Origin of the sequence: Aeromonas salmonicida, assembly GCF_028355655.1 — a bacterium.
Lineage (GTDB): Bacteria > Pseudomonadota > Gammaproteobacteria > Enterobacterales > Aeromonadaceae > Aeromonas > Aeromonas salmonicida.
Window position 1 is genome coordinate 2,429,898 of sequence record NZ_CP110645.1, and the last position, 57,671, is coordinate 2,487,568.

Genomic DNA, 57,671 nt, shown 5'->3' on the forward strand with positions numbered 1-57,671 from the left:
TCCTTGATCAAAAACGGGATCGATGGCGTTATTGCCACCAATACCACCCTGGATCGGGAGATGATCTATGACATGCCCCATGCCGGTGAAGCCGGTGGCCTCAGTGGGCGTCCGTTGCAGCACAAGAGCACGGAGGTTATTCGCCAGCTGGCCAAGGCTCTGGACGGTGCACTGCCCATCATAGGGGTAGGGGGTATCGACAGCGCCATGGCTGCGCGGGAGAAGCTCGCTGCGGGTGCCAGTCTGGTCCAGATTTATAGCGGCTTTATTTATAAGGGCCCGAGTCTGGTCAAAGAAATTGTGACTCATATTTAAGAAATAAACGGGTGCCCTTTATTTAAAGTTGCTGAAATTCTCGACATGGAATAAAGTCGAGTAACGACTTTCAGTAAGGGCACCCCCATGTGTATCCAACCCAATGACAATTGGCAGTGGCATTATGATGCTCATGATGATCGTCTGATGCTGGATTTATCCGATCGCATGATATTCGCTACTGAATATAAAGGGCGACAATTGGTGCCCAGCTCCTTCACCACTCAGCCTTTTTGTGTGGATGATGCCGCCCTCTATTATCAATTGATGGACAAGGCTGTCGAACTCGACTGGAGTACGCCACATCAGGTCCAGCTGGTACTCAATGCCATCGCTGTCAGTCGCTTTTATAAACCACTGATGCCACAAAGCTGGTTCTTTGGTGAGGTCCACCCCTTTATTATTCCTGAAACCGGATCCTTGGTGTGCATGAATACACCTCATGGCAAGGGGGAGTTCATGGTGATCGAAGCAGGTGAACAGGCCAGCGTGTGCCTCAATCTGACCGAGGATCTGATACTGACAACCAGCAAGATCCTGCCGCGCTTTGGTGTGATCAAGGTGATGAACAACCGCATGACCGCCAGAGTTGCAACCCAGACACAATATCGTCAGGTGAGCTGATACCCATCCAAGTAAACGTGCTTAATATTTAGTCTGATTTTGCTCGTCCGATATTTTTTTGCCCCCTTTGTTGTTGCTCCTCAATGCCCCTCCTATTTGGTGAATAGCCCTTTTCTGTCGCGCCATAGTACTTTTTTCCTCTTATGTTATGCCCACAAAAAAGCCCTCCTACCAAACATGATAAGAGGGCGTAAAACACACACGACAGAAGGAATGGATGGTTTGTTTCAACAGCCGGGTCATGTTAGAGGGAATTGTTTCTTCTGAAACCTGATAGATATGACAGTCCGGCATAAATAGGCTATCGCCAGGCTGCGCCCAAAAAAATAGCCCTCCCGGTTTACGGACGATAACGGGAGGGCAAAACACGGGGTTACAGAAAGGACTTGCTCTGTCGGAAAGATAATAACGCAATGAGTTTTGTTTGACGCCTGTCAGATATGGCAATCCCTGTGAAGAACGGTAGGCCATTCATACCCGGATATAGAAGCCATTACCTAGCGTCTTGCTCTGACGAGGCAATGAATATCCGGGACCATCTGATGACCGCTCGTCTATAGCTGACCCACAAGCTGACCCACATGAGCATCACATCTCCATCAGGTTCCTATATGTCAATTGGCCAAGCCTTCTTGCGTATGCCAGATAAATGGGGGGGTGGGGAGCAAGCTGGCCTGTACCTGTCTGTCGCGCCAGCGCGAAGCTTTTGCTGCTCCGGATCGGCTCTTAAGGTATAATGCGGCACTATTTTTATGGCATCCCCGTGAGCGTGATGAAAGAATTTTTTGCAACCTGCCCCAAGGGGCTGGAAAACCTGTTGGCCGACGAGCTGACCACCCTGGGCGCAGAGCAGGTCCGTGAGACTGTCGCCGGCGTTCACTTCAAAGGCGAACTGGCCATTGGTTACAAGGCCTGTCTGTGGAGCCGTTTTGCTTCCCGCATCGTGTTGGTGCTGTCCGAATTCCAGATGAACGACGATCTGGATCTCTATCTGGGCGCCCACACGATCCCCTGGGAAGAGCACTTCTCCGGCACCTCCACCATAGCGGTGGACTTTACCGGTACCAACCCCGCCATTCGCAATACCCAGTACGGTGCGCTGAAGATCAAGGATGCCATTGTTGATCGCTTCACCAAGCGCGGTCATGTGCGCCCGGATGTGGACAAAAAGGCGCCGGATATTCGCATCATGGCGCATCTGGGCAAAGGCAAGGCCAATATCACGCTGGACTTGTCAGGCCCGGCGCTGCACCAACGTTTTTATCGTCAGGGCACAGGCGAAGCACCGCTCAAAGAGAACCTAGCCTGTGCCATGATTGCCCGTAGCGGCTGGGCCGGTGAGCCCATGATGGACCCCATGTGTGGTTCCGGCACCTTGCTGATCGAAGCGGCCTTCATCGCCGCCGACATGGCGCCGGCGCTGCGCCGCGAGCGCTTCGGTTTCGATCGCTGGCTGCAACACGACAGCGAACTCTGGCAGAGTCTGATGATGGAAGCCCAGGTGCGCGCCAAGCGTGGCATGCAGCGTTGTGAAGTGAAGCTGTTTGGCTGCGATGCCGACCCCCGTGTGCTCATGAAAGCCCGCGACAACGCCAAGGCGGCCGGTGTGGCCCACCTCATCACCTTCAAGCAAGCCGATGTGACCCAGCTTGAAAATCCGCTGCCGATGCCAGCCGTTGTTGAAGGGGAAGCGAGTCAGGAGGAAGCCCGTCAAGTCGGCATGCTTATCTCCAACCCGCCCTATGGCGAGCGTCTCGGCGAGTTTCCGGCCCTGCTCGAAGTGCATCAGGCACTCGGCGATGCCTTGCGTCGTGGCTTCCAGGGCTGGCGCGTCTCTATTCTCTCTGCCTCGCCCGAGCTGCTGAGCTGTCTGCGTCTGCGTGCCGACAAGCAATATCGTCTGTTCAACGGGGCGCTCGAGTGTCAGTTGCGCAACTACCAGATTGCGTTGGACTCCGTGGCCTCCCAGAAAGAGGTGGCGCAGGACTTTGCCAACCGTCTGCGCAAGAATCTTAAAACCCTCGAGAAATGGGCGAGCAAAGAGGGCATCGACTGCTACCGCCTCTACGATGCGGACTTGCCGGAATACAATGCCGCCATCGACCGCTATCAGGATTACCTGGTGGTGCAGGAGTACGCCGCGCCCAAAGACATCCCCGCCCAGAAAACTCGCCAGCGTCTGCTCGACATGGTGCAGGCCGCCATCAAGGTGACCGGCATGGACGGCGAGAAGGTGATTCTGAAGGTGCGCGAGCGTCAGGAGGGCAAACAGCAGTATCAGAAGCTCGCCGCAGAGCAGCACCGGATGGAAGTGCAGGAGTACGGTGCCCGTCTTTGGGTCAACCTCTACGACTACTTGGATACTGGCCTGTTCCTTGACCACCGTCAGACTCGCCGCATGCTGGGCCAGATGGCCAAGGGCAAGCGCTTCCTGAACCTGTTTGCCTATACCGGCAGTGCCACAGTGCATGCGGGTCTGGGCGGTGCCAGCGAGACCACCACGGTCGACATGTCCCACACCTATCTGAACTGGGCGCAGGACAACATGCGTCTCAACTCGCTGGTGGGCCGTCAGCACAAGTTTGTGCAGGCTGATTGCCTGAAGTGGTTGTCGGAAGCGGATGATCAGTACGACCTCATCTTCATCGATCCGCCCACCTTCTCCAACTCCAAGCGGATGGACGAGAGCTTCGATGTGCAGCGCGATCACCTGCTGCTGATGCAGCACTTGAAGCGCCTACTGGCTGCCGATGGCACCCTGGTGTTCTCCAACAACAAGCGTCACTTCAAGATGGATCTGGCCGGACTCGAGGCCGTGGGCCTCAAGGCGCAGAACATCACGAGCAAGACGCGTCCGAAGGACTTCGAGCGCAACCAGCATATCCATAACTGCTGGATCATCACCCACGCCGACGTGCCAGCGGAGGTTTGATGCTGACCCTGTTTCACACCGACGGCTGCCACCTGTGCGAACAGGCATGGCAGCTGGTGGAAGAGGCCGGATTGGCCAGCCAGACCCGTCAGTGCGACATCATCAATGATGCCGAATGGCTCGCTGCTTATCGGATACGCATTCCGGTGCTGCGCGATGAGGCCGGTCGCGAGCTGGGCTGGCCCTTTACGTTGGCAGAGCTCGGTGTCTGGGTAACTGCGCAGGCCAGTCACGGCTGAGCACGAATAGAGAAAAAGGGGGGCAGAGAGCTGGCCCCGCTTTTTTCATCAGGTAATAAGGAAGAAACATGGCTTTATTAACATTGCACGGCGCTTGTCTGTCGTTCAGTGATTTCCCGCTGCTCGACAATGCCGAGCTCAGCATTGAGCGCGGTGAGCGTCTCTGTCTGGTCGGGCGCAACGGGGCGGGCAAGTCCACCCTGATGAAGATCATTGCCGGCGAACTGCCACTCGATGACGGGCGCATGGTACAGCAGCAGGATCTGAAAGTGACTCGCCTCGAGCAAGATCCACCTGCTTCCAGCGATCTGACCGTGTTTGACTACACGGCCGAGGGGCTGGCCGGCGTCGGCGAGCTGCTCAAGCAGTATCACCATATCTCCATGGAGCTGGCCCACGATCCGAGCGATGCCAACATTCGCATCATGAGCGAGCTGCAAGAACAGCTCGATTATCAGAATGGCTGGCAGTTCGAGACCCGTATCAGCCAGGTGCTGACCCTGCTGAACCTCGATCCCGACGCAACCCTGGACAGTCTGTCCGGTGGCTGGTTGCGTAAAGTGGCCCTGGCCCGTGCGCTGGCCTGCGATCCCGATCTGCTGCTGCTCGATGAGCCGACCAACCACCTGGATATCGAAGCCATCAATTGGCTGGAAGATTTCCTCAAGGATTTTCGCGGCGCCATCGTCTTCATCTCCCATGATCGGGAGTTCATCCACAAGCTGGCGACCCGGATCATCGATCTCGACCGTGGCGTGATCACCTCCTGGCCTGGCAACTACGACGAATATCTGCAGGGCAAGGAAGAGGCACTGCGGGTTGAAGAGCTGCAACATGCCGAGTTCGATCGCAAGCTGGCCCAGGAAGAGGTGTGGGTACGTCAGGGCATCAAGGCGCGCCGTACCCGCAACGAAGGCCGGGTACGTGCCCTTGAGGCGATGCGGATGGAGCGTTCCCAGCGTCGCGAGCTGCAGGGCAAGGCCAAGCTGCAAATGGACGATGTGAATCGTTCTGGCAAGCTGGTGTTCGAAACCGAAGGGCTGGGGCTGGACTTTGGCGATCGTACCCTGTTCCAGGGGCTGGATCTGCAAGTGCTGCGTGGCGACAAGATCGCCCTGGTGGGTCCCAACGGTTGCGGCAAATCGACCCTCATCAAGCTGTTGCTGGGCCAACTCGAGCCCAGCCGTGGTCTGGTCAAGGGGGGCACCAAGCTGGAAGTTGCATACTTTGACCAGTATCGCGATCAGCTCGATCCCGAGCAGACGGTGATGGACAACGTGGGGGAGGGCAAGCAGGAAGTGATGGTGCGCGGCCGCTCTCGCCACATTCTGGGTTACCTGCAGGACTTCCTGTTTGAACCCAAGCGGGCACGTACCCCTGTGAAAGCCTTGTCAGGGGGCGAAAAAAACCGTTTACTGTTGGCCAAATTGTTCTTGAAGCCCAGTAATTTACTGATCCTCGATGAACCAACCAACGACTTGGATGTCGAAACGCTGGAATTGCTGGAAGAGCTGCTGGCGGACTATCCTGGCACCCTGTTGCTGGTCAGTCACGATCGTCGCTTTATCGACAATACAGTGACAGGTTGTTGGTTGTTTGAAGGGGATGGACGTATCAGCGATTACGTGGGCGGTTATGCCGACATGATGGCGACGCGGGCCCAGCAGAGCACACAGCTGGCGGCAAAAGCGGCTCAGGTCAAAACGCCAGAGCCTGTCGCTGTGGCAAGCCCTGCTGCCTCTAAAGTCAAAAAACTCTCTTACAAGTTGCAGCTGGAGCTGGATAATCTACCAGCCCGACTGGAACAGCTGGAGACTGAGCTGAATGCCCTGCAGGCAGAGGTAAACCATCCCGGTTTCTTCGCGTTGCCGAGCGATCAAACCCAGCTCAAACTGGATGCCCTGAATGCAGCAGAGGCTGCATTGGAACAAGCCTTCTCCCGTTGGGAGGAGTTGGAAGCGTTGAAACATCAGGACTAAGGAAGTAGATGAAAAAGCAATTATCCATGCTGGCCATTCTGGTCAGCGCCAGCCTGCACGCCCAGGCGGCACAAAGCCCCTTTTTCACCATTGTCGACGGGTCTGACAAGGGATTCGCCAGCGCGATCAGTGCCGATGGCAACGGGCTCGTCGGGATCAACACCAAAAACAACATGGCCGATCACTTCTCGACCGTACGTTTCGCCGACTTCCTGGTCGATCGTTTCCGTTTTGAGCAGGGCTGCATGCTCTCCAACTCGGTTTGCAACGCCTTCTGGAACGACAAGAGCAACTTTGCGTATCAGTGGCGTGTCGACTTTCTGGCCAAAACCGATCAGCGCAGCAATGTGGGTGACCTAGTCAGCAACGAAACTGATGGTTTGGTTACCGCTTTGGGTGACGTAGCAGGCACTCGCGTGGGCTACAAGATGGATGGCAAACTGCGCACCGCATTTGCCATCGTAGAGGAAGGCAACGCCGTCAACCTCAAGGATGGCGCCAGCACCCACAGCCTGAGCGTGCCGACCAGCATCAAGAAGCTGGACAACGGCCAGTACCTGGTGACCGGTACTGCCGCCACCGGCAAGACCATTGCCGTCAATTCCGAGACCTACAACTGGTGCTTCGCCGGTAACGACGGCCAGTATGGTGACTACCGCTACTGCCCGGGCCTCAACACCCAGGCCAGCTTCTGGCTGCTCAACAGCACAGGCACCTTCAACAAGCTGATCCAGGCCAACGAGTATTCCCGTGGCCGTAACGAAGTGATCCAGACGGCGTCTGCACTCGGGGTTGGCAACGTCAATGGCAGCTTGTTCGGTGTGGGCTACTCCTCTACCGGTGAAATTGGCACCAACTACCTGGATGGCCGCAACCTGGCGGCATACTGGACGCTGGATCTGGCCGGTGGCAAGGTCGGTACCACCCAGACTATACCGCTGGCCGAAGGCGAGCCGGGCAAGGATGACGCCAAGCTGCAACACAGCTGGGCTGTGGCGGTCAACGACAACGGTTATGTGATTGGTAACCAGCTCTATCGCATCAACAAGGGGCAGAATCGACCGGTCGAGATGTTCGTGTTCAACTTGAACACCAAGCAGACGGCGAGTGTGCCGTTGCAAGACAGCCCAATCAGCGGTGCAGGCTCGGAAGCTGCCGCCATCAACAACCACAACATGGTCGTGGGCTGGCGTGACTCTCGTCACCAGACCCAGCCAGTGGTCAATGGCACCAATCGCATGCAGGAAGGTTTCCTGCTCAATGCTGCGACCAGCAAAAATTGGTATCTGAACGATCTGATCTGCGGGCTGGATGATGCGGGTGCCAAGCAGTGTGCCCAGAACGGCTACTACTACCACATCGCGTATGCCAGCGGCATCAGCACGGATGGTACTGTCGCTGCGACGGCTTTTCGCTATAACAGCGAGAGCGATCTCAACAATCGTACCAATTCCACCATCGTTAGCGTGAAGCTGACGCCAGCCGTTGCCGATTACAAGAACAACGAGCCTGCAAGCTATGTGGTCGCGAATGCGCCGGTCAATAACCAGACTGGTCAGGATGGTGGCAGTGGTGGTGGCAGCCTGTTCTGGTTGACTCTGCTGGCCCTGCCGTTTACTTGGCTGCGCCGTTACCAACGATAAAATGGGATGTCACTAAAAATTAATGTGGTTCAGTGTCTTGTGTCACAATGACCGGATAGCATGACATTTTTTGTTTGACCCTGCCCATCTCGTGGGGTAAAGATGAAAGCGACCGATGAAAAATTGGTCGCTTTTTTTGTTCCACGAAGAGGGTCGTAGATGATGAAGAGACAAAAACGGGACCGTCTGGAAAGAGCTCGCGCTCGTGGTTATCAGGCTGGCGTGGTCGGCAAACAGAAAGAAGCGTGTCCGTACCAATGCCTGGATGCCCGAGGGCATTGGCTTGGTGGTTGGCGAGACGCCATGGAAGGGCGGGGTTCAGGCCTCTTCATGAAGTAATTGGTACTTCATCACTCATTACAAAAGGAAAGGGGCCATTGAGGCCCCTTTACGTTACCACTAAATCAGTCGATCAGAATGCAGTGGTATCTTTGAACAGGCCCACTTTCAGATCGCTGGCGCTATAGATGGGACGGCCATCGACTTCCACGACGCCATCGGCGATCCCCATGACCAGCTTGCGGTTGATGACGCGCTTGAAGGTGATCTTGTAGGTCACTTTCTTGGCGGTCGGCAGGATCTGGCCAGTGAATTTCACTTCACCCACACCCAGTGCACGGCCTTTACCCGGACCGCCTTTCCAGCCGAGGAAGAAGCCGACCAGTTGCCACATTGCATCCAGACCCAGACAGCCTGGCATAACGGGGTCACCCGGGAAATGGCAGTCAAAGAACCAGAGGTCCGGCGTAATGTCGAGCTCTGCCAGGATCTCGCCCTTGCCATGCTCACCACCGTTGTCGTTGATCTTGACGATGCGATCCATCATCAACATGTTGGGGGCGGGCAGCTGACTGTTACCCTCACCAAATAATTCGCCACGGCTGCAGGCGAGCAGCTCTTCACGGGTAAACGAGTCTTTGCCTTGTTCACACAGGGAAAGGCGGGGATCAATGGTGGTATTGTCTACGGTCACGCTGTTTATCCTTCATATGGGTCAAAGCCGGGCCAATTTAGCGTACACTTGTGCGCTAAACAACTCCGATCTCTTCTTTATTACAGGCTGAACAACCGGCCCAGCAGGCGGCGGATCAAGCCCCCCTTGAACGCGGTGCCATTCAGTTCGTCCAGTCGCTGCTGGATCCGGCCAAACAGGGTATCCGGCATGTCTGGCTCACCCGCTACACAGCCAGTCAGCAGCTCGATAGCCTCTTCCACATGGTCCACCGGATGAATGTGGAACTGACCTGCTTCGACGGCGGCAATCACCTCGTCGGATAGGTTCAACTGCTGGATGTTGGTGCCCGGCAGAATGATACCTTGCTTACCTGTGATGCCATGGATCTTGCACACTCGGAAGAAGCCTTCAATCTTCTCGTTCACACCACCTACCGCCTGCACATTGCCGAACTGATCGACCGCGCCGGTGACGGCAAAGTGTTGATAGATGGGCTGGCGGGCGAGGGCAGAGAGGAGGGCGCACAGGCCGGTCAGAGAGGCGCTGTCACCATCGATCTCATGATAGGACTGCTCGAACACCAGATTGGCAGAGAGCGGTGAGGGGGTTTCTGCACCAAATTTGTTGGAGAGATAACCATGAATGATCATCATCGCCTTGGCGTGGATATGGCCAGCCAGCTCAGCTTTTCGTTCGACATCCGCAATGTCGCCATCGCCCAGGTGCACGGTCGCGGTGAGACGTACAGGTTCGCCAAAATCATAGGGATGACCCGAGACCTGAATGACGGACAGACCATTGATCTGGCCGATCTCCTCACCATCGGTTTGCAACAGGATCTGGCCGTCAATGACGCCTTGATCAGACTGTTCAACCAGATAATTTAGGCGGTAGTCCTGCTCTTCAAGGGCCAACCGGATATGCTCATCAGTCACGGTTTCGGCTTCCATTTCGCGGGCCAGGCTGTCCGCCATGCGCATGATGGCACTGAGCTGTATCTCGGACAGAGAGAGCCACTCCTGATGGTCACACAGGCGACTGGCATGGCGACAGAGGGCGGCGAGGGCGGCCGGGGTGAAGTCCAGCAGTGTCCAACGCTCGCGTAACCATGCCAGATACTGCAGAAATTCAGGCAGGTCTTCATCAATGTTGACCTCTGATACCAGATCCGCACGAAGGAAGATGCGCTCGGACATGTCCCTGTCCAGCATCTGGAACTCGGATACCTCGAGGCGGTCACCGACCAGGATCAGCTTGAGCTTGATGGGGGTCGCTTCCGGGGTAAAGAAGGGAGTCAGGGTCTTGCCTTCCTGATAGGCATTCCAGTCCAGTTCGCCTTTCTGAATGGCATTCTTGAGCTTGAACCAGAGGTGGGGCTGATCCAGCAGCTCGTCGAGTTGCAATATCAGATAGCCGCCATTGGCCTGACGCAACAGACCCGGCTCCAGCAGATGCTGGTTGGCGTAAACAGAGCCTTGTTCGGTCTGATAGTTGATGGAGCCGAACAGGGTATCCCAGTTCAGATCCCGGCCATAAATCACCGGAGCTTCCTGATCTTCATGGTGGATCAGCAGGTTGATGAGCACAGGGTGCTGGAATTCGAGTCCTTGAGCCACATGGGCCGCCAGATCGGAAAGAAAGTCATCGATCTTGGGATCGTTGTTCTGCTTGCGCATGATGCGAGTGACCAGACGCTCGGCATCCAGATGGTGGCTCATCAGTTTGAGCAGTTCACCCACCATTTCGCAAAACTCGATGCCGGTACCAGGTTGCAGACGCAACCAGATCGGTTTGAACGGGTTGTTCAAGTTTTCCGTATAACAGAGATCAAACAGGTCACCATCCTTGCCATTGGAGGCGGCGATCAATGTCTGGCACACACCTTCATAGTCAGCGCCGGGGAAACCATTGAGCAGCATGACCGGGCAATCACCATCAAAACTGGCGAGGCGCTTGATGCCGGAAATCACTCTGGGTTGCAAGGCGGCGAAGGGAATGGGTTCTAGCTTGCTAAGTGCAGGGAACTGTTCAATCGCGAAAGCGGGTTTTAGTTGTTCTGATGTTAATTCAGCCACTTAAGATATCCGGTCGGAGATAGGATCATTTGTTTCCATTATACACAGTTCAATTTATGGGAACAGAAAACAAGATATTGAATTTAACATAATATACATTATGCGCGGTTTTATTTATGAGATGAAACACGCTACCGAGTTGGCACTCATCTGGTTCGTGACGTTCGCTCTTGCTCCTATCAGCGCGCGTGTTCGGTTGGCCACTGTATCGCTCACATTGATTTGTTATCTCTCACTCTTCATCGACACACCAACACACGTTCATTCATGCAACCTATCAAGCGGTTTATGGTTGGCGCTTTCGTGCCGTTCACTGTTGCCGGTGTGCAGATATTTGGAGGTGGTGTCGATGCTGTCATGACCCGCGTCAGCTTGAACATGGGATAAGGGTCTGCCATTGAGATTGATGTCATGGGTAATGCCGGTGTGGCGAATGGAGTGCGGTGTCAGATTGCACATCTCGGCGGCGTCCTGGGTAAAGCCGTCCTGTTCGGCCAGATTGGCGGCAGTCTGGATCACCGTCATCACCAGTTCACGTAGTTGACGGATACCGAGATTGGCATTGAGCTCTCCCTGTTCACGGCCATGCGCGGCGGCTTTATGGCGTACAAAGAGTGGTGTTTGTTCATTGGGGGCCGGCAATGGCGCTAACCCCAAGAAAGTGCGATAGCGCTTGAGCGCTTCCAGCAATGCCTGAGACACCGCCACAGTACGTCGTTTTCCGCCCTTGCTGCGTGGAATGTAATAGCCCCAGACGCCGGTTTTACCGTCACGGCGAAACTGGCCCATGACGGGCGTAAAACCCGGTCTGGCTGCCACTTCCGAGATGCGCAGATAACAGGCGTACATCAGGCTTATCAGGAAGCGGCTGCGCTCGTGCTGATCCGGTGATTCGGTTGCCAGTCGGTCGGCGGCCTGCATCACGTAGGACCATTGCAACTCACTGAAGGCCTGGCCCTGATCATCTGGTTCCTGCTGGACCGGTCGCTTGACTCGTTGCAGCAGCAGAGCCGGATTTCTGTCCATGTACTCTTCCTGGATCAGAAACTGGAAGAAGGCCGACAGAATGGCGAGCTTGGTCTTCATTGCCTGTTCGCTCAGACGGTATGGCAGCTCGCGGCCCAGCTCCCGTTTGCCGAGGAATGGCCGCCACAACGGATTGGGCAGCCGTTCTCCCCACTCTTTGTCTAGGATGAACTGCGCCACATTGCGGTAAGCAATCAGCTGGTCTGGTGGCGCCTGGCAATAGTCGAGATAGCGCATCATGATGCGCCGGGTCAGGTCTTTCGGGCTGATGGCCAGCTCGCTGAAACACCAGTGCAGAAATGTCGTCAGCTCGCTACGGTACGTTTTGTAGTTGTTCTCGTTATGGCGTTGCTCCAGCAGCCAGTCGACCGCCAGTTCGTAGACGAGGCCTGCATCGGGCACGTCGTTCAGGCTGAGGTTGGCCAGATACTGATTGACCTGGGGATTGCCCGCCTCCAGGTGAGCCAGGCCGTCAAACAGCGGCATGGCGGGTGGAAGTAACATAGAGGTCATGGTGGTGCTTGCTTGGTCTATAGGATGGGAGACGTGTGCTCTGTTCAAAAGCTGATGCCGATAAATGGGGTTATCGGCATCATGATGTGACAAAAAATCCAGCTGTGTGCGATGCTGCATCGGCTGTTGTAACCCGTTTGGGCGACTTTCTATGTTTATTCAATGGATATGCACCTTTGTTCAAAATTTCTCGGGGTAAATATCCGTAAAATTGACTGTAAATTCTTAAATTGTGAATATCTTGGGGTGTTTGAGCTTGCTGTTTCACTGTTTCAACCTAGCGCCCTACTCCCCTTGCCTTCACGCCACGCTCTTGAGGGATTTTCCCTTGGGTTTGTCAGCGTCAGCCTTCTCTTCCATTGGCTGGGGATCCTCTTTGGTACTCACCTGCGCCTTGCCACCGCGCAGTACGTTTTGCAGTACGTCACGCTGTTCGGCCAGGTAGAAGGCCAGGGTCTCTTGCTGTTCGGGTTCCAGATTGACAGGTGCCCCCGCCAGCAAGGTCATCAACTCGTCGGCGGTATCCAGCAGCTTGTCATAGGCATCCGCCTCTTTCTTGCTGGCAAAGGTCATCTTTTCCACTCCCCCACGCACGACAACATATTTGATTTCAACAGCCATAATGGCGTCCTCCTCATGATAGTGAATACAAGTATATGTACGGATATACAGTATTGCAAATATCCAGATAAAGCGGGTGATGATGAGAGACTGTGGCCGATTACGCGGCCATCATCACATTGATGAAAGGGTCATTTGACATCCGCTTTAAGCAAGCTGGATGATGGGCTCATGACGATCACAAGACAACTGCTCATACTGCTGCTGGTTGAGGTGATGCTCCTCGGGGGCATCGCGCATCTGGTCATTGGCCTCTCTCCCCTGCTCTCCCTGCTGTTTGTGGTATTGACGCTATTGGGGCTGCGCTGCCTGGTGGTATTGCTGACCTGGGGGTTCTCCCGCTTCTATCCGGCACCGGCCATCGGTTTGCGGGCCTGGTTACGCATGGTGGTTTGGGAGATGATCGCCTATCTGTTTACCTTCACCTGGTTGCTGCCATTTGAGCGGCTGCTGATGGCGCCGGACAGGCTTACCCCCTCCCCCCTGCCCTTGCTGCTGGTTCACGGTTACGGTTGCAGTCGCGGGATCTGGCGGGTACAAAGAGCCCGTCTGGAAGCGGCCGGTCACGTGGTCGCCACCGTTACCCTGACTCCTCCTTTCGGTCATCTCGATGACATGGTCCCCCTGCTGGCCAAGCGTATCGATGAAGTGCTGGCTGCCACTGGCGCCGCTCAGCTGGTGTTGATTGGCCATAGCATGGGGGGGCTGGTGTGCCGTGACTATCTTGCCCTGGCCGGCGGTGGCAAGGTGGCGCAGCTTATTACCCTGGCGACGCCCCATCAGGGCAGCCAGCTGGCGACCATTGCACTGGGTGACAACGCGCGGGAGATGGAGCCAGGTTCCGGTTGGCTGCAACGCTTTGCCGCCGTGCCGCTGTGTGTGCCCGGAATTTCGGTGCGCACCAGTCATGACAACTTTGTGTTGCCTCAGTCCCGTCAGCTGATGGCGGGCATGGAGGACATAGAGCTCGCAGCCCTTGGCCACCTCTCCCTTATCTACTCGCGCCGTACCACGGCCCTGCTGCTGACCCTGCTTGCCCGCTCCCAGCCAGAAACGAAAAGGGCCTGATTGTTCAGGCCCTTGGTGTTTGTGCTCTCTCTTGATCGATGAAAGCAGGTTAGAAGTGAATGCCCTTGATAAGGGTAGAGACCGCCATCTGATCCGCAGATGCCTTGGACTCGCCGCCCTCTTTGGGATCCGAGAAGGTGCGAAAGCTGGTGTTCATGATCACCTGGGCCACTCGTGGCGCCAGGGCATGGATCACCTGACCGAACACCCCGAGGCGGGTAGCCAGTCGCACATGCTTGTTGATGATGGTGTCGCACACCAGATCGGCGGCCTCTTCCGGTGTCATCATGGGCACCTGCTCATACACCTTGGTCGGCGCCACCATAGGGGTTTTCACCAGCGGCATGTTGATGATGGAGAAGTTGACCCCTTTATCCGCAAACTCGGACGCCGCGGTGCGCACCCAGGCATCGAGCGCCGACTTGGAGGCCACGTAGGCGGAGAAGCGTGGCGCATTGGTCAGCACCCCTATGGAGGAGATGTTGATGATGTGACCCTTCTTCTTCTCGATCATGGTGGGCAGCACCCCCATGATCACCTTGAGGGTGCCGAAGTAGTTGAGCTGCATGGTGCGCTCCAGATCGTGGAAACGATCGAAGGAGTCCTCGATGGCGCGACGGATGGAGCGGCCGGCATTGTTGATGAGGATATCCACCCCGCCATGCTCGGCCACTATCTGTTTGGTAATAGCCTCCCCTTGGGCGAGGTCCGCCATGTCTCCCTGATAGACTTGCAGGGTCAAGCCCTGCTCGGCAAACTCGGCCTGGGTCTGTGCAATCTTGTGCTCGTCCCGGGCAATAGTCAGCACTGTTGCGCCCGCCTCGGCCAACTTTCTTGCGGTGGCCTTGCCGATGCCGGAGGTGGCGCCGGTGATCAGCACCACCTTGCCCTCGACGCGGCCGCGCAGAGTGCGGTCGATGAACAGTTCGGGGTCGAGGTGACGCTCCCAGTAATCCCACAACCGCCAAGCGTAGCTGTGCAGCGGCGGCACTTCAATGCCGGTTCCTTTCAGTACCCGCTGGGCTTCGCGGTTGTCAAAGCGGGTGGGATAGTTGATGAGCCTGAAAATATCCTTGGGCAGACCGAGATCGGCGATGGCTGCATCGCGAATGCGGCGCACCGGCGTCAGTGCCATCAGCATGGCCATCAGGTGGCGGGGAATAAAGCTGAACAGGGCCGCATTGATGCGAATAGCTGGCTCGGGCGCGTGGGCAGCACGGGAGAAGGTGCTCAGCATGTCGCCAACCCGCATCGGATGGGAGTCGGTCAGGTGAAATGCCTTGTTGTCCTCTCCGTCCAGATGGGCGATGTAATCGATGGCATCCACCACGAAGTTGACCGGCACCAGGTTGATGCGACCCCCTTCGACGCCGATGGCGGGCATCCAGGGCGGCAGCAGGCGCCGCAGCTTCTGGATGGTCTTGAAGAAGTAATAGGGGCCATCCACCTTGTCCATCTCGCCTGTGTTGGCATCCCCCACCACTATACCGGGTCGGTAGATGCGCCAGGGGATGGTGCTCTCCTTGCGCACTATGCCCTCGGCCTCGTGCTTGGTCTGGAAATAGGGCATGTCGAGGTGTTCTGCCTCATCGAACATGTCTTCACGAAACAGGCCGTCGAACAGACCGGCCACTGCGATGGAGCTGCAATGATGGAAGCAGCGAGCGCCGAGTCGTTCGGCCAGTTGCAGTGCCTGACGGGTGCCCTCAGTGTTGACCTGCTGCTGAATGCCCGCCTTGGCGTTGAGGTCATAGATGGCAGCGAGATGGAGGAAGTGATCGATATTGCCGACGAGTGGTTCCTGCTCGGTGGCGCTCACGCCGAGTTGGGGATGGGTCATGTCTCCGACGATCGGGATTGCCCTTTGCTCGTCGACTCCCCAGTAAGCCAGCAATTCGGGTACCCGCTCAAGATGGGCTGCGCGCATCAAGAAATGCACCCGGCTATTCGGGCGCTGCAGCAGTTTTTTTATCAGTCGGCGGCCGATAAAACCGCTGCCCCCCGTGATGAAATAGTCCATGGTATTTATTCCCTTACTGATTGGGCTGTTAGTTGTCGTTAGATATATCACGCTTCAATTGGAAATATGCATTCGAACATCATCTTCGTGACCGAGACCAAAATTACCACGACTGCCTGTTCCGTTATTAGGTAGAACCCTCTATTTTTTCCCCATAGACTGAGAATGAAAGCTCAGTAATGCCACAACGAATGTTCCAAGGTTGTTGTCATTACCTCATCCCACTCTCCAGTAAGGAAACAATCATGGCCAAGAAATTGAAATCGCTGGCAAGCTCGGTGACCGACAACCAGCTCACCTCGACCATCAAAGAATCCACCCAGCAGATCTGGCTGGCGGGCTTGGGTGCCTATGCCAAGGCACAAGAGGAAGGGGGCAAGATCTTCGAAGCCCTGGTGCAGGAAGGCGAAGCATTGCAGACCCGCACCCGTCAGAGTGCCGACGAAAAGATCGCGGCCATCACCGACAAGACCACAGGGACCTGGGGCCGTCTGGAACAAGTGTTCGAGGATCGCGTGGCCCGCGCCGTCGCCAGCTTGGGTATCCCGACCCGCAAGGATATCGACAAGCTTTCCAAGCGGATGGCCGAGCTGACCGAAGTAGTACAGCAACTGGTCGATGCACAGGATGACACGGTTGCACCGGCTGCCGAAGCCAAACCTGCCGCCGCCACTGTCGCCAAGAAACCTGCGGCCAGGAAGCCACCGGTGAAAAAGGCTGCAGCCCCCATCGCCAAGGTGAAAGAAGAGGTCAAGGCGTTGGCGTCCGAGGTAGAAAAAGTCGCCAAGGATGTCAAGGAGAAGGGCGAGACCACCCTCTCCTGATCTGACCGGCCAGACCTGCTTGGCCTGGCATAGTGATTGACCGGCCCATGCCCTCTTGCTGGGCCGGTTTTGCTTGAGAAGGGAGGCTGTGTCATGAGCACGATTGCGATTGCCCTCGCCGGAGGGGGTCCTCTGGGGGGGATTTACGAGATCGGAGCCTGCGCCGCCCTTGCCGACAGTATCAAGGGGCTGCGTTTCGAACAGGCCGATATTTATGTGGGGGTCAGTTCCGGTGCCGTCGTTGCCTCGGCGCTGGCCAATGGCATTTCCCCCGACAAGTTGGTGCGGATCCTGCTAAGCGATGACAGCAGCGAGTTTTTCGACCCATCTACCCTGCTGCGCCCCGCTTTCGGTGAATACCTTGACCGACTGACCTCACTGCCGCCATTGGCGTGGGAGTGTCTGGCCGATTACCTCTCCGCCCCCTGGAAAAAAAGCTTGCTCGGTTCCTTGCAAGGCATGTCCAAAGCGATCCCGACCGGTTTGTTTGACAGCCGCGGGGTGGATCGCTTCCTGACCCAATTTTTCTCTCGCCGTGGTCGCAGCAATGACTTTCGCAAACTCAAGAGCCGCCTGTTCGTCATCGCCACCGAGCTCGACACAGGCCGCGCCGTGGCATTTGGCAGCCCGGGGCTCGACGATGTGCCCATTTCGGCGGCGGTACAAGCCTCTGCTGCCCTGCCCGGCCTGTTTCCACCGTCATTGATCAATGGCCGTCACTATGTGGACGGTGCGCTGATCAAGACGCTGCATGCCTCTGTGGCGCTGCAGGAGGGAGCCGATCTGGTGTTTTGCATCAATCCGCTGGTGCCGTTCGATGCGGGGATCGCCAGCGAGCGCCCCGCCAATCTGGTGGACAGTGGTTTGCCTGTGGTGCTGGCCCAGACCTTTCGCGCCATCATACATTCGCGCATGCACGTGGGAATGGATCGCTACAAGCATCAGTACCCGGATGCCGACGCCTTGCTGTTCGAGCCATCCCAGGCTGATGGCGAAATGTTTTTTGCCAATGTGTTCAGCTATCGGGATCGCCGCCACCTGTGCGAGCACGCCTTCCAGCATACCCGTCGTGATCTGTGGCAGCGCCGGGCCGAACTTGGCCCCATCCTCGCCAAACATGGGCTTGAGCTCAATCTGGGGGCGCTGGCCGATCAGCAGCGCTCCCTGCTCACTCCGGGAACTGGCTCGGTCGCGGCACTGGATGCCTCCCTGACCCAATTGCAACATTGGTTGACCCACCGTTATGGCGGCAAGGGCCGCCGGCAACCGAAGGAGTAGCATGGACAGCAAACCAAAGCGGCGAACGCGGGAGCGGATCCTGGCCACCGCCCTCACCCAGTTCAACCTGCTGGGTGAGCCGACCGTCACCACCTCCGCCATCGCGGCCGAGCTGGAGATGAGTCCGGGCAATCTCTATTACCACTTTCACAATAAGGAGGAGATAGTCAACGCCCTGTTCGGTGAATTCGAACAGGAGATGGCTCATCTGCTCGACACCGTCACCCCTCCGCTGGATGAAACAGAAGATATCTGGTTCTTCTTGCACCTGATGTTCGAACTCATCTGGAAATATCGCTTCTTCTACTACGACATCAGCACCCTGATGAGCGGCAATCACAAGGTGGAGCTGCGCTTCTCTGCTCTGCTTCGGCGCAAGGAACAGACCGCTGCCGCCATTTGTCACAGCCTGTCCGGCAGTGGCTTGCTGCAGGGCAGCGACGCCCAGATCGCTGCCCTGGCGGCCAATATCGCGCTGGTGGGCACCTTCTGGATCTCCTATCAACGGGCACTGCACCCGCGGGCCGATGCCGACATCGCTCTCGGGGTGTTTCAGGTAATGCAGCTGGTGGCCCCTCGTCTGCGGCCCAATGCCCGTGCACATCTGGATGCCATCGCCATGCATTACTGCCCGTCCCTTGCGACGAGGGCACCCAATTCCAATTTTTAACAGGGAGCACAACATGACCATTTCACATCAAAAATTGTCCGAGTTCACCCCGTTCCCCTGGCCGGACGCGGCCTATGACTACGCGGGGGCGGGCCTCAAGCAACATTGGGCTCGCCTGCATCAGGGGGATGCAGAACCCTGGCCTCAAGACGCTCAGGTGCAGGCGGCCTGGCGTGCCTACCATGCCGGTGACTTCGGTCAGGCGGTGGCATTGGGGAATGCGGCGGGGGACGCTGGCCTCAACGTGGTGAACAAGGCGCTGGTGATCCACGCCAGCTACCTGCTGGATGACAAGTACGCCAAGCGGGCGGCATTCGAGCTGGCCGCCAGCAACGCCGAACAGCTGCAAAAGCGTCAGCCCGACAATGCCAACGGCTGGTATTTCCACGCCCTGGCGCTGGGTCGCTATAGCCAGGTGATCTCGGTCTCCAAGGCCCTGTCACAAGGGATAGGTGACAAGATAAAAACCAGCCTGGAAAAAGCACTGACACTGGCCCCCGAGCATGCCGAGGCCCACATCGCCTTCGGTGCCTGGCATGCGGAGATCATCGACAAGCTGGGCGCCATGATCGGCGGGATCACCTATGGTGCCAAAAAAGACGAAGCTGAGCGTCACTTCAAGGCTGCATTGGCCATAGTGCCCCACTCCGCCATCGCCCGCATGGAATACGCCAATGCCATGGTGATGATGCATGGCAAGAGCAAGATGGCGGCGGCCGAAGCGCTCTATGCCGAGGCTGCCGAGTGTGAGCCCATGGATGCCATGGAGCGGCTCGATGTGGAAGCGGCCCGTGAGGAGCTGGAGGACGAGTAACACCGCCTTGTGGCCATGAAAGGGGCCAACCCAAGGGTTGGCCTCTTTGTTTCTTGCCAGACAACTTGCTCGGTACGCTTAGCCTCCTTGCAGCAGTTGCTCGAGTACCGCAGGGTCATAGATCAGATCCGGTTCCATCAGCACCAGCAACAGCAGTTGTTCAAACTCCACGGCAAAGCGGTCGACGATAAGGTCGGGATCCGGCACCCGCTTCTTGTCGGTGATGAGGCCAAGTTGCACCTTGTTGTCATAGGAGAGAATGGATACACCGACACCTATATCACCCGCCTGGGGCACCCAGAACAGGGGCTGGCGCAGACGGGCACCGGCCAGATAGAGGGTCTGCTGGGGACCGGGCACATTGGTGATGACGGCGCTGGCCTTGGCCGAGAGAATATCGATGCTCTGCTGTTGCAAGGCCTTGGGGGCCATGCCCATTACCTCCAGCAGGTTCAGCACCACGGCGGGTTGCAGGGAGGACTTGAGCGCCTGCATCCGCTCTCGCACCGCATGCAGCCGTTGCAACGGGTGTTCGATATCCAGAGGCAAGTCCAGGGCCACCAGCCCGAACCGGTTGCCAAGGGCACCGTTGTCGTCGGGGGCGCGCATGTTGACCGGCACCAGGGCCCGTATTGCGACGCCATCGGCGTCATCCCCTTTCTCAATCAGATAGTGGCGAAGCGCTCCTGCAGTGGCGGCAATCAGCAGATCGTTGACCGAACAGCCGAGCACCCGTCCTACCGCCTTCACATCCGGTAGCGGTATCTGTTCAGACCAGGCCACCCGCTTGGTGCTGCCGGTCTCCCCTTTCAGTCGGGTCTTTGCATCGTCGGAGAGGGTGGCGATGGTGTAGAGCTCGGCGGTCACATCCCGGCTTATCTTGAGGTAGTCCATCGCCTTGGTGGGATGGGTAAGTAGTTCGACATACTTGGACCAGAGGGTGCCGGTCAGCTTGAGACCGGCTCGCAGCAGGCGACTGCCCTGATGAGCGTCGTGGTCGTCATCATGGTCGCTGGCCAGGGGCTCGGGCTGCGGGCGCGGCGCGGACACCGGGCTCTCATCCATCATGGTGAGCAGAGCGCGCACCAGGGAGAATCCATCTCCCATGGCATGATGAAAGCGAACCACCAGCGCCTGACCACCGAGGGAGGTATCCACCAGGTGCATCTCCCACAGGGGGCGCTGATGGTTGAGCGGGGTGGAGGCAAAGTCGGCCACCAGCCGCTCCAGCTCGGCCTTGCCAGCCTTGCCCGGCAGGATCACCCGCTTGAGGTGCAAATCGAGATCGAAATCGGGATCGTCACGCCAGTAGTACTCACCCCCCTCCAGGCTGGCCTTTTGGTGAAATCTGGGCTGTACCCGTATGGTGTACTCGAGACTGGTGCGCAGCTGGGCCTCGTCGAGCTGACCGTCAAACATCAGCACACCGACGATTTGCATCAAATTGTTGGGTCTGTCCATCCGCAGCCAGGCGGTATCGACACAGGAGATAAGTTCACACGGTGACATGGTTTTTCCCTACCGTTTCGCTTATTTGTCCGCCATCTTCCCATGAAGACAGCAATATCGATGGCGAACAAACAGGAGTCGTATATGTTGGTGCCAATACGCTTCGATTAATTATTTCTGCCTGGGCATAATGAAACGTGGCGACGTGAACATGGCATCGTAAAAAATAATTGATCCGCTCGTCTTGTCTCCGGTTTATTTGTTATTCGGAGGTCGTCGCATCGTTCAGTTAATATACAGATGTGCTGTCTGGCATCTATTTTCGGCGACAGACAGACAGAGCGAGTGTTGATGTTCCTGTACGGCTTATCCCTGACTGGGACAAGGCAGGCGGTTATCGACATATTCGAGGATCTCCTGCTCCAGCACGCTGCGTACCGGCAGCAGCATCAGGCCGAGGCGCACCTCCAGTTGCAGGTTTGTGTCGGTCAGGCAGAGAAAGCCATTGACCCCGGCACCGCGAAACAGCAACCGGGTCTCTTCCTCATCTTCCCATTCACAGTCGAGTTGATACTCCTCGCTCATGTCTTGTGCAATGGCTTCGGCGGCGAGCCGCACACCGGCCAGCCCCAGGGGGTGCTGGCGATTGACCTGGATGGTCGACAGGCTGCTGCCGACAAGGGGATCGTATAGGAACATGCTAACTCTCTGAGCGATGACAACATTTATTGATATTAAACACATGAATCAAACAAGTGAAAGCCATTTGCAACATAATTGGGACTCACTTAACAAAGCCGCTTGAGCAAGGGCACGACGCATTTATCCCCTGCCCGCCCGCGAGTTACACTCAAGGAGAAGGATGTATCGGCGCGGTAGTGCACGCTACTATCCGCCTCACTATCCACTTATCATGTTCCCTGTTTTTATCGGTTCGCCAAGCCATTCGTTGCAGGTCACCAGAGAGCTGAATATGACCCAAGAGACACGCCTATCCGATGATCCGCAGTCCGAAGACGAGAGCACACTGGGGCGGCTCTATCGTCAGCTCAATCGGGTCGCCTCCCTGCGCGAGCAGATGCGTAACCACCCGGAAGATCAGCAAGACAGAGACAGATTGCGTCAATGGCAGGCAGATCGCTTGGGGCGCACCCACAGGGATTTGCTGGAGAGCGAGCGCTACGGCCCGGCCGCCGAATTTTTCCTGACGGATCTCTATGGCCCCGGGGATTGTGCCCGGCGCGATGCGGACGTGATGCGCGTCATGCCGACCGCCGAGCGATTGCTGCCGGAATCGGGCCTCAAGGTGCTGGCCCAGGCGATTGAGCTTGACGCTCTCTCCGAGGAGCTCGACTACCTGATGGTGGTGGCGCTGCGTCGAAGTAGCGCCATAGGCCGGCTGACGGCAGCGGCTTATGCCCTCGCCTATCGGGAGGTGGGCGAACCCGAGCGGCGCGCCCATCAGATAACCCTGGTCACAGAGCTGGGAATGACGCTGGACAGGTTGGCCCGCAAGCCTTTCCTTGGCACCACCCTCAAACTTGTCTCTGGGCCAGCTCATCTGGCGGGGCTCGGCGAGCTTTTCTCTTTTGTCGAGCGGGGCTATCGGGTCTGCCATCAGATGGGGCGGGCCAACGAGTTTCTGGAAACCATCGCCAGCCGGGAAACAACCATCATGACGGCGCTGTTTGACGGGGATGCCAGCGTGCTGGCCTGACTGGCGGCGCGTGACGCTCCAATAAGAAGCGGGCCCCTGCGGCCCGCGTCTATTTCTGGTGGGGAAAGCTGCGGATCAGATCACCAGCAGATCCATAAAGGCGTGGACTGGTGTGCTGGCCAGCTGCTTGCCATCCTGGCAGAGGGCGAGAATATCGTGCACCCGTTTGGCCGGGAAGCGTGTCGCCAGATTGTGCTGGAATTTTTCCACCAGCAGGGGGATCCCCTCCTCACGCCGGCGACGATGGCCAACCGGATATTCCACCTCGACCTTGGCGCTGTGGCTGCCATCCTTGAAGAAGACCTGGATGGCATTGGCGATGGAGCGTTTGTCTGCCTCCAGATATTCGCGGCTGTAGCGTTTATCTTCCTGTACCACCATCTTGGCGCGCAGGGCATCGATACGGGGATCGGCGGCCACGTCATCTTCATAGTCCTCGGCTATCAGGCGCCCGAAGATGAGCGGCACGGCTACCATGTATTGCAGGCAGTGATCCCGATCCGCCGGGTTGTTGAGTGCCCCCACCTTGCTGATTATGCGAATGGCTGATTCATGGGTGGTGAGCTCGATGCGGTCGATCTCATCCAGTCGCCCCTTCACCTCCTCATGCAACTTCATGGCGCACTCGACGGCGGTCTGGGCATGGAACTCGGCCGGATAGGCGATCTTGAACAACACGTTCTCCATCACATAGCTGCCATAGCCCTGATGCAGAGCGAACTGGTTGCCCTTGAACAGCACATCGTAGAAGCCCCACTTGGGTGCGCTCAGTACGCCGGGATAGCCCATCTCGCCGCTCATGGTGATGAGCGCCAGACGCACGGCGCGCGATGTCGCATCCCCAGCCGCCCAGCTCTTGCGCGATCCCGCGTTGGGGGCGTGGCGATAGGTGCGCAGGCTCTGGCCATCGACCCAGGCCTGGGAGATGGCATCGATCACCTGATCGCGATTGCCCCCCAGCATATGGGTCACCACGGCGGTACTGGCGACCTTCACCAGCACAACGTGATCGAGCCCGACCCGGTTGAAGGAGTTCTCCAGCGCCAGCACGCCCTGGATCTCGTGAGCCTTGACCATGGCGGTCAGCACATCGGCCATGGTGAGCGGCGCCTTGCCCTCGGCGACGCGAGTGCGCGACAGCCAGTCAGCGGTAGCCAGAATCCCTCCCAGGTTGTCGGAAGGATGGCCCCACTCGGCGGCCAGCCAGGTGTCGTTGTAATCGAGCCAGCGAATGATGGCGCCTATGTCCCAGGCCGCCTTGACCGGATCGAGGCAGAGCTGGGTGCCGGGTACCCGGGCACCGTGAGGTACCAGAGTGCCGGGGACTATGGGCCCCAGATGCTTGGTGCACTCGGGAAAGCGCAGCGCCAGCAGGCCGCAGCCCAGGGTATCCATCAGGCAGTAGCGGGCTGTATCGAGCGCCGCCTGGCTGGTAATGGGGTGGTTGCAGACATAATCGGCAATATCGACCAGCACCTGATCGGGAGAAGGTCTGTGGTTGACGTCGACGTTGGCGGACATCGTGATTTCCTTATCGTTGTTGCAAAGAGACGAAATGACGGGGGGCCGGGCCGACGTAATCGGCGCTCGGGCGAATGATCCTGTTATGTTCCCGCTGCTCCATCACGTGGGCGCACCAGCCGGTGACCCGCGAGCAGACAAAGATGGGCGTGAACAGCTTGGTTGGTATCCCCATGTAGTGGTAAGCGCTGGCGTGGAAGAAATCGGCATTGGGGAACAAGGCTTTCTCCTCCCACATCACCTTCTCCGCCTCGCAGGAAACGCGATAAAGACGTGAGTCTCCCACCGCCTCGGCAAGTTTTTCCGACCACTCCTTGATGATGACGTTGCGGGGATCCGAGGTGCGATAGACGGCGTGGCCAAAGCCCATGATCTTCTCCTTGGCGATGAGTTTCGCCTGCAGCTCGCGCCGGGCCTGGGCTTCATCCTGCCAGGGCTCGATCATCGCCATGGCGGCCTCGTTGGCCCCACCGTGCAGCGGCCCGCGCAGGGTACCGATGGCGGCGGTAATACAGGAGAACATATCGGAAAGCGTGGAGGCACAGACCCGGGCTGCGAAGGTGGAGGCGTTGAACTCATGCTCCGCATAGAGAATGAGGGAGACATGCATGACGCGGCGCGCCAGCTCGCTCGGGGCTTTCTGGTGCAGCAGGGCCAGAAAGTGGCCACCGATGCACTCCTCATCGGTATCGAGCGCAATGCGCAGCCCTTCGTGGCTGAACTTGTACCAGTAGAGCAGTATGCCAGGGAAGGCCGCCAGCAGCCGATCAGCCACTTCATGCTCGTGCTCGAAGCCATCTTCCGGTTCCAGATCGCCGAGCATGGAACAACCGGTACGCAACACATCCATGGGATGGGCAGTGGCAGGGATGCGCTCAAGCACCTCCAGCAGCGCGGTGGGCAAAGTGCGCAGGCGGCGCAGCTCGCGCTTGTAGTCCACCAGTTGTTGTTCACTGGGCAAGGCTCCCTTGAGCAGCAGATAGGCGACCTCTTCAAACTGGGCGCCCTCTGCCAGTTCCTTGATGTCATAGCCGCGATAGGTGAGCCCGGTACCGCTCTTGCCCACGGTGCAAATGCTGGTCTCCCCCGCGCTCTGACCCCGCAGGCCGGCGCCGCCCAATGGCTTCTGTTGTCCCATAACCTTGCCTCCTAATCCCTGGATGTGAACAGACGATCCAGTGTCTGCTCGTAATGGTGATAGCCGAGGAAGTCATACAAGGCTTCCCGGGTCTGCATTGTGTCCACGACGGCTCTTTGGTGGCCATCCTGGCGAATGTGCTGATAGACGTTGAGCGCGGCCTGATTGGCTGCCCGGCTGGCACTCAGGGGATAGAGCACCATGTCGACCCCATGCTTGGCGAGCGCCTCTTTATCAAACAACTCGGTCTGGCCGAACTCTGTCATATTGGCGAGGATGGGCACCCCGGCCGCCTGCTTGAAGCGATCATATTGACCGAGCTCGGTCACCGCCTCGGCGAAGATCATGTCGGCCCCGGCGGCCACATAAGCGGCGGCGCGCTCCAGCGCAGAGCCAATCCCCTCCACTGCCAGTGCATCGGTACGCGCCATGATGACGAAGTCATGATCCTCACGGGCATCTACCGCCGCCTTGATGCGATCGCACATCTCCTCCAGCGTAACCACCGCCTTGTTGGGTCTGTGGCCGCAGCGTTTCTGGGCGACCTGATCTTCCATGTGTACAGCCCCCACCCCTGCCCGCTCGAACGCGCGAATGGTGCGGGCGATATTGAAGGCGCCGCCCCAGCCGGTGTCGATGTCGACCAGCAGTGGCACCTTGGTCGCTGCGGTGATCCTTTCTGCGTCGATCAGTACGTCATTGAGGGAGGTCATGCCGAGATCCGGCAGGCCATGGGAGGCATTGGCCACACCGGCACCGGAGAGATAGAGGGCCGCAAAGCCGCTACGTTCGGCCATCAGGGCCATGTAGGCATTGATGGTGCCGACGATCTGCAGTGGCCGTTCGTTGGCAAGGGCGGTGCGAAAACGCAGGCCTGCCGAAGGGGTAAGGCTGGACATCATGACTCCTTTCATTTGTCTGGTCTGACTATCTAATATCACGTTTACGTTAACGTCAATCATACTTTCGTGGCAGAACGGCGCCAGGCAAGACAGGGCGCGGGTTTTAGGGTAAATTTCACCAATTCCTTCAACAGGTTGAATCGTATGTCGGATCCCAATCCCGTGATCGTCTGCCCGGCTTGCGACTTGCTGATCGAACGCAAGTTATTGCCAATGCGACGCCACGCTCACTGTCCTCGTTGCCATCAGCATCTGTATGGACGCTACGCCTTTCGCCCCTCCCAGTTGATGGCCCTGACCATCACAGGTTTTCTGCTGCTGCCCTCCGCCTTCTTCGAACCGCTTATCTACCTGCGTCTGGCCGGGGTGAACTCGGATGCCAACTTGCTCAAGGGCATCCTGGTGCTGATGGTCGAACACGAATTCTGGGTGGCGGGACTGGTGCTCTGGTGCGCCGTGCTGGCACCGGTGGGCCTGCTGCTCGGGATCTTTTTGCTGTCCTGTGGCCTGGCCAAGCGCTGGCACATACTGGCCCCGACCCTTAAAGCGGTGGAGGTGTTTCGTCACTGGGCCATGCTGGAGGTCTACATCGTCAGCCTGCTGGTCGCGCTGTTCAAACTGATCGATATTGCCGATGTGCGCCTGGGGGGCGGCTTGTTGAGTCTGGGTATTCTGATGCTGCTCAACATGACACTGCTGACCCTGTTTGATCCCGCGCCTTACTGGGAGCGCGTGCCACTGGAGGAGCCGGAACATGACCCAGACCAGCGCCCGTGAGCTGGGGCTCTGCCGCTGTCACAGCTGCGGTTTGCTGGTTCGCCATCAGGCCGGCGCAGTTTGCCCCCGCTGCCACAGCAAGTTGCAGTTGCGCATCCCCCATTCGCTGGCCTGGTCATGGGGCTTGCTGGCACTGGCCACCTTCATGTTGCTGCCCGCCAATCTGCTGCCCATCACCCACTTCTATAACAAGGGATTATTGCAGTCCGATACCATCTTCAGCGGTATCATGATGCTCTATCGCAGCAAGATGTCGGGGATCGCCACCATAGTGCTGACCGCCAGCATCATAGTGCCGGTGGGCAAAATTTTGGGGCTGGGCTGGATCTGCTGGCAGTTGCAGCGCACCAAGCCGGTGCGGCGCAAGCGTCAGCTCATCATGTATCGCATCATCGATTTTATCGGCCGCTGGTCCATGCTGGATTTGTTTGTCATCTCGCTGATGGTGGCGTTGGTTGATCGCGGCGTGCTGCTCAATGTGCGGGCGGGCCCCGGCGCCACGGCGTTTGCCTGCGTAGTGGTGCTGACCATGATGTCGGCCAGAATGCTGGATACCCGGCTGCTGTGGGACAAAGCGGCCCGCTGATACCCCTTGGATTATCTCCCTTTCTGTTTTGGACAAGGTGACTTGTTGATGATTTGTTTGTATCTGAAGTGCTGTTCACATCAGCCAATTAAGGAGTCGGTATGATCGGGGCTGAACCCGTCATTGAGAAGCGTCGCTGGTTATCGCCAGTCTGGTTGTTGCCCTTCATTGCCCTCTTGCTGGCGGTCGGGTTCATCTACCAGCAGTTTGCGAGCAGTGGACAACTTATTCGCATCAATTTTGCCCAGGGCAACGGCATTCTGCCAGGCAAGACCCAGCTGCGCTATCAGGGGGTGGCCATAGGGGTGGTGCAGGATCTGGAGCTGGCTGAAGATGGCCACAAGATAGCGGTACTGGCCAAGATAGACAGCCGAGCCCGTTCGCTTATCCGCAAAGGCTCCGACTTCTGGCTGGTGAGCCCCAAGGCATCGCTGACCGAAATTTCCGGCCTCGATACCCTGGTCTCCGGCAACTACATCAACCTGCAGCCCGGCCGGGACAACAATCCGCTGGAAGAGGAGTTTGATGCACTGGATGGCCCTCCCCCGGGTTATCAGGCTCAAGGGCGCATGTTGCACCTGACTGCTGACTCGCTGGGGTCGGTCGGGATTGGCGCCAGGCTTTATTTCCGTGGTATCGAAGTGGGTAGCGTCATCAATACCCGCTTGGGCCAGGACAACCAGAACGTGATCCTGGATCTGGTGATCGAGCCTCGCTTCGAGCACCTCGTCAAGGCTGACACCCGTTTCTGGAACATCAGCGGCATCAAGGGGTCCTTCAGTCTGGCCGGCGTCAGTGTGGAGGCGGGCAGCCTCACCTCCATCCTCAGCGGCGGCATAGCATTTGACTCTCCCAAAGCATCGCCAGAGCCGGAAAAGGGGCAGACCTTCACCCTCTACAAGGGGCTGGCCGAGGCCGCCCGTGGTGAGCCTATCGATATAGCCGCGGGGGATCTGCCCATCAAGGAGGGAATGCCCATCCTCTATGAGGGGATCGAAATTGGCCGTATTGACCCCATTCGCCTGACCGACAAGGGCCGGATTGTGACGGCTTTGATCAACCCGGAACAAGCATTTCGGATCACCGGCGAAAGCCGGCTGGTCTGGGAGACAGTTTCCCTCGGCGCCAGTGGTCTCAAGCACGCTGATCGCCTGCTGGCAGGGCCTGCCATTCGCCTCGACTATGTGGCGGGGGAAAGGGTCAAAGCCATCACCTTGAGCGGCCAGGATCAGGTCAGCGGCACCCGACTCACACTGTTGGCCGATGATCTGGCGGGCCTCAATGAAGGGGCTCCGCTCTGGTACAAGGGGTTGCAGATTGGTCAGATAAACCAGCTGAGCCTGGATGCAAACGGCAATGCCAGCGTCGCTCTGGTGGTCAATACGCAATATCAGCACTTGCTGAAACAGGCCCGTTTCTATCGGGCGTCACCACTGCAGATCGATGCCGATCTTAGCGGTATCAAGGTGGAAACCAGCCCGGCCAGCGCCTGGATTGGCGGCGGTATCAAGCTGGTGCAGGCCGTCACCGGTGAGCGCATCAACCGCCTCTACCCGAGCCAGGAGCTGGCATTGCTCGGTACTCGTGATGCCAAGCCTCAGCGCTGGTTGCTCAAGGCAGAGCAGGCAGATGGTATCGGCATCGGCTCACCCGTGCTCTATCTGGGACTTGAGGCGGGCAAGGTCAAGCAACTGCGCGCAGCCAAAGAAGGGGTGGAGATCGAGCTGGAGATTGACGGCGTTTATGCCCCCCTGCTCTCCCGGCAGCCGCAGTTCTGGAAAAAACCCGCCCTGGATACCCGGGTGCGCGTCGATGGCGTACACGTCAAGGTGGGCAATCTTGCGACCCTGCTACGCGGTGCCATCGAGTTTGACAGGCTGGGAACCGGCCGCAGCAGCCATCAACTGTTTGATAGCAAAGAGCAGGCACGGGCGAAAGTGCGCGCCCTCTCCCTGGTGGCCGACAACAATCCGGGTCTGGGGGTCGGCAGCCCGATCCGCTATCGCGGTGTCGACATCGGCAAGATTGAGCAAATTGAGCTGGAGCCATCGCTGGGTCAGGTGATCTTCAAGGCCGAGCTGGATGGTCAGTATGCGGAGCGCTTTATGCAATCCGGTGCCCGCTTTACCCTGGTACAAGCCAAGCTGGGATTGGGCGGCATAGCTCACCTCGATACCCTGATCAAGGGAGCCTTCGTGGAGGCTCAGCCAGGCCAGGGGGCGGGCAAGGACCGTTTTCCCTTGAGTCAGACGGGCCCGGTTGGGCTGGCCTTGACCCTCAAGAGCCCGTCAGTCAGCGGCTTGAGTGTTGGCAGCCCCTTGCTGTTTCGCAAACTGGTTGTTGGTAGCGTCACAGGCGTGGCGTTGGCGCGTGATGGCAGCGAAGTGTTGATCGATGTGAGCGTTGATCAGGAGTATGCCCACCTGGTTCGGGCCAACACCCGCTTCTGGAACGTCTCCGGCGTCAAGGCCGACATAGGTTTGACCGGGGGCACCATCGAAGTGGAAACCGTGCAGAGCCTGCTGGCGGGCGGCATTGCCTTCAATACCCCGGAGCGGGAGATGGGGCCGACCGTCAAGGCGGGCCATCGTTACCCCTTGCATGGCAAGGCAGAGAAAGAGTGGCTGGAGTGGAGCCCTCGCATTCTACCCTGATCGTCTCTTGCCTATCACACCAGCCCGGCCATGACGCCGGGCTTTTTTATGTTGCCGGCCGGCACTGTTAAGAAAATTCCTAGCCTTGTGATAGGATATCGCCCCTTATTTTGGGTCAACGAGACGGCGCCGTGCACGACAATACCTATCTTCCCGATCACTTCTTGCACCATATTGCGGCCATCATGCCGGCTCATCTCTCCATGGATGAATTCGTAGCCAGTTGTCGGCGGCCACTGCGGCGCAGCATCCGGGTGAACACGCTGAAGATATCTGTCTCCGACTTTGTGATGCAGATGCAGCCACTTGGCTGGCAACTCGATGCCGTTCCCTGGTGCGAAACCGGTTTCTGGTTGACCCGGGCCGATGAATCCGTGCCCCTTGGCAATACGGCAGAGCACCTGAGCGGCCTCTTTTATATTCAGGAAGCGAGCTCCATGTTGCCGGTGACGGCGCTATTTGCCAGCGATCAGGTCAAGCGAGATGGCATGCTGCTGGATGCGGCGGCCGCCCCTGGTTCCAAGACCACCCAGATAGCGGCGCTGATGAACAACCAGGGTATGCTGGTTGCCAATGAATATTCCAGCAGTCGGCTCAAGGTGCTGAGTGCCAACATCCAGCGCTGCGGCGTCACCAATGTGGGCATGACTCACTTCGATGCCAAGGTGTTTGGCCAGTGGTTGCCGGAGACTTTCGACGCCATCTTGCTCGATGCCCCCTGCTCCGGCGAAGGTACAGTGCGCAAAGATGAAGATGCCTTGCGTAACTGGAGTATCGAGAGCATCGACGAGATTGCTGCGGTGCAGCAAGGGTTGTTGGAGAGTGCGTTTCACGCCCTCAAACCCGGCGGCGTGCTGGTCTACTCCACTTGCACCTTGAGCCAGCAGGAGAACCAGGCAGTCTGTCAGTCTCTGCTGGACAAGTTCGGCGATGCCCTGACCGTTGACTCGTTGGCCGACCTGTTCCCCAATGCGGAGCAGGCCTGTACGCCCGAAGGATATCTACACGTTTGGCCCCAGATCTTCGACAGTGAAGGCTTTTTCGTCGCCAGAATACGCAAGCATCACTCAGTGCCCAACACCATGTTCAAGCCGGGCAAACTCGGCAAGTTTCCCTTCTCGCCACTGCCAGCCAAAGAGGCTGAGCCCATGCTGAGCGAGATTGAAGCCAATTTTGGTGTGGTACCCCAAGGTCAGCTGTTTGGTCGCAATGACGAGATCTGGCTCTTCCCTCACCTGTTTGGGCAGGTGCAGGGCAAGCTGCGTTTCGATCGCATCGGCATCAAGCTGGCGGAGACCTTCAAGAAGGGCTATCGCCTTACCCATGAGTGGGCGCTGGCCTATGGCGACAAGGCGACACAAGGGGTTGTCGAACTCGACAGTGCCAATGCGCGAGAATTCATGATGGGGCGGGACGTCTGGCCCGAGCAGGAGGCTGGCACTGGCGAGGTGATCGTTCGTTATCAGGGGCACACCCTGGGCATGGGGAAGTGGGTCGGTAGCCGGGTCAAGAATGCCCTGCCCCGTGAGCTGGTGCGCGACAACAATCTGTTCGATGCATAAACTCCGCGCCTGATCGAGTCTGGAAAACCCACACTTCGGTTGAACTTTTATTCGGATCTTGAAAAGCCTTGAGCCTTGTCTAAGCTTAAGGCTATCCGAACACCAGTTAGCGCACGGCTCTGCAAGGAGCCAATTCCCCTATGCCAGGTACAAGGAATTCGTACCTGGCTTTTTTTATGTCCGGACGTTCTGTTTTCTGCCTTTCACTCAAGCACATCCGCCATCTCTTTCTCAACCTGGGGCTGGGATGACAACTCATGCTGATAGAGCAGATCGATCGCCTGTTCGATGAGCGAAGCCTGACTGTCTTCAAGGTGCATCCCCAATTCCTGTAACCGCTCGGCGTGGCGATTGCTTATCCAGCACTGCAACCGGCTATGGGTTTCCTGCTTGCGTTTCACATGCTGGCGCTGTCGTTCGGCATTGTTGTGTGGGGCTGCCGCTAGGGCCTCATTCACGTTTATTTCCTGGCTCATATGACCTTGCAATGTTCTGTTTTAACGTTTGTTATCTCTAACCTGTGATGCATTGTTGCCTGAACAAGAGGGCTCTCCCCTCCCATCGGGCACTTTGGCAAAGCGCGATAAATATATCATCAGATCAACAAGATGTAATTTAACATAAAAAATTCAGTGACGCGGAGTGTCACAACAAGCCATCCAGAGCGTGATCGGAGAACTTGTGGGCATCGTCGAAATACTCCTGCAGGGTACGCATGTCCTTGTGGCGAGTCACCTCTATGATCTTGTTCATGGGCTTGCCGGCGGTGACGGCCGAGGTGATGAATCCCCGCCGCAGGCTGTGGCCACTGACATGGAGATCATCGATGGCCTGGCCGGTGCGCCGCTTGATCATCAGGTTTATCCCCTGGGGGCCGAGGGGTTCAGACATAAGCTGACCCCAGCGGTTCATGCGACGAAACAGCGCACCTTCGCCGATCCGACTTTTTTTAAGCCAGGTGTGCAGCGCCGAGACGGGGCAATACTGCTTGCCAGGAATGAGCGCTATCTCGGTTTCATGGAGCTGATGCTTGCTCGGCTTGAGGCGAAGCCGGATCCCCTGCCCCACAAAATCGAGGTCGCTGACCTCGATTCTGGCCGCCTCCGAGCGGCGCAAGGCACCACTGAACATCAAGAGCAGCAGGGTGTGATCCCGCAAACCGGCCAGGTTTGAGGTGTCGATTTCATCGAGTACCCTGGCCAGCGGTTGCAGGGTCAGCGCCCCCGTCTTGCGTTTGCGGTTATCACCAAGACGCACTATGCCACGCATCATCTCCTTGATTTCGGCATGCTCGGTCGGCATGGGATGAATGCCTTTCTGCTTGAAGGCGTAGCGGATCCCAGCCAGTCGCCTGACCAGGGTTGCAGGTTTACGTGGTTCACCGTTGCGCAGCTCCCCTTTCCCTTCCTCTTTATCCAGCCACACCCAGTCCGCCAATATGCCATCGGCCTGATCCGCCAGAAAATTCATGATGTCGTGATGAGTGGTTTGCAGCGGGTCAAGCCCGTGGAGCTGGCACCAGAATACAAAAATACGGGTATCAGCCTGATAGGCATTGAGAGTGGAATCCGCTTTGGCACTGCGCAAGAAGCGTCTCGCCCGACTATTGAGCTGAGGATCGAACACAGTCTGCAATGACTGATAAACAGGGGGTGAAACAGTTGGATAAGCCACGTAAGTCTATGATTCAATGCGGAGTTTGAGAGGATCTTACAGGATCCTTCATATACATCAAGTATCGATAATGAATATTATCGATACTTATAGAATCTCTAATTAAAACACCTGAACCTCGATGTACACCTGCAGCAACATCATCTGTAATAAACAAGTTTATCAACGACGTCATCTCGCTGACATTCAATGATCTGTGAGAGATAACAAGTGGCATGGCAGTGATAACGAGGGGAAGTTGTGCGGATGATTTTAACTAAAGAGGCCCCTTTATCCGGGGCCTAGTCGTTTATTTTTTTGCCAACTTGAACAGTTCAAAGAAGTTTCGGCTGGTCACCTCTGCCAACTCGGTCAGCGGCATCTGACGAAGGTCGGCAATAAACTGGGCAACATCTCGCACAAAGGCAGGTTCGTTCTCCCTCCCCCTATGAGGCACAGGGGCGAGATAAGGAGAGTCTGTTTCAACCAGCAAGCGTTCCAGCGGCAACGCCTTGACCACGGCTTGTAGCGCGGATGCATTCTTGAAGGTCGCTATGCCGGAAATGGAAATATAAAAACCCATCTCCATCGCGGCCTGGGCCATCTCCAGGGATTCGGTGAAACAGTGCAACACACCGCCCACCTGGTCGGCCCCCTCTTCACGCATGATCTGCAGGGTATCTTGCTGGGCATCACGGGTGTGAATGATCAGCGGCTTGTTCAAGGCACGAGCGACCCGAATGTGTTCGCGGAAGGAGGCTTGCTGCACCTCCTTGTTTTCCGGCGAATAGAAGTAGTCGAGCCCGGTTTCCCCTATGGCCACCACTCTTTCATCGCTGGCCTGCGTCAGCAACAGCTCGGCATCGACACCGGGTTCCTGATTGAGCGGATGCACGCCACAGGAAGCAAACACCTGGGGATAAGGGGCGATCGCCGCCAACATGGTCGGGAACTGCGCCTGGGTGACGCTCACACACAAAAAGTATCCCACGTCCTGCTGCGCAGCCTTGGCCAGCACGTCGGCCATGTCGGTCTGCTTGCTGCCATAGCTGAGGCGATCGAGGTGGCAATGGGAATCAACGAGTAACATAAAGAACCTTTGCGTCTTGTCAGATTTATAACCAGCGGCTGAGCCAGTTCATCAGATGAATGGTGGGATTGGAGAGCTGGCCAGGTTGGCAGGCCGCCTTGAGCGCCACAAGCTGCTGCTCAGCTTCCAGCAACTTTTCGCTGGAGTTGCCCTCGGCCAACTGCTGACTGAGGGCCGCCAGATCCGGCATCGCCAGCTGATGATGACCACAGCCGGCCTGAGTCTTGAGTACATCGCACAAGAACAGCTGCAACCAGTGCAGCCTGACCTGAGTTTCATCCGCCAGCTGGCTGCAGACATGGGTAGCCCGAGTCGGGGTCAGTGACAGGGAGACGAAACTCTCCAGCAACTCCCGGCGTTTGCCATCCTGCTGCTCTTCGATGTAACGTAGCACCCGCAGCGGGGCTCCCTGGCAGATCCGCACCTGAGCCAATGTGGCCTGGTGACCCTGTTCGGCCAGCCAGCGCACCGTCTCCCCTTCCGTCGGCAACTGACAGACGTGCTTGTGACAGCGGCTCAGGATAGTGGGCAACAGACGGGAAACCTGGGAGGCAATCAGCAGCAAGAGACTATCGCCGGCCGGCTCTTCCAATGTCTTCAGCAAGGCGTTGGCAGCGGACTCCGTCATGCGCTCCGCATCCGGAATGATCACCACTTTGCCCCGACCAAGCTGGGCCGAGTTCTGCAAGCGGGCGCAGATCTCGCGAATGGCTTCGACCCCTATGGTCTTGCTGTCGATTGTAACGGTACCAAGATCCGGGTTATGTCCCTTGTCAAATAGCTGGCACGAGTGGCACTGGCCACAGGGCTCTCCGCGATCAGGCTGCTGACAGAGGTGCAAGCGCGCCAATCGTTCTGCAAGCTGCTCCTTGCCAAGACCGGGATCGCCGAGCAACAACCAGGCGTGGCCCAGCCGACCGGCCTGGGCCGTCTGGCTCAGGGCATGCCAATCCGGGATCAGCCAGGGATACATACGTGCTCGTTCGACAGGTAATGAGCCAGTGCGGCCTCGATGGCCGTTTTGACCTGATCCGGAGTTTGTCCGGCATCGATCACCCGGATGGAATCATCCTTGGCGGCCAGTTCGAGATAACGGCTGCGAGTGCGCTCGAAGAAGCTGAGCTGCTCCAGTTCGATCCTGTCCAGCTCGCCACGATGACGGGCTCGCTGCAAACCAAGGGCAGGATCGATATCGAGATAGAGGGTGAGATCCGGTTTGAAGTCACCGAGCACTGCCTGCTTGATGGCGCCGATGAGCCCAGCATCGATGCCACGCCCGCCGCCCTGATAGGCCTGGGAGGAGAGATCGTGGCGATCCCCCACCACCCAGCGACCCTCAGCCAGAGCCGGCTTGATCCGGGTCTCGACCAGCTGCACCCGGGAGGCATACATCAGCAACAGCTCGGCTTCGATGGTAAGGCGCTCGTCGTGCACCTCCTTGACGATGGCGCGCATCCGTTCGGCCAGCGGGGTTCCCCCGGGCTCACGGGTGCATTCGATCTGGTCGATGCCGTGGCGTTGCAGATAATCGGTAACATAACGTACCGCGGAGCTCTTCCCTGCCCCTTCCAGTCCTTCAATCACGATAAATTTAGACATTAGGGTTTCTTCAATATGTATTCGCGAACCGCCCGATTGTGTTCATCGAGGGTCTTGGAGAAATAGTGGGCACCGCCCCCCTTGGCGACGAAATAGAGATAGTCGGTCGACTTGGGGTTGAGGGCCGCTTCGATGGAAGCCTTGCCGGGCATGGCGATGGGCGTAGGCGGCAGGCCATCGATCACATAGGTGTTGTACGGATTCACGTCCGTCAGATCGCTGCGGCGGATATTGCCATCGTAACGATCCTTGACCCCGTAGATGACGGTAGGATCTGTCTGCAGCTTCATGCCAAGACGCAAGCGGTTGACAAACACGGAGGCGATCTGCGCCCGCTCGTCCGGCTGGCCCGTCTCTTTTTCGATGATGGAAGCCATGATCAGCGCTTCATAAGGGGTCTTGTAGGGCAGATTGGCCTGACGCTTGTCCCAGCTCTGTTGCAGGAAGGCTTTCATGTCCTGATAAGCGCGACGCAGTATGGAGATGTCGCTGGCATGGGTGGTATAGGCGTAGGTCTCCGGCAGGAACCAGCCCTCCAGCTTGCCATTGTCGATGCCAAGCTCGTGAGCCAGGTCGGCTTCAGATTGCTCCACGGTCAGCCGCTCCAGATAGGGCGCGCCGGAGAGCTGCTTCAGCCAGTCCTCAAAACGGGACCCCTCGACGAAGGTGAGGCTGAAGTGAAACTCCTTGCCCGATGCAAACAGAGAAAGGGTCTCTTTAAGTGGCGCCCCTTCCTTGATCTCGTAGGTACCGGATTTGATGGCAACCAGCTCGGGGTGACCACGCAGCCAAAGCCGCACGGCCCAGGGACTGGTTTCCCCCTCCCCCAGCTCGGCGATCAGGCGCGCAGCATGGGCCCCTTTCTCGACGGTAAAGAGGCGGGTCGGCCCCTTGTTGGTGAGCGTCTCCACCTGCTGCCACTTGTGATATACATAGCCCCCGGCCACGGCAACTGTCAGCGCCGCGCCCGCGAGCAGGGTGTAAAGCCGATTAAACTTCAATGACCAAACGCTCCTGTAAACGGCGGATCAATACCGGGCTCGGATACTGAGTATCCCCAATGCCGGTCACCGGCACTATGCCCATCAGGGTATTGGTCAGCCATACCTCTTCGGCCTGCCACAGTGACTCCAGCGGAGCCTCCACGACACGCAGTTCAATACTCATCTGTTTTAGCATCGCCATCACATGGCGCCGCATGATGCCATCAATACCGCAGTGGGAAAGATCCGGTGTAAACACCGTCTTGCCACGGCGCCAAAACAGATTGGCACTGACACCTTCTACCAGAAATCCCCGACTGTTCAAGACTATACCTTCGACTCCCGAACGCGTCGCAAGTTCGCTTTTCAGCAAAACCTGTTCCAGCCGGTTCAGGGTCTTGAGTCCCGCCAGCATGGGGGCGTCGCCGAGCCGTTGCTGGCAAACCAGCAGGGGAATGCCGTTTTGCTGCCAACCCTGATAATGGCTCGGGTAATCGGCAAGGGAGACGATACGGGTTGGCGCCTCGCAGGCACTGCCGTCATAACCGCGCCCGCCAGTTCCCCGGGTCAGCATCACCTTGGCGACAGCCTGCGTCTGGCCAGCAGCCAATTGCGCCACCTCGCGGGTCAAGGTTGACCAGTCCATCCCGGCAAATCCGAGTCTGGCGCTGGCCTGCTGCAGCCGTGCCAGATGGGCAGGCCACCAGACAACCTGCCCGTTTCTAACCAGCATGGTGGTGAAATGACCATCCCCATAGGCCAGCCCACGATCCCTGGCGGACACAGCATCTGTCTGCATTCCATTGATAAGCAAAAGGATCCCTCCGATAAAAAAGGCCCGATACCGGCAGTATCGGGCCCGAGTCATCCGCCCTGGGGCGAATTATACGCGTTTGAAGATCAGTGAGCCATTGGTGCCGCCAAAACCGAACGAGTTGGACAAGGCATACTCAAAGTGACCAGGTTTGGCTACGTGGGGCACCAGATCCAGATCGCACTCGTCATCCGGATTATCCAGATTGATGGTGGGTGGTGCCACCTGATCACGCAGCGCCAGCACTGTGATAATGGCTTCGATAGCACCCGCCGCCCCCAGCAGATGGCCGGTCATGGACTTGGTGGAGCTGATCATCAGGGCGCTGGCATGCTCGCCAAACACCTGCTTCATACCGCGCAGCTCGGCCACATCACCCAAGGGGGTAGAGGTGCCGTGGGCGTTGATGTAGCCGATCTGCTCGGGAGCGATACCGGCATCCTTGATGGCATTTTTCATGGCGCGCGCGCCACCGCTGCCGTCAGAGGGAGGTGCCGTCATATGATAAGCATCGCCACTCATGCCAAAGCCAACCAGCTCGGCATAGATCTTGGCGCCACGGGCCTTGGCGTGTTCATACTCTTCCAGTACCAGTACACCGGCGCCATCACCCAGCACAAAACCGTCGCGATCCTTGTCCCACGGGCGACTCGCCTTCTGGGGCTCGTCGTTGCGGGTAGAGAGTGCCTTGGCCGCCGCGAAACCGCCCATCCCCATCGGGGTGGAGGCTTTCTCGGTACCACCGGCCACCATCACGTCCGCATCACCGTAGGCGATCATGCGACCGGCCATGCCGATGGCATGGGTACCTGTAGTACAGGCTGTGGTCACGGCTATGTTGGGGCCTTGCAGACCCTTCATGATGGAGAGATGACCGGACACCATATTGATGATGGTGGACGGTACGAAGAAGGGGCTCAGCTTGCGCGGGCCACCGTTGATCAGGCTGGTATGGTTCTGTTCGATAAGACCCAGACCGCCGATACCGGAACCTATGGCCACACCGACCCGCTCTGCATTGTCTTCATTGACAACCAGACCCGCATCATCGAGCGCCTGGATCCCCGCCGCCACGCCGTACTGGATGAAAAGATCCATCTTGCGGGCTTCTTTGCGGTTGATACCGTACTGTTCGGGATCAAACTCTTTGACCTGGCCTGCGAAACGGGTCGCAAACTCGCTGGCATCAAAATGTTCGATAGGAGAAATGCCGCTCTGCCCGTTGAGCAGGGCTTGCCAGCTGGATTCGGCAGTGTTGCCCACCGGGGAAAGCATCCCCAAGCCGGTCACCACGACTCTGCGTTTTGACACTGAGGTAGTCTCCGAGAGGTATTTTGAAAGGGAGTAAACATAAAAGAAGCGGCCCTTGGGCCGCTTCTTTCAGAACAGGAACTTATTCCTGATTAGCGGTGATGTAATCGATAGCCGCTTGAACAGTAGTGATCTTTTCGGCTTCTTCATCAGGAATTTCGGTATCGAATTCTTCTTCCAGCGCCATTACCAGTTCAACGGTATCCAAAGAGTCAGCGCCCAGGTCGTCGACGAAGGAGGCAGCGTTCTTGACGTCTTCCTCTTTAACACCCAGTTGTTCGATGATGATTTTCTTTACGCGTTCTTCGATGTTGCTCATGACCTGAATTTTCCTTTAAAAATACGCTATTGCGTCTGGTTGGGGTAGTTTATTCAATTAACGTCAGTTTGCAAGTAGCTTGCCTCTGGTCAAACCACGAAATTCGCCAAACTTCGGCGTACTATCGCAAATTTGAACAGATCTCACGACAAATTGATTACACCATGTACATCCCGCCGTTAACATGCAGGGTTTCGCCAGTGATATAGGCGGCATCATCAGACGCCAAGAATACCACAGCTGCGGCAATTTCTTTTGGATCACCCAAACGGGCTGCTGGCACCTGATTCATGATGCCGGCACGTTGTTCGTCATTCAGTGCCCGGGTCATGTCGGTCTCGATAAAACCGGGCGCAACCGCATTCACTGTAATACCACGGGATGCCACTTCCCGAGCCAACGATTTGGTAAAGCCAACCAGACCCGCTTTGGCGGCTGCATAGTTGACCTGGCCTGCATTGCCCATGGTTCCGACCACGGAGCCGATGCTGATAATCCGGCCATGACGCTTCTTCATCATGGCGCGCAATACTGGCTTGCTCAGACGATAGAGGGAAGTCAGGTTGGTGTCGATGATTTCATTCCACTCGTCATCTTTCATACGCATCAACAGGTTGTCGCGGGTGATGCCGGCATTGTTGATCAGGATATCGATGTCGCCGAAACGCGCCTTGATGGCCGCGAAAACAGTCTCGATGGATTCAGGACTGGTCACGTCCAGTGCCATGCCACAACCCTGCTCACCCAGATAGGCGCTGATAGCCTCTGCGCCGCTGTCGCTGGTCGCTGTGCCGACGACTTTTGCGCCACGGGCCGCAAATGTCTCGGCAATCGCACGGCCGATACCACGACTGGCACCGGTCACCAACACAACCTTATTGGTAAAACTCATTATCTGCTCCTGTTTACTTGGACTGGGCCAGCGCCAGCTCGAAAGAGGCGACATCGTTGGCATGGATACCTTCCACGCGCTTGTCGATGCGCTTGGCCAGCCCGGTCAATACCTTGCCCGGCCCCATCTCGATCTCGAGGGTGACACCTTCATTGGCCATCCGCTCCACCGTCTCGGTCCAACGGACCGGACTGAACAGCTGACGCACCAGCGCTTGCTTGATGGCGGCCGGATCCTGTTCACAGGATACGTCGACATTATTGATGACTGCGATGGTTGGAACCTTGATCTCGATCCCGTCCAGCGCAGCCGCCAGTTTTTCTGCGGCAGGTTTCATCAGTGCACAGTGAGATGGCACAGAGACCGGCAGCGGCAATGCACGCTTGGCGCCAGACTCTTTCATCAGTACGTTTGCGCGCTCAACCGCTTCCTTGTGACCGGCGATCACCACCTGGCCCGGGGAGTTGAAGTTGACCGGAGAGACCACCTGACCTTGCGCCGCTTTTTCGCAGTTGGCGGCGATGGCTTCGTTATCCAGACCTATGATGGCCGCCATGGCACCGGTCCCTTCCGGTACGGCTTCCTGCATGGCCAAACCACGCAGTTCAACCAGTTTGACCGCATCGGCGAAATCCAGCGCGCCGCTGCACACCAGTGCTGAGTACTCACCCAGACTGTGGCCGGCCATCATGGCGGGGGTCGCCCCACCCTGCTGTTGCCACAGACGCCACAGGGCGACGGAAGCTGTCAGCAACGCGGGCTGGGTGCGCCAGGTTTTGTTCAAATCTTCAACCGGACCATCCATGACCAGGGCAAACAGGTCATAACCCAGCACCTGGCTCGCCTCGGCGAAGGTTTCCTTGATCACGGCGTGTTGCTCGGCCAGCTCGGCCAGCATGCCAACGGCTTGGGAGCCTTGTCCCGGGAAGGCAATGGCAAATTGGGTCATCATTGATTCCTTTAAGGTAAGACAAAACGAAATCGGTCACGGGATGATGCCTTGGCGCCATCCCGCTGAAGATCAGAGGCGGATCAGCGCCGAACCCCAGGCGAAACCACCGCCGAAGGCCTCCAGCAGTACCAACTGGCCCGGTTTGATCCGGCCGTCACGCACCCCTTCATCGAAGGCAATGGGCACGGAGGCAGCAGAGGTGTTGCCGTGTTTGTCGAGGGTCAGCACCACTTTATCGAGGCTCATGCCGAGCTTCTTGGCGGTCGCGCTGATGATGCGGAAGTTGGCCTGGTGCGGTACCAGCCAGTCGAGTTCGCTCGGCGCTATGCCAGCGGCTGCCAGCGTCTCGGTCACGATCTCGCTCAACCGCGTCACCGCGACCTTGAACACATCGTTGCCCTTCATATACATGTAGGCTTCGAGCTCGGCGCCCGGCATGCCGCGACGAGGGTGCGGCAACTTGAGCAGATCGCCATAACGGCCATCTGCATGGAGGTGCGTAGACAGGATCCCAGGTGTCTCGCTTGCGCCAACAATCACAGCCCCTGCCCCGTCACCAAACAGTATGATGGTGCCACGATCTTGCGGGTCACACATGCGGGACAGCACATCGGCGCCAACAACCAGCACATGGCGGGCGGCCCCGGACTTGACGAACTGATCGGCAATGGAGAGCGCATAGGTGAAACCGGCGCAGGCGGCTGCCACGTCAAATGCAGGAATGCCTGGCACACCGAGTAATCCCTGCAGCTCGCAGGCGGCAGCCGGGAAGGCGTTTTCGGCGCTGGTGGTGGCCAGCACTATCATGTCGAGATCGGCAGCGGTCAGACCCGCAGCTTCCAGGGCGCGCAGGGCGGCCTGGTGAGACAGGGTGGCGACAGTTTCGTCGGCACCGGCAATACGGCGTTCACGGATCCCGGTACGTTCCACGATCCACTCATCACTGGTTTCAACCATTTGCTCGAGATCGGCGTTGGTACGCACTGAACTCGGCAGATAACTGCCAGTACCCAGAATTTTGCTATGCATAGAGTTCTTATAGATCCCTGTCGGAAAAGACAGATTCAAGGCGATCTGCTATTTGCAATGGAAGTTGATGCTTGGCCTCTTGTGCGGCCAGCAGGATCGCATTACACAGAGCGTGCCGTTCGGCTCGCCCATGGCTTTTTACCACAATGCCGCGCAATCCTAACAGACTTGCACCGTTATACTGGTCGGGGTTCAGGTAAGAAAAACGTCGTTTGAACATAAATCCGGCGAGTCGGCCAAGAAAACTGCGTTTTTTGCGGGGATATCCGGCCAGCTGGGCCATCATCCGCACTACCCCTTCCGCCGTTTTGAGGGCGACATTGCCAACAAAACCATCGCAGACAATAACATCACACTCGCCGCTGAAGATGCGATCCCCCTCGACAAAGCCAACGAAATTGAGTGCGCTGCACTGACGGAGCAACTCTGCGCTGTGACGCACCAGGTCATTGCCCTTTATCTCCTCCTCCCCCACGTTGAGCAAGGCAACCCGGGGCGACGCAATGCCTTCAACCTTTTCGGCTACCACCGACCCCATCACAGCGAACTGCAACAGGGTGTCGGCATCGCAGCTGACATTGGCGCCGAGATCCAGCATCACGGTACGCTTGCCACTCAAGGTCGGCAGCGCCTTGATGAGCGCAGGTCTGTCGACACCGGGCAAGGATTTGAGCACACACTTGGCCATGGCCATCAGGGCACCGGTATTACCGGCACTGACGCAGGCATCGGCCTCACCGGCTTTCACCAGATTGAGCACAACCCGCATGGAGGAGTCTTTCAGAGTTCTCAGCGCCACGATCGGCTTGTCGCCCATGCCAACCACTTGGGATGCATGTACGAAACGAACGCGAGGATGAGTCAGCAAGCCATGTTGCTGCAATAAGGCAGTGGTCTGGTGTTGATCACCAACCAGAATGAGTTTTAGCTGGGGCAAAAGAGACAGTGCCTGCACAACGGCAGGCACTGTTTCCGAGGGGCCAATATCTCCCCCCATTATGTCTAGCGCGACAGTTTGCGTAGACAAAGGCAATCCTTAAGCGATTACCTTTTTACCGCGGTAGAAACCATCGGCAGTCACATGGTGACGACGATGAATTTCACCACTGGTCTGATCAACAGTCAGAGCTGCACTGGTCAGCGCATCGTGTGAACGACGCATGCCACGCTTGGCACGGGTTTTACGGTTCTGTTGTACGGCCATTGTAGGCTAACTCCTAGATTCACTTACGTTTAAGCTCTTCAAGAACTGCAAAGGGATTCGGCCGCTCATCAGCAGGTTCGATATCACCCCAAGTCATGTCCATGTTACCGCGAGGGCACGCATCCATTGGATGCATTGCCACCTGAGGCAACGAGAGGATGAGTTCATCCTCCAGAACTTGATGAAGATCTATCTCGCCGTTTTCGTCCAACTCAATGGGCTCATAAGCTTCCGGCAGTTCTTCCTCGTTTGTTTTTTCAAACAGCGGAGTGTAGATAAAATCAGCTTCACAAAGGTGCTCGAATGTCTCTCCACAACGCTGGCAAACCAGGTCAACCTTGGCATGGGCAGTGCCTTTCATAACGGTCAACTTCTGGACATCTTTGCCAAAGTGCAGTGATACATCAACATCACTCTGCAAGCCTGCGGTTGATTCCTCCAGCCTGGGCATCTGCGACTTTTCCACTATCCCGACATAGTCGAGCAGCTTCAAGGCATTACGGACTGGATCAACCTTAACGGGCAACTTCACCTTTTGCATAGGGCGCGAATATTATAGGTCCAACAACTGATAGTCAAAGGAAAAAGTCCTTACCGCCGATGATTTTAACCATACAAGTCCCTGAGATGCCGGGACTTGTTCTCATCGGTGGCTGATTATGCCATAAACAGCAGGATCCTACACAGGATCCTGTCCGGATTTACTGCTCACCCAGAATGACAACCCAAGTGCCATCCGCATCATTGCTGGTCCAGCATGGAAACCTCATCAGAGATTTGCCCAGCTCACGGCGTGACGATACCATCGGCACCTGACTGCATCGAATCAGGACATCACAACACAATGCCAACACTCCTTATCCTCGCCTCCACGTCCCGCTATCGCAAAACCCTGTTGGAAAAACTCGGCCTTCCCTTTGAATGTGCGGCACCCGAGGTGGATGAATCTCCCCTGCCCGACGAATCGGCCGAGGCATTGGTGGCGCGGCTGGCCCTTGCCAAGGCAAGCTCCATTGCCGACCGGCGTGATCAGGGACTGATCATAGGGTCCGATCAGGTGTGTGTTTGCGACGGCCGGATCCTGGGCAAGCCGGGCACTGTGGAGAAAGCGGTGGCACAACTGATGGCCGCACGGGGCCGCAGCATCACCTTTTATACCGGCCTGTGCGTACTGGATGCCGCTAGCGGCAAAGCAGAACAGCTGGTGGAGCCTTTCACCGTGCACTTTCGCACCCTGGATGAGGCCGCCCTTCGCCGCTATGTCGAGGCTGAATTGCCCCTTGATTGCGCGGGCAGTTTCAAATGTGAAGGCATGGGGATAGTGCTGTTCAAAGGGCTGGAGGGGCGCGATCCCAACGCTCTGATCGGCCTTCCCCTGATCGGTCTGATCGAGCTGCTGGAACGCCACGGCCTCGCCCTGCCCTGACGGGAATGGCCTATCCACGACGAGCCAAACGAAAAACGGGAGCCAAGGCTCCCGTTTCGTCATCTATTCAACTGGCATATGGCAAGACTAACCCAGCAGCAGCTTCAACTCGTCCATGGTATCGACGACCGCAAGCGGATCATGTGTCTGCAAGCGCTTCTTGTCGTGCACACCCCAGCTTACGCCGATCCGCGGCATGGCGAGTGCTTCTGCCATCGCCATGTCGTGGATGGAGTCACCGATCATCACTGCCTGATGGGGAGCAAAGCCCAGCTCATCCAGAATTTGCGTCAACATCAGAGGATCGGGTTTGGAGTTGGCCTCGTCCGCGCCACGGGTGGCAGCAAACAGCGGCCGCAGGCCAGTATCATCCAGCACCCGATCCAGGCCGCGGCGAGACTTGCCCGTCGCCACCGCCAATGCAATTCCCTGCCCGTGCCAGTGATGCAGCAGCGCACTCGCCCCGGCAAACAACGGACTCGGTGTACCGTCATGCAGATAGTGATGACGATAGCGGGCGATCAGGGCGTTGACCCGCTCGCCGCCCGGCGCCAGGTCAAACAGCAGTGGAATGCCGACCTCCAGGCTGAGCCCTATTATCTGATGTGTCTGCACCGCAGTGGGCACCGGCTCGCCGCAATCGCGCGCCGCCCCCACGACGCAGGCAACAATCCGCCCCACCGAGTCCATCAGGGTACCGTCCCAGTCGAAAATGGCGAGTCGGATAGCCTTCATCAGCGTGCCAACTTGTTGAGGAAATTGTCGAGCTCAGGCGCGAGCGGTGCCTCAATCAGCACCTCGCGGCCATCAACCGGATGAGTGAATGTCAGCTTCCAGGCGTGCAAAAATAGCCGTTTCAGCCCTTGGCTGCGCATTTTCTCGTCAAAGGCAGCTTCCCCATACTTGTCATCACAGGCAATGGGATGACCTGCATGCTGGGTATGGACCCGGATCTGGTGGGTACGCCCCGTGATCGGGCTGCACTCGACCAGGGTCGCCTCGGCAAATTGACGGGCGATGCGGAAACGGGTTTCGGATGGCTTGCCATCACTGCTGACCCGCACCACCCGTTCACCGGATTGCAGATCATTCTTGCGCAGTGGCGCATTGACCACCTTGACGTGGGGCTGCCACTGACCGCGCACCAATGCCAGATACTGCTTGCGCATGGTTTTGACCCGCAGCTGCTCATGGAGGCTGCGCAGCGCACTGCGCTTCTTGGCAACCAGCAGTACGCCAGAGGTGTCACGATCCAGCCGATGCACCAGCTCTAGGAAGCGGGCGTCCGGGCGCAGGGCTCGCAGTCCCTCTATGACGCCAAAGCTCAGACCACTGCCGCCGTGCACGGCCATGCCGGACGGTTTGTTGAGCACTATCATGGCGTCGTCTTCAAACAGGATCTGGCTCTCCAGACGCTGGATGCTGCCAAGGTTGGCAGAGGGCAGTTCATTCTTCTCGGCAACCCGCACGGGGGGAACCCGCACCTCGTCGCCCGGGCAGAGTTTGTATTCCGGTTTGATGCGCTTTTTATTGACGCGCACTTCCCCTTTTCGAAGGATGCGATAAATCAGGCTCTTGGGGACGCCCTTTAGCTGAGTCTTGAGAAAATTGTCGATGCGCTGCCCTTCATGCTCAGCTTCGATGGTGAGCAGCTGCACTTGTTGTTGTATCTGTGTCATGGCGCGGATTTTAACACCGCCGGCGCCCCTTGGCTGCATGCTTTGTTGAAAAATGGCGCCTTGCTATAAAAGTGGTTTAAATGGGATAATAAACAAGGTTTTGTCATTGTGTTCAAGCCTTGTACTAAGTGGCCAATATTTATGCCACCCAATCCCAAAACACCGTGTATACAAGAACATGACGGTTCCCGGGTGCGAGGTACAACGCATGGAGAACACAAGCAGAACCTATTATTTGTCTCCACATCGGCATCCTTAATTCATGCCTTCTCGAGAAGGCCGAACCAGAGCGCCCTTAGTTTGCGCCTCATGCATACCCCAACCGGGAGGTTGCCCAAGTATGCTGAAGACCCGAGGCCGGCGCCGGCAGGATCCTGTGGAGGAAATCAAAATGACAAAATAACGAGAACTCAATGAAAAGAATGCTAATCAACGCGACTCAGGAAGAGGAGTTGCGCGTAGCGCTGGTTGACGGACAACAGCTCTACGATTTGGATATTGAAAGTCCGGGCCATGAGCAGAAAAAAGCGAACATCTACAAGGGTAAGATCACCCGCGTAGAACCCAGTCTCGAAGCTGCTTTTGTCGACTACGGCGCTGAACGCCACGGTTTCCTGCCGTTAAAGGAAATCGCCCGCAATTACTTCCCCTCCGGTTATTCCTATCAGGGTCGTCCCAACATCAAAGAAGTGGTCCGCGAAGGCCAGGAAGTGATCGTCCAGATCGATAAAGAAGAGCGTGGCACCAAGGGTGCAGCCCTCACCACCTTTATCAGCCTGGCCGGTAGCTACTTGGTGCTGATGCCGAACAACCCCCGTGCAGGCGGTATCTCCCGCCGCATTGAGGGCGATGAACGGACAGAACTGAAAGAAGCCCTGAGTGGACTGACAGTGCCGGACGGCATGGGCCTCATCGTGCGTACCGCTGGTGTGGGCAAATCCCCGGAAGAGCTGGAATGGGATCTCAACGTTCTGCTCAACCACTGGGACTCCATCCACAAGGCGTCACAGGACCGAACTGCTCCCGTGCTTATCCACCAGGAAAGCAACGTGATAGTACGTGCCATTCGTGACTACCTGCGTCGCGATGTCGGCGAGATCCTGATCGATGACCCTGTCATCTTTGAACGTGCCCGTGCTCACATCGAGCTGGTTCGTCCCGATTTCCTCAACCGCGTGAAGCTGTACAAGGGTGAAGTTGCCCTGTTCAACCACTTCCAGATTGAGAGCCAAATCGAGTCGGCCTTCCAGCGCGAAGTGCGCCTGCCCTCCGGCGGCAGCATAGTCATCGATCCGACCGAAGCACTGACCTCCATCGATATCAACTCCTCCCGCGCCACCAAGGGCGGCGATATCGAAGAGACGGCGCTGCAAACCAACCTGGAAGCGGCCGATGAAATTGCCCGTCAATTGCGTCTGCGCGACCTGGGTGGCCTGATCGTCATCGACTTCATCGACATGACGCCGGTTCGCCATCAGCGCGAAGTGGAAAACCGTCTGCGTGAAGCGGTACATCAGGACCGCGCCCGCATCCAGCTGGGCCGTATCTCCCGTTTCGGTCTGCTGGAAATGTCCCGTCAGCGTCTGCGCCCCTCCCTCAACGAGTCCAGCAGTCATATCTGCCCCCGTTGCCAGGGCCAGGGGGTCATCCGTGACAACGAATCACTGGCCTTGTCCATCCTGCGTCTCATCGAAGAAGAGGCCATGAAGGACAACACAGAGCAGGTTCATGCTCAGGTGCCGGTTGATGTTGCCGCCTATCTGCTCAACGAGAAGCGCGCCTCCATCGCCAGTCTGGAACAGCGTAATGAAGTACGTCTGTACATCATTCCTAACCAGCATCTGGAAACCCCGCACTACGAAGTGACGCGCATCCGTCAGAACGAAATCCCGGAAGCGGCCAGCTACGAGCTGAAAACCGAGATTGCCAAGCCGGTCTACCAGCCGAAGCAGACTCAGGTGATCGAGCGTGAGCAACCGCTGCTGCAAGGCTTCGTCCAGGCACCTCAACCTGCTGCGCCGGCTGCAGTTGCTGCCCCCATCGCGGCGCCAGCCCCCGTTGCCGCCAAAGCGGAAGCGGGTCTGTTTGGCAAACTGTTCAAGGCCATTTCAGGTCTGTTCGGTTCCGACGCGGCCCCTGCCGATGTCAAAGCCCCTGCCGAGAAACCGGCAGTGCAACGGGAAGCACGCAAGGACGAGGCTCATCGTCATCAGCGTGATGACACCCGTGGCCGTGGTCAGCGTCCCCGTCGTGACGACAACCGCAACAGCCGCAACACAGCTGAAGCGGGTGAGAAGCGCGAAGGCGCCGCCAGCCGCGAGGGTGGCGAAAGCCGCAACCGTCGTCCGCGCAAAGAGCGCGAACCTCGTCAAGAGCGTGAGCCCCGTCAGGAACGTGAAACTCGCACTGAAGTACGCAGCGAGCAGCGTGTGGAACGTGAGCCCCGCGAACCCCGTCAGGAACGTGAACCGCGCGCCCCGCGTCCGGCTCGTGAGCCCCGTGCACCGCGCGAGCCCCGTGCCGAGGTGGTCGTTGAAGCGGTAGAAGCCGTTGAAACCGCCCTTGTCAGCGCCGAGCCGCAGCAGGAAAAAGAGCAGAAAGTCGCCGAGCGCCGCGAACGTCGTCAACTGCGCAAGCAGATCCGTGCCGACGTACCGGCCAGCGATGTTGCTGTTGTGCCGACCGAGGCTCCCGTTGCTGTCGTGGCGGATACCGTTGAGCAGAGTGACGAGCAGGCCGACGGCCAGCGTCGTTCCCGTCGCACCCCGCGCACTCAGCGTATCGAGGGTCAACGCCGCAAGCGCATCAACGAAGATGCCCGCAGCCAGCGTGATGATGAAGAGCCGCAGGCCGACACTGCAACCATGACCACAGCCGCCCAGGCGGATGCTTCTCAGGTGAAGGTGGAAGAGCCGGCTGTGCCTGTCGTCACCATCCCGAGCGCCGCTGCCATTGCCGCTGCCGTACAAGCCTCTTCCGCTCTGACCGAGCACGTAGTGGCAGAAGCCGTTGCCGAAGAAGCTCGTGAGCAAGCAGAAGCCGCAGTAGCCGTAGTTGCAGCACCTGTCGTGACCGACACCATTGCCGAAGCTGACGTAGCCCCTGTTACTGCCGAGCCGGTGGTGGCAGAGGCAGTGACTGCGCCAGTCGTTGCCGAAGTGACCCCCGTCATTGAAGCAGCACCTGTCGATGTCAAGACTGCTGAGGTCGTTGCAGCAACGCCTGCTGTTGAGGCCCCTGTTGTTGCCGAAGCAGCCCCTGTTGTTGCCGAAGCAGCCCCGGTTGTCGAAACTGCGCCGGTCGTGACTGCTGACGTTACTGTGGTTGAACCGGTCGCAGAGCCTGCGGCTGAACAGCCTGTCGCCAAGGCGGTTGTTGCAGCCCCAGTGACCAAGCAGGTCAACAAGGGTGCCGGTCTGCTGGCCAGCGCTCGCAAGGCTTCCGCCCCGATGGCAACGCCTGCTGCTGCGGCGCCAGCCCAGCCGGAGCGTGAGCCGGTAGACCAAGCACCGCTGGTTCGCAGCGAAGTGGCAAGCTCTGGCCGTCATGCGGGCAGTACTGCTGCCGTCAATGTGGCAACCAGCCCGGCTGGTCGTCCTTGATTGCTGGCTAACTAGCCTGATAGAAAAAGAGCCACACACTGTGTGGCTCTTTTTTTATCCTCAATTCGGGTTGAGGGGCTCGTACTGCAATATCCCCTGCCCCGCACCAGTCAGCTGGTGTCATCCCTTTGGCAATGCTCGCAAGCCCTTCTTGCCTCTCCAGCCAGTTCGCTTCATTAGACAATGATGCCTGGCATCGCGCTTATGATTGATGCTTGCCTGTCATCACCCCTCTCTCTGACAAATGCGCTGGTTGAGCAAGAGCCCTGCACATGCCCTACTCACCCTTGTCTACTCGTGTCTGTCTTGGGGCTAGCAAGCAGAGACTCTGTTTAGCCAAGATGGGTCCTCAGTTACATCTGTCTCCCATATTCAGTCAGGGTGGTATCTGCGGTAACGGAGAACATGTTGGCATGTGTTGCGGGGATAGGTATATCCATGTTGGATAGGCTGTGTTATTGGGTGAACAACGTCTCTAGTTTGATGGCATACATAATATAATCAGGAAGCCCATCCTGTTTGGTCAACGCTTTGTATTGGTTCGAGACGAAGCAGACGGACTCTGATCCACAGCAATGAAAAAAGGGCCCGCAGGCCCTTCGTCAATCAACAAGATTTCGCTGTTATCAGCCGCCGAACAGATGGTGACTGATAAGGAACAGACCGCCCGAGAGCAACATGGTCAGCGGCAAGGTCAGCACCCAGGCCATCAATATGGTCTTGATGGTCTGGCTCTGCAGGCCAGATTTGTTCGCTACCATGGTCCCCGCTACCGCAGAAGAGAGGATATGGGTGGTGGACACCGGCATACCGGTCAAACTGGCAACACCGATGGAAGCTGCCGCAGTGATCTGGGCGGCAATGCCCTGGCTGTATGTCATGCCGGTGGCGCCTATCTTCTCACCCACTGTGTAGACGATACGACGCCAGCCTACCATGGTGCCACAACCCAGCGCCAAGGCGATGGAGACGATGACCCAGGTCGGTGCATATTCAGCGGTCGCTGTCAGATCCTTGCGCCATTTGGCAAGGTCAGTCAGCTCTTTGGCCGGCAGCGGCAGCTTGGACACCTTGCGGGCGGTGTCGTCAATGCACAGCAGCAGGCGACGCACTTCCCGACGATTGGTCAGGTCCATCTCTTCATAGGTACGCACAGCGCCCAGACGGGCATCCAGGGTTGCCATGTTTTGCAGCGTAGCGTCCGCAGAGCAATGGGTCATCAGCTCTTCCTGGGCCTGAGCAGGCACCTTGAAGTCCACGACCTGAGACACCAGCTCGTGGTTGCGCTGATAGATCTCCATGATGCGCTGGTTGGCATCCTGGGTGCGATCCAGCTCGTAGGAACGGCTGTTCATGTCCAGTGCAAAATAGGCGGGGGCCATGCAGATCAACACCAGCATCACCAGACCAATGCCCTTCTGACCATCGTTGGAGCCGTGCACGAAGCTTACCCCCATGGCAGAAGCCACCAGAGTGAGGCGCGCCCAGAACGGCGGGTGCTTCTTGCCATCCACCAGCAACCGCTCTTCCGGAGTCTTGTGGATCTTGCTGCCCAGCCAGACTCGTTTCATGGCAAACAGCAACAGGGCTGCCACGATGAAGCCCACGGTCGGCGAGATGATCAGGGAAAGCATGATGTCGATGGCTTTGGCGACGTTGATGCCCTGAGTCAGCGGCTGATGGTTGAGCCAAGCATAGGCACCGCCTACCCCCAGAATGGAACCGATCAGTGTGTGAGAACTGGAGGCCGGAATGCCCAGGAACCAGGTCCCCAGATTCCAGACAATGGCGGAAAACAGCAGGGAGAACACCATGATCAAACCCTGGGTGGAATCCATGCCCAACAGCAAATCAATCGGCAGCAAATGGACAATGGCATAGGCCACGCCCAGACCGCCGAACATGACGCCAAAAAAGTTGAAGATCCCGGATGCGACTACCGCCAGGTGAGCCGGCATCGCTTTGGTGTAGATAACCGTTGCTACCGCGTTGGCGGTATCGTGAAAGCCATTGATGAATTCATAGGCAAGCACAAAAAAAACGGCCAATACCAAACCGATTGACCACCACAAACCCAAACCACTAAACATTTCAAACATAAAAAACGAACCTGTTTATGAGTTGCGGCGGATTATGCCAGAAGGCTGGCGGTGCCATACCCGTTGTTGAAATATTTCAGTAAGAAAAAAAAAGGGCATTCCGTAGGGAAATAGCTTAGAGCCAGTCACGACAAGGCTTGTCGTTGATTAATTAAACAAACTTGAGCTGACAAAAACAGTCCCCAAATGGGGACAATTCATCACATTCTTGCAGCGCAAGACAGATTTCCTATCGGTTCCAGCGTCAATTTTCGGCCGACCGACACCTGATAATGGAGACATAAGGGCAAGCAATCAGCCCGCTCCCCTGCCCCAACCACTTGGGTCTCCCGCGCGCTGTCACTGGGCACAATGGCAAGCCCAAACAGTAAGGGGCGCCATGGGCGCCCCTCTTTCAACACTCAGCAAGTGGATCACATCAGGGATATCAATCCTGGTTGATGCGGCTGGCAACGGCGCCCTGCTGGCTCTTGTACTTGGCGTTTTCCCGCTTGTTGTAAGGGCGGGCGGCTGGGCCGGAGAGCATCTCGAAGTTCAAGGCACCGATCTTCATCTTGGGGCGTAGCGCCAGCGGCAGTTTGCCACCGTTGTAGAACTCCAGCACAATGCGGCCAGACCAGCCCGGATCGATCCTGTGCGCGGTGACGTGCACCATCAGACCGAGACGGGCCAGGGAGGAGCGGCCATCCAGCCAGCCGACAATATCCGCAGGCAAGGTGACGGATTCATAAGTCACCGCCAGCGCCAGCTGACCCGGGTGCAGATAAAAGGCTTCGCCATCCGGGATGTGGATCTCGTCGCTCATCACCCGATCGATGGCATCGGCCATCTCGCTGTTCGGGCCGCTCAAGTCAATATAGGGAGCGGTATGATCGCGAAATACCCGAAACTCGTTGCCCAGCAGCACATCGACGCTGACGCCGCTGATCCGCTCAACACCGGGCCTTGGCTCAATGACGATCTTGCCCTCATCCAGATGACGTTCAATATCGGTATCACAAAGACGCATTGGGCGACTCTCCTGACAAAATGTTCATTTAAAAAAGCCGGGCATCACCCGGCTTGTTTCATCTTAACCAATCAACATGTGGCGAATGCGCGCCTTTAGCATGTCGATGGCGATGCGGTTCTTGCCACCGCGGGGCACGATCACGTCCGCGTACTGCTTGGAAGGCTCGATAAACTGCAAAAACATGGGACGCACGGTTTTCTGATACTGCTTGAGTACGGAATCCATGGTACGACCACGCTCCTGTACGTCACGCACCAAACGGCGCAGCAGACAGATATCCAGCGGGGTATCCATGAAGATGGAGGCATCCATCAGATCCCGCAAGCGACTGTCGGTCAACAGCAGGATCCCTTCCAGAATGATCACCCGACGCGGGGCGAACGGCGTCACCTCGTTCATGCGGGTGTGCTCTGTATAAGAGTACTGGGGGATATTGACCGCATCCCCTTTCACCAACTGGCTCAGATGCTGCACCAGCAGATCGTGATCCAGGGCATTGGGGTGGTCATAGTTGGTTTTGACCCGCTCTTCCATGGTCAGGTGGGTCTGATCACGGTAGTAGCAATCTTCGGTGATCACACCAATCTGACCTGCGCCCAGTTCGGCCACCAGCTCTTCATAAATGGTTTGAGCGATAAGACTCTTGCCAGACGCGGATGCGCCAGCAATACCGATGATCACACACGAATGTTGAGTATCAGACATTGAAAATACCTAAAGAGAAGAGCAGTGGGGATTGTTTAAACCGATCCATTATATAAAAAAGGGTGAGCCATGCCCACCCTCAAATCCACCTCAAACATCCGACAGCCGATTATTCATCCAGCGCCATGGTATAGAGAGGGGTCGCAATCGGTTTACCGCTGAAATAGAGTTCAGCCCCCACCCGACGAGCCAGCTTCAGATAGGCCTGGGCCAGGCTTCCTTCCGGTGCCCCGAACACGGTTGGGCAGCCATCATCCATGTGTTGGCGGATATCAATGTGCAGCGGCAGCTGACCCAGCAGCGCCACTTGATACTGCTCTGCCATCTTCTGGCCGCCACCTGTCCCGAACAAGGACTCGTGATGACCGCAGGCACTGCAGACGTGATAGCTCATGTTTTCTATGATGCCGAGCACGGGCACATTGACCTTGTTGAACATGGCGACCCCCTTGCGGGCATCGGCCAGCGCCACATCTTGCGGCGTAGTGACGATCACGGCTGCAGACGTGGGTACCTGCTGGGCCATGGTGAGTTGTATGTCCCCCGTACCTGGCGGCATGTCCACCACCAGATAGTCCACCTCGCCCCAACGGGTCTCATGGAGGATCTGGGCCAGCGCCTTGCTCGCCATGGGGCCGCGCCAGATGGTGGCATCCTGCTCGGCCACCAGATAACCGATGCTGTTGCTCTTGAGGCCACAGGCGATCACCGGCTCCATCAACTTGCCGTCAAGGCTGCTGGGACGCTCCTTGAGGGTACCCATCATGGTCGGAATGGAGGGGCCATAGATGTCCGCATCCAGAATGGCGACCCGCGCCCCCTCTTTTTGCAGCGCCAGCGCCAGGTTGACGGCGGTGGTGGACTTGCCGACCCCGCCTTTGCCGGAGGCGACCACCAGGATGTTGCGAATGCCCTGCACCGCGGCCAGCCCTTGCGCCCGCGGCATGCTGGCCACCTCGATGTCACAGGTCCAGTCGATGCGGGTCGCACCGGTAGCGGTACGCAGGCGAGCATCGAACTCCTGCTTGATCTGCTCAAACAGGGAACATCCGGCAAAGGGCAACACCAGTTTGATGACCAGGCCTTGCCCTTGCTGCTCTATGCTGCGCGCAAACCCGGCCGCAACCAGATCCTTGTCCCACCCTGTCGGCTTAAATTCGGCCAGGATCTGTTTTACTGAATCAATCACCAGTAACTCCTCATTATCTTGTCATTATCTTGAGGTGAACTGTTACCGCACACAAATCAGTGGCTTGCCTGCTTGCCAACCAGCGCGAGCACCAGGGCGGACAGCGCCGCCACCCTAGGCAGGCGACCCCCAATTCGGGTAACATGCACGGCACTGTATCATCCCAACAAGCACATCAAGAACGACTATATGGCAACTGATCCTCGTACAATGCTGGTAACCTGCGCCCTCCCCTACGCCAATGGCTCCATCCATCTTGGCCACATGCTGGAACACATCCAGGCCGATATCTGGGTTCGTTATCAGCGAATGCGTGGCCATCAGGTGCACTTCATCTGTGCCGATGATGCCCATGGCACCCCCATCATGCTCAAGGCGCAACAGATGGGGATCACCCCGGAAGAGATGATCGCGGCTGTCTCCAAAGAGCACCAGACCGACTTCGCCGGTTTCAATATCAGCTTCGACAACTATCACTCCACCCACAGTGATGAGAACCGCGAACTGGCGGAGCTGATCTACGGTCGTCTGAAAGACGGTGGCTTTATCAAGGGCCGCACCATCACTCAGCTGTTCGATCCGGAAAAATCCATGTTCCTGCCGGACCGCTTCGTCAAGGGCACCTGCCCCAAGTGCAAGTCTCCGGAGCAATACGGCGACAACTGCGACAGCTGCGGTGCCACCTACAGCCCGACCGAGCTCATCGATCCGAAATCCGCCGTCTCCGGTGCGACCCCGGTGATGAAGGACTCCGAGCACTTCTTCTTCGACCTGCCACAGTTCGAAACCTGGCTGGCCGGCTGGGTACGCGGCTCCGGCGCCATTCAGGAAGAGATGGCCAACAAGATGCAGGAGTGGTTCGAGAGCGGCCTGCAGCAGTGGGACATCACTCGTGACGCTCCCTATTTCGGTTTCGAGATCCCGGGTGCCCCTGGCAAGTACTTCTACGTCTGGCTGGATGCCCCCATCGGCTACATGGCGTCGTTCAAGAACCTGTGCAACAAGCGCGGCGACATCGACTTTGACAGCTACTGGAAAGCGGACTCCGAGGCAGAGCTCTATCACTTCATCGGCAAGGACATCGCCTATTTCCACTGCCTGTTCTGGCCATCCATGCTGGAAGGCGCGGGTTTCCGCAAGCCGACCAAGGTCAACGTACACGGCTATGTGACCGTCAACGGTGCCAAGATGTCCAAGTCCAAGGGCACCTTCATCAAGGCCTCCACCTACCTGAACCACCTGGATCCTGAGTGCCTGCGCTACTACTACGCCGCCAAGCTCAACAGCCGCATCGACGATCTGGATCTCAACCTGGATGACTTCGTGGCGCGGGTCAACGCCGACGTGGTCAACAAGCTGGTCAACCTCGCCTCCCGCAATGCCGGCTTTATCGCCAAGCGTTTCGACGGCAAGCTGGCCGCTACCTGTGCCGAGCCCGAGCTCTATGCCGAGTTCGCCAACGCCAGCGCCTCCATCAGCGAGGCCTATGAAGCGCGCGAATTCAGCCGCGCCATCCGTGAGATCATGGCGCTGGCCGACAAGGCCAACCGCTATGTGGATGAGAAGGCGCCCTGGGTGCTGGCCAAGCAGGAAGGCGCAGACGCCGAGCTGCAGGCGGTCTGCTCCGTGGGCATCAACCTGTTCCGCGTGCTGATGGCCTACCTCAAGCCGGTCATGCCGCTCTTGGCCGAGCGTGCCGAAGCCTTCCTGGGTGAAACCCTCTCCTGGGATGGCGTGGTCCAGCCGCTAACCAACCACCAGCTGGCCCCGTTCAAGGCGCTGTTCTCCCGCATCGAGCCTGCCAAGATTGAAGCCATGATCGAGGCCTCCAAGGAAGATCTGGCCAAGGAGCAGGCACCGAAAGTGACAGGCCCGCTGGCAGATGACCCCATAAGCCCAACCATCTCCTATGAGGATTTCGCCAAGCTTGATCTGCGCGTGGCGCTGATCAAAAAGGCGGAAGCGGTACCGGAAGCGGACAAGCTGCTCAAGCTGCAACTGGATCTGGGCGGTGAAACCCGTCAGGTCTTCGCCGGCATCAAGTCCGCCTACAACCCGGAAGATCTGGAAGGCAAGCTGACCGTGATGGTGGCCAACCTGGCGCCGCGCAAAATGCGCTTTGGCATGTCCGAAGGCATGGTGCTGGCCGCAGGCCCGGGCGGCAAGGACCTCTGGATCCTGGAGCCGCAGGAAGGCGCCCAGCCAGGCATG

The 57,671-nt window shown here is 57.7% G+C and carries 51 protein-coding genes (2 of these 51 cut by a window edge); 20 read left to right on the forward strand and 31 right to left on the reverse strand.

Going from position 1 to position 57,671, the window contains the following annotated elements; translation table 11 throughout:
* The 7 genes from pyrD to rmf form a co-directional block, all read left to right on the forward strand.
* Positions 1-315, forward strand: the 3' end of a protein-coding gene (gene pyrD / locus ONZ54_RS11655; RefSeq protein ID WP_005315654.1) for a quinone-dependent dihydroorotate dehydrogenase. 696 nt of this gene lie to the left of the window's left edge; 315 of the gene's 1,011 nt are visible here — the last part of the coding sequence; the start codon falls outside the window, past its left edge; its stop codon occupies positions 313-315.
* Between the two features lie 87 nt (positions 316-402).
* Positions 403-939 carry a cell division protein ZapC gene (locus ONZ54_RS11660; RefSeq protein ID WP_021138728.1) on the forward strand — a complete coding sequence of 179 codons (537 nt, stop codon included), beginning with the start codon at positions 403-405 and terminating at the stop codon, positions 937-939.
* 736 nt (positions 940-1,675) lie between these two features.
* Positions 1,676-3,871 carry a bifunctional 23S rRNA (guanine(2069)-N(7))-methyltransferase RlmK/23S rRNA (guanine(2445)-N(2))-methyltransferase RlmL gene (rlmKL, locus tag ONZ54_RS11665; protein ID WP_271788230.1) on the forward strand — a complete coding sequence of 732 codons (2,196 nt, stop codon included), beginning with the start codon at positions 1,676-1,678 and terminating at the stop codon, positions 3,869-3,871.
* Complete coding sequence (locus ONZ54_RS11670; RefSeq protein ID WP_271786227.1) at positions 3,871-4,110, forward strand: glutaredoxin family protein; 240 nt, start codon at positions 3,871-3,873, stop codon at positions 4,108-4,110. The genes rlmKL and ONZ54_RS11670 overlap by 1 nt, the downstream gene beginning before the upstream one ends.
* A 68-nt stretch (positions 4,111-4,178) precedes the next feature.
* Entirely contained in the window at positions 4,179-6,089 is a 1,911-nt protein-coding gene (uup, locus tag ONZ54_RS11675; protein WP_271786228.1) for an ATP-binding cassette ATPase Uup, read from the forward strand.
* 8 nt (positions 6,090-6,097) lie between these two features.
* Positions 6,098-7,732, forward strand: coding sequence for a DUF3466 family protein (locus ONZ54_RS11680; protein WP_005315688.1), 1,635 nt, complete (start codon positions 6,098-6,100; stop codon positions 7,730-7,732).
* Between the two features lie 159 nt (positions 7,733-7,891).
* Positions 7,892-8,071 carry a ribosome modulation factor gene (rmf, locus tag ONZ54_RS11685; protein ID WP_005315693.1) on the forward strand — a complete coding sequence of 60 codons (180 nt, stop codon included), beginning with the start codon at positions 7,892-7,894 and terminating at the stop codon, positions 8,069-8,071.
* A 73-nt stretch (positions 8,072-8,144) separates the two neighbouring features.
* Here rmf and fabA read toward each other — a convergent pair whose 3' ends face one another.
* From fabA to ONZ54_RS11705, 4 genes are all read right to left on the reverse strand, one after another.
* Positions 8,145-8,705, reverse strand: coding sequence for a 3-hydroxyacyl-[acyl-carrier-protein] dehydratase FabA (fabA, locus tag ONZ54_RS11690; protein ID WP_005315696.1), 561 nt, complete (start codon positions 8,703-8,705; stop codon positions 8,145-8,147).
* Between the two features lie 80 nt (positions 8,706-8,785).
* The gene (locus ONZ54_RS11695; protein ID WP_125606668.1) at positions 8,786-10,762 is read right to left on the reverse strand and encodes a Lon protease family protein; all 1,977 of its coding nucleotides are present in this window, start codon (positions 10,760-10,762) and stop codon (positions 8,786-8,788) included.
* Between the two features lie 261 nt (positions 10,763-11,023).
* Positions 11,024-12,301, reverse strand: coding sequence for a tyrosine-type recombinase/integrase (locus tag ONZ54_RS11700; protein ID WP_271786229.1), 1,278 nt, complete (start codon positions 12,299-12,301; stop codon positions 11,024-11,026).
* Positions 12,302-12,601: 300 nt separating this feature from the next.
* Positions 12,602-12,922 carry a YebG family protein gene (locus ONZ54_RS11705; RefSeq protein ID WP_271786230.1) on the reverse strand — a complete coding sequence of 107 codons (321 nt, stop codon included), beginning with the start codon at positions 12,920-12,922 and terminating at the stop codon, positions 12,602-12,604.
* 171 nt (positions 12,923-13,093) lie between these two features.
* On the opposite strand from ONZ54_RS11705, the gene ONZ54_RS11710 reads away from it, so the two are divergent.
* A complete protein-coding gene (locus tag ONZ54_RS11710) occupies positions 13,094-13,990 on the forward strand; it encodes an esterase/lipase family protein (protein WP_271786231.1) in 897 nt (298 codons plus the stop codon).
* A 49-nt stretch (positions 13,991-14,039) separates the two neighbouring features.
* Here ONZ54_RS11710 and ONZ54_RS11715 read toward each other — a convergent pair whose 3' ends face one another.
* Positions 14,040-16,010 carry an SDR family oxidoreductase gene (locus ONZ54_RS11715; RefSeq protein WP_271786232.1) on the reverse strand — a complete coding sequence of 657 codons (1,971 nt, stop codon included), beginning with the start codon at positions 16,008-16,010 and terminating at the stop codon, positions 14,040-14,042.
* A 245-nt stretch (positions 16,011-16,255) separates the two neighbouring features.
* Here ONZ54_RS11715 and ONZ54_RS11720 point away from each other — a divergent pair, with 245 nt between their 5' ends.
* The 4 genes from ONZ54_RS11720 to ONZ54_RS11735 all read left to right on the forward strand — a co-directional run bounded on the left by ONZ54_RS11720 (position 16,256) and on the right by ONZ54_RS11735 (position 19,596).
* Positions 16,256-16,834, forward strand: a complete 579-nt coding sequence (locus ONZ54_RS11720; protein ID WP_021138889.1) for a phasin family protein — start codon at positions 16,256-16,258, stop codon at positions 16,832-16,834.
* Positions 16,835-16,927: 93 nt separating this feature from the next.
* On the forward strand, positions 16,928-18,112 hold the full coding sequence (locus ONZ54_RS11725) for a patatin-like phospholipase family protein (protein WP_271786233.1): 1,185 nt from the start codon (positions 16,928-16,930) through the stop codon (positions 18,110-18,112).
* Between the two features lies 1 nt (position 18,113).
* The gene (locus ONZ54_RS11730) at positions 18,114-18,782 is read left to right on the forward strand and encodes a TetR/AcrR family transcriptional regulator (RefSeq protein ID WP_265430769.1); all 669 of its coding nucleotides are present in this window, start codon (positions 18,114-18,116) and stop codon (positions 18,780-18,782) included.
* 13 nt (positions 18,783-18,795) lie between these two features.
* A complete protein-coding gene (locus ONZ54_RS11735; protein ID WP_271786234.1) occupies positions 18,796-19,596 on the forward strand; it encodes a tetratricopeptide repeat protein in 801 nt (266 codons plus the stop codon).
* 78 nt (positions 19,597-19,674) lie between these two features.
* Here the strand turns inward: ONZ54_RS11735 and ONZ54_RS11740 are convergent, their stop codons facing one another.
* Positions 19,675-21,105: a WS/DGAT/MGAT family O-acyltransferase gene (locus tag ONZ54_RS11740; protein ID WP_271786235.1), complete on the reverse strand. Its 1,431-nt coding sequence runs from the start codon at positions 21,103-21,105 to the stop codon at positions 19,675-19,677.
* A 306-nt stretch (positions 21,106-21,411) separates the two neighbouring features.
* Positions 21,412-21,789, reverse strand: coding sequence for a polyhydroxyalkanoic acid system family protein (locus tag ONZ54_RS11745; RefSeq protein WP_085941456.1), 378 nt, complete (start codon positions 21,787-21,789; stop codon positions 21,412-21,414).
* 229 nt (positions 21,790-22,018) lie between these two features.
* Here ONZ54_RS11745 and ONZ54_RS11750 point away from each other — a divergent pair, with 229 nt between their 5' ends.
* A complete protein-coding gene (locus ONZ54_RS11750) occupies positions 22,019-22,762 on the forward strand; it encodes a DUF8198 family protein (protein WP_271786236.1) in 744 nt (247 codons plus the stop codon).
* A gap of 75 nt (positions 22,763-22,837) precedes the next feature.
* Here the strand turns inward: ONZ54_RS11750 and ONZ54_RS11755 are convergent, their stop codons facing one another.
* Genes ONZ54_RS11755 through prpB form a run of 3 tightly spaced genes read right to left on the reverse strand, consistent with a single transcriptional unit; the run spans position 22,838 to position 26,320 of the window.
* The gene (locus ONZ54_RS11755) at positions 22,838-24,283 is read right to left on the reverse strand and encodes a bifunctional 2-methylcitrate dehydratase/aconitate hydratase (protein ID WP_005311521.1); all 1,446 of its coding nucleotides are present in this window, start codon (positions 24,281-24,283) and stop codon (positions 22,838-22,840) included.
* 10 nt (positions 24,284-24,293) lie between these two features.
* Positions 24,294-25,421 carry a bifunctional 2-methylcitrate synthase/citrate synthase gene (prpC, locus tag ONZ54_RS11760; protein WP_125598537.1) on the reverse strand — a complete coding sequence of 376 codons (1,128 nt, stop codon included), beginning with the start codon at positions 25,419-25,421 and terminating at the stop codon, positions 24,294-24,296.
* 11 nt (positions 25,422-25,432) lie between these two features.
* Complete coding sequence (prpB, locus tag ONZ54_RS11765; protein WP_271788278.1) at positions 25,433-26,320, reverse strand: methylisocitrate lyase; 888 nt, start codon at positions 26,318-26,320, stop codon at positions 25,433-25,435.
* Positions 26,321-26,467: 147 nt separating this feature from the next.
* On the opposite strand from prpB, the gene ONZ54_RS11770 reads away from it, so the two are divergent.
* From ONZ54_RS11770 to rsmF, 4 genes are all read left to right on the forward strand, one after another.
* Positions 26,468-27,100 (forward strand): paraquat-inducible protein A, encoded by a 633-nt coding sequence (locus tag ONZ54_RS11770; protein WP_005311519.1) that lies wholly within the window; start codon positions 26,468-26,470, stop codon positions 27,098-27,100.
* A complete protein-coding gene (locus ONZ54_RS11775) occupies positions 27,078-27,686 on the forward strand; it encodes a paraquat-inducible protein A (protein ID WP_005311518.1) in 609 nt (202 codons plus the stop codon). Before ONZ54_RS11770 ends, ONZ54_RS11775 begins: the two co-directional genes overlap by 23 nt.
* A 101-nt stretch (positions 27,687-27,787) precedes the next feature.
* Positions 27,788-30,340 carry an MlaD family protein gene (locus ONZ54_RS11780; RefSeq protein ID WP_271786237.1) on the forward strand — a complete coding sequence of 851 codons (2,553 nt, stop codon included), beginning with the start codon at positions 27,788-27,790 and terminating at the stop codon, positions 30,338-30,340.
* Positions 30,341-30,471: 131 nt separating this feature from the next.
* Positions 30,472-31,902, forward strand: coding sequence for a 16S rRNA (cytosine(1407)-C(5))-methyltransferase RsmF (rsmF, locus tag ONZ54_RS11785; RefSeq protein WP_271786238.1), 1,431 nt, complete (start codon positions 30,472-30,474; stop codon positions 31,900-31,902).
* Positions 31,903-32,105: 203 nt separating this feature from the next.
* Here rsmF and ONZ54_RS11790 read toward each other — a convergent pair whose 3' ends face one another.
* The 15 genes from ONZ54_RS11790 to yceD form a co-directional block, all read right to left on the reverse strand.
* The gene (locus ONZ54_RS11790) at positions 32,106-32,378 is read right to left on the reverse strand and encodes a RepB family protein (protein ID WP_058394337.1); all 273 of its coding nucleotides are present in this window, start codon (positions 32,376-32,378) and stop codon (positions 32,106-32,108) included.
* A gap of 169 nt (positions 32,379-32,547) precedes the next feature.
* A complete protein-coding gene (locus ONZ54_RS11795; RefSeq protein WP_257979946.1) occupies positions 32,548-33,576 on the reverse strand; it encodes a site-specific integrase in 1,029 nt (342 codons plus the stop codon).
* Positions 33,577-33,865: 289 nt separating this feature from the next.
* Positions 33,866-34,645, reverse strand: a complete 780-nt coding sequence (locus ONZ54_RS11800; RefSeq protein WP_059112039.1) for a TatD family hydrolase — start codon at positions 34,643-34,645, stop codon at positions 33,866-33,868.
* Positions 34,646-34,670: 25 nt separating this feature from the next.
* Positions 34,671-35,618: a DNA polymerase III subunit delta' gene (gene holB / locus ONZ54_RS11805; RefSeq protein WP_271786239.1), complete on the reverse strand. Its 948-nt coding sequence runs from the start codon at positions 35,616-35,618 to the stop codon at positions 34,671-34,673.
* Positions 35,603-36,244 carry a dTMP kinase gene (gene tmk / locus ONZ54_RS11810; RefSeq protein ID WP_271786240.1) on the reverse strand — a complete coding sequence of 214 codons (642 nt, stop codon included), beginning with the start codon at positions 36,242-36,244 and terminating at the stop codon, positions 35,603-35,605. Before tmk ends, holB begins: the two co-directional genes overlap by 16 nt.
* Positions 36,244-37,245 (reverse strand): endolytic transglycosylase MltG, encoded by a 1,002-nt coding sequence (gene mltG, locus ONZ54_RS11815; RefSeq protein WP_021138904.1) that lies wholly within the window; start codon positions 37,243-37,245, stop codon positions 36,244-36,246. Before mltG ends, tmk begins: the two co-directional genes overlap by 1 nt.
* A complete protein-coding gene (pabC, locus tag ONZ54_RS11820; protein WP_058394353.1) occupies positions 37,235-38,095 on the reverse strand; it encodes an aminodeoxychorismate lyase in 861 nt (286 codons plus the stop codon). The genes mltG and pabC overlap by 11 nt, the downstream gene beginning before the upstream one ends.
* A 15-nt stretch (positions 38,096-38,110) precedes the next feature.
* Positions 38,111-39,352 carry a beta-ketoacyl-ACP synthase II gene (gene fabF / locus ONZ54_RS11825; RefSeq protein ID WP_087755722.1) on the reverse strand — a complete coding sequence of 414 codons (1,242 nt, stop codon included), beginning with the start codon at positions 39,350-39,352 and terminating at the stop codon, positions 38,111-38,113.
* Positions 39,353-39,434: 82 nt separating this feature from the next.
* On the reverse strand, positions 39,435-39,671 hold the full coding sequence (gene acpP / locus ONZ54_RS11830; protein ID WP_005300909.1) for an acyl carrier protein: 237 nt from the start codon (positions 39,669-39,671) through the stop codon (positions 39,435-39,437).
* Between the two features lie 157 nt (positions 39,672-39,828).
* Positions 39,829-40,563, reverse strand: coding sequence for a 3-oxoacyl-ACP reductase FabG (gene fabG / locus ONZ54_RS11835; protein ID WP_271786241.1), 735 nt, complete (start codon positions 40,561-40,563; stop codon positions 39,829-39,831).
* Positions 40,564-40,576: 13 nt separating this feature from the next.
* Positions 40,577-41,512 (reverse strand): ACP S-malonyltransferase, encoded by a 936-nt coding sequence (gene fabD, locus ONZ54_RS11840; RefSeq protein WP_034281768.1) that lies wholly within the window; start codon positions 41,510-41,512, stop codon positions 40,577-40,579.
* Between the two features lie 72 nt (positions 41,513-41,584).
* Positions 41,585-42,544 carry a beta-ketoacyl-ACP synthase III gene (locus ONZ54_RS11845; RefSeq protein ID WP_021138909.1) on the reverse strand — a complete coding sequence of 320 codons (960 nt, stop codon included), beginning with the start codon at positions 42,542-42,544 and terminating at the stop codon, positions 41,585-41,587.
* Between the two features lie 7 nt (positions 42,545-42,551).
* Complete coding sequence (plsX, locus tag ONZ54_RS11850; protein ID WP_011898705.1) at positions 42,552-43,571, reverse strand: phosphate acyltransferase PlsX; 1,020 nt, start codon at positions 43,569-43,571, stop codon at positions 42,552-42,554.
* Between the two features lie 9 nt (positions 43,572-43,580).
* Positions 43,581-43,748 carry a 50S ribosomal protein L32 gene (gene rpmF / locus ONZ54_RS11855; protein WP_005311492.1) on the reverse strand — a complete coding sequence of 56 codons (168 nt, stop codon included), beginning with the start codon at positions 43,746-43,748 and terminating at the stop codon, positions 43,581-43,583.
* Between the two features lie 19 nt (positions 43,749-43,767).
* On the reverse strand, positions 43,768-44,289 hold the full coding sequence (gene yceD / locus ONZ54_RS11860; RefSeq protein ID WP_005311491.1) for a 23S rRNA accumulation protein YceD: 522 nt from the start codon (positions 44,287-44,289) through the stop codon (positions 43,768-43,770).
* A 303-nt stretch (positions 44,290-44,592) separates the two neighbouring features.
* On the opposite strand from yceD, the gene ONZ54_RS11865 reads away from it, so the two are divergent.
* The gene (locus tag ONZ54_RS11865; RefSeq protein WP_271786242.1) at positions 44,593-45,174 is read left to right on the forward strand and encodes a Maf family protein; all 582 of its coding nucleotides are present in this window, start codon (positions 44,593-44,595) and stop codon (positions 45,172-45,174) included.
* An 87-nt stretch (positions 45,175-45,261) separates the two neighbouring features.
* On the opposite strand, the gene ONZ54_RS11870 is transcribed toward ONZ54_RS11865, so the two are convergent.
* Together ONZ54_RS11870 and rluC are read right to left on the reverse strand one after the other, a co-directional pair.
* Positions 45,262-45,909 carry an HAD family hydrolase gene (locus ONZ54_RS11870; RefSeq protein ID WP_219615687.1) on the reverse strand — a complete coding sequence of 216 codons (648 nt, stop codon included), beginning with the start codon at positions 45,907-45,909 and terminating at the stop codon, positions 45,262-45,264.
* Entirely contained in the window at positions 45,909-46,853 is a 945-nt protein-coding gene (gene rluC, locus ONZ54_RS11875; protein ID WP_005311488.1) for a 23S rRNA pseudouridine(955/2504/2580) synthase RluC, read from the reverse strand. The genes ONZ54_RS11870 and rluC overlap by 1 nt, the downstream gene beginning before the upstream one ends.
* Before the next feature lie 413 nt (positions 46,854-47,266).
* Between rluC and rne the strand changes: the two genes are divergently transcribed.
* Entirely contained in the window at positions 47,267-50,455 is a 3,189-nt protein-coding gene (rne, locus tag ONZ54_RS11880) for a ribonuclease E (RefSeq protein WP_271786243.1), read from the forward strand.
* 626 nt (positions 50,456-51,081) lie between these two features.
* On the opposite strand, the gene ONZ54_RS11885 is transcribed toward rne, so the two are convergent.
* The 4 genes from ONZ54_RS11885 to apbC all read right to left on the reverse strand — a co-directional run bounded on the left by ONZ54_RS11885 (position 51,082) and on the right by apbC (position 55,463).
* Entirely contained in the window at positions 51,082-52,554 is a 1,473-nt protein-coding gene (locus ONZ54_RS11885; RefSeq protein WP_042467361.1) for an inorganic phosphate transporter, read from the reverse strand.
* 427 nt (positions 52,555-52,981) lie between these two features.
* Entirely contained in the window at positions 52,982-53,563 is a 582-nt protein-coding gene (gene dcd, locus ONZ54_RS11890; RefSeq protein ID WP_005311470.1) for a dCTP deaminase, read from the reverse strand.
* Between the two features lie 63 nt (positions 53,564-53,626).
* Complete coding sequence (gene udk / locus ONZ54_RS11895; RefSeq protein WP_021138915.1) at positions 53,627-54,271, reverse strand: uridine kinase; 645 nt, start codon at positions 54,269-54,271, stop codon at positions 53,627-53,629.
* 109 nt (positions 54,272-54,380) lie between these two features.
* A complete protein-coding gene (apbC, locus tag ONZ54_RS11900; protein ID WP_087755727.1) occupies positions 54,381-55,463 on the reverse strand; it encodes an iron-sulfur cluster carrier protein ApbC in 1,083 nt (360 codons plus the stop codon).
* A gap of 186 nt (positions 55,464-55,649) precedes the next feature.
* On the opposite strand from apbC, the gene metG reads away from it, so the two are divergent.
* Positions 55,650-57,671, forward strand: partial view of a methionine--tRNA ligase gene (gene metG / locus ONZ54_RS11905; protein ID WP_271786244.1) — the 5' portion only. Its footprint extends 12 nt past the window's final position; only the first 2,022 of its 2,034 coding nucleotides appear in the window; the start codon lies at positions 55,650-55,652; its stop codon lies beyond the right edge, outside the window.

Excerpts from the sequence above, each read along its gene's own strand:
- ONZ54_RS11780 (WP_271786237.1), top strand. The coding sequence starts at position 27,788 with ATGATCGGGGCTGAACCCGTCATTGAGAAGCGTCGCTGGTTATCGCCA.
- ONZ54_RS11800 (WP_059112039.1), bottom strand. The coding sequence starts at position 34,645 with ATGTTACTCGTTGATTCCCATTGCCACCTCGATCGCCTCAGCTATGGC.
- ONZ54_RS11680 (WP_005315688.1), top strand. The coding sequence starts at position 6,098 with ATGAAAAAGCAATTATCCATGCTGGCCATTCTGGTCAGCGCCAGCCTG.
- ONZ54_RS11730 (WP_265430769.1), top strand. The coding sequence starts at position 18,114 with ATGGACAGCAAACCAAAGCGGCGAACGCGGGAGCGGATCCTGGCCACC.
- tmk (WP_271786240.1), bottom strand. The coding sequence starts at position 36,244 with ATGTCTAAATTTATCGTGATTGAAGGACTGGAAGGGGCAGGGAAGAGC.
- ONZ54_RS11740 (WP_271786235.1), bottom strand. The coding sequence starts at position 21,105 with ATGTCACCGTGTGAACTTATCTCCTGTGTCGATACCGCCTGGCTGCGG.
- rne (WP_271786243.1), top strand. The coding sequence starts at position 47,267 with ATGAAAAGAATGCTAATCAACGCGACTCAGGAAGAGGAGTTGCGCGTA.
- ONZ54_RS11700 (WP_271786229.1), bottom strand. The coding sequence starts at position 12,301 with ATGACCTCTATGTTACTTCCACCCGCCATGCCGCTGTTTGACGGCCTG.
- prpC (WP_125598537.1), bottom strand. The coding sequence starts at position 25,421 with ATGGGACAACAGAAGCCATTGGGCGGCGCCGGCCTGCGGGGTCAGAGC.
- udk (WP_021138915.1), bottom strand. The coding sequence starts at position 54,271 with ATGTCTGATACTCAACATTCGTGTGTGATCATCGGTATTGCTGGCGCA.
- ONZ54_RS11750 (WP_271786236.1), top strand. The coding sequence starts at position 22,019 with ATGACCCAAGAGACACGCCTATCCGATGATCCGCAGTCCGAAGACGAG.
- yceD (WP_005311491.1), bottom strand. The coding sequence starts at position 44,289 with ATGCAAAAGGTGAAGTTGCCCGTTAAGGTTGATCCAGTCCGTAATGCC.
- pabC (WP_058394353.1), bottom strand. The coding sequence starts at position 38,095 with ATGACTCGGGCCCGATACTGCCGGTATCGGGCCTTTTTTATCGGAGGG.
- ONZ54_RS11865 (WP_271786242.1), top strand. The coding sequence starts at position 44,593 with ATGCCAACACTCCTTATCCTCGCCTCCACGTCCCGCTATCGCAAAACC.
- ONZ54_RS11715 (WP_271786232.1), bottom strand. The coding sequence starts at position 16,010 with ATGGACTATTTCATCACGGGGGGCAGCGGTTTTATCGGCCGCCGACTG.
- ONZ54_RS11725 (WP_271786233.1), top strand. The coding sequence starts at position 16,928 with ATGAGCACGATTGCGATTGCCCTCGCCGGAGGGGGTCCTCTGGGGGGG.
- rpmF (WP_005311492.1), bottom strand. The coding sequence starts at position 43,748 with ATGGCCGTACAACAGAACCGTAAAACCCGTGCCAAGCGTGGCATGCGT.
- fabG (WP_271786241.1), bottom strand. The coding sequence starts at position 40,563 with ATGAGTTTTACCAATAAGGTTGTGTTGGTGACCGGTGCCAGTCGTGGT.
- ONZ54_RS11705 (WP_271786230.1), bottom strand. The coding sequence starts at position 12,922 with ATGGCTGTTGAAATCAAATATGTTGTCGTGCGTGGGGGAGTGGAAAAG.
- ONZ54_RS11845 (WP_021138909.1), bottom strand. The coding sequence starts at position 42,544 with ATGCATAGCAAAATTCTGGGTACTGGCAGTTATCTGCCGAGTTCAGTG.
- ONZ54_RS11755 (WP_005311521.1), bottom strand. The coding sequence starts at position 24,283 with ATGTCCGCCAACGTCGACGTCAACCACAGACCTTCTCCCGATCAGGTG.
- dcd (WP_005311470.1), bottom strand. The coding sequence starts at position 53,563 with ATGCGTCTTTGTGATACCGATATTGAACGTCATCTGGATGAGGGCAAG.
- prpB (WP_271788278.1), bottom strand. The coding sequence starts at position 26,320 with ATGTCCAGCCTTACCCCTTCGGCAGGCCTGCGTTTTCGCACCGCCCTT.
- rmf (WP_005315693.1), top strand. The coding sequence starts at position 7,892 with ATGATGAAGAGACAAAAACGGGACCGTCTGGAAAGAGCTCGCGCTCGT.
- fabD (WP_034281768.1), bottom strand. The coding sequence starts at position 41,512 with ATGACCCAATTTGCCATTGCCTTCCCGGGACAAGGCTCCCAAGCCGTT.
- ONZ54_RS11885 (WP_042467361.1), bottom strand. The coding sequence starts at position 52,554 with ATGTTTGAAATGTTTAGTGGTTTGGGTTTGTGGTGGTCAATCGGTTTG.
- ONZ54_RS11870 (WP_219615687.1), bottom strand. The coding sequence starts at position 45,909 with ATGAAGGCTATCCGACTCGCCATTTTCGACTGGGACGGTACCCTGATG.
- ONZ54_RS11775 (WP_005311518.1), top strand. The coding sequence starts at position 27,078 with ATGACCCAGACCAGCGCCCGTGAGCTGGGGCTCTGCCGCTGTCACAGC.
- ONZ54_RS11735 (WP_271786234.1), top strand. The coding sequence starts at position 18,796 with ATGACCATTTCACATCAAAAATTGTCCGAGTTCACCCCGTTCCCCTGG.
- uup (WP_271786228.1), top strand. The coding sequence starts at position 4,179 with ATGGCTTTATTAACATTGCACGGCGCTTGTCTGTCGTTCAGTGATTTC.
- ONZ54_RS11770 (WP_005311519.1), top strand. The coding sequence starts at position 26,468 with ATGTCGGATCCCAATCCCGTGATCGTCTGCCCGGCTTGCGACTTGCTG.
- ONZ54_RS11660 (WP_021138728.1), top strand. The coding sequence starts at position 403 with ATGTGTATCCAACCCAATGACAATTGGCAGTGGCATTATGATGCTCAT.
- ONZ54_RS11790 (WP_058394337.1), bottom strand. The coding sequence starts at position 32,378 with ATGAGCCAGGAAATAAACGTGAATGAGGCCCTAGCGGCAGCCCCACAC.
- rlmKL (WP_271788230.1), top strand. The coding sequence starts at position 1,676 with ATGCGGCACTATTTTTATGGCATCCCCGTGAGCGTGATGAAAGAATTT.
- ONZ54_RS11710 (WP_271786231.1), top strand. The coding sequence starts at position 13,094 with ATGACGATCACAAGACAACTGCTCATACTGCTGCTGGTTGAGGTGATG.
- rluC (WP_005311488.1), bottom strand. The coding sequence starts at position 46,853 with ATGACACAGATACAACAACAAGTGCAGCTGCTCACCATCGAAGCTGAG.
- ONZ54_RS11670 (WP_271786227.1), top strand. The coding sequence starts at position 3,871 with ATGCTGACCCTGTTTCACACCGACGGCTGCCACCTGTGCGAACAGGCA.
- acpP (WP_005300909.1), bottom strand. The coding sequence starts at position 39,671 with ATGAGCAACATCGAAGAACGCGTAAAGAAAATCATCATCGAACAACTG.
- holB (WP_271786239.1), bottom strand. The coding sequence starts at position 35,618 with ATGTATCCCTGGCTGATCCCGGATTGGCATGCCCTGAGCCAGACGGCC.
- ONZ54_RS11745 (WP_085941456.1), bottom strand. The coding sequence starts at position 21,789 with ATGTGTTTAATATCAATAAATGTTGTCATCGCTCAGAGAGTTAGCATG.
- ONZ54_RS11720 (WP_021138889.1), top strand. The coding sequence starts at position 16,256 with ATGGCCAAGAAATTGAAATCGCTGGCAAGCTCGGTGACCGACAACCAG.